Source organism: Duganella sp. CF458, assembly GCF_900113115.1.
Classification (GTDB): Bacteria; Pseudomonadota; Gammaproteobacteria; order Burkholderiales; family Burkholderiaceae_D; genus Rugamonas.
In genome coordinates this window covers 221,578-277,035 of sequence record NZ_FOOF01000005.1, presented here as the reverse complement: position 1 = coordinate 277,035, position 55,458 = coordinate 221,578, and the positions used below count along the sequence as shown (strand labels likewise).

Annotated in this window: 54 protein-coding genes (2 of these 54 cut by a window edge); 29 read left to right on the top strand and 25 right to left on the bottom strand. The window is 62.9% G+C overall.

Translation table 11 applies throughout. The annotated features are described in order from the left end of the window. Window positions 1–1,829: the 5' portion of a VIT domain-containing protein gene (locus BM269_RS10055; RefSeq protein ID WP_090436879.1), read on the bottom strand. It extends 1,012 nt beyond the left edge of the window; the window shows 1,829 of its 2,841 coding nt (coding positions 1–1,829); its start codon is at window positions 1,827–1,829; the stop codon falls past the left edge of the window. Between the two features lie 142 nt (window positions 1,830–1,971). On the opposite strand from BM269_RS10055, the gene BM269_RS10050 reads away from it, so the two are divergent. Together BM269_RS10050 and BM269_RS10045 are read left to right on the top strand one after the other, a co-directional pair. Then, complete coding sequence (locus BM269_RS10050; RefSeq protein WP_090436878.1) at window positions 1,972–2,832, top strand: SPFH domain-containing protein; 861 nt, start codon at window positions 1,972–1,974, stop codon at window positions 2,830–2,832. A gap of 6 nt (window positions 2,833–2,838) precedes the next feature. Continuing rightward, window positions 2,839–3,030 (top strand): type II toxin-antitoxin system antitoxin, encoded by a 192-nt coding sequence (locus tag BM269_RS10045; RefSeq protein ID WP_090436877.1) that lies wholly within the window; start codon window positions 2,839–2,841, stop codon window positions 3,028–3,030. A 6-nt stretch (window positions 3,031–3,036) separates the two neighbouring features. Here BM269_RS10045 and BM269_RS10040 read toward each other — a convergent pair whose 3' ends face one another. Beyond that, the gene (locus BM269_RS10040; RefSeq protein ID WP_090436876.1) at window positions 3,037–3,645 is read right to left on the bottom strand and encodes a TetR/AcrR family transcriptional regulator; all 609 of its coding nucleotides are present in this window, start codon (window positions 3,643–3,645) and stop codon (window positions 3,037–3,039) included. Further along, the gene (locus BM269_RS10035; protein ID WP_090436875.1) at window positions 3,620–3,937 is read right to left on the bottom strand and encodes a cupin domain-containing protein; all 318 of its coding nucleotides are present in this window, start codon (window positions 3,935–3,937) and stop codon (window positions 3,620–3,622) included. The genes BM269_RS10040 and BM269_RS10035 overlap by 26 nt, the downstream gene beginning before the upstream one ends. A gap of 407 nt (window positions 3,938–4,344) precedes the next feature. Here BM269_RS10035 and BM269_RS10030 point away from each other — a divergent pair, with 407 nt between their 5' ends. The 3 genes from BM269_RS10030 (at window position 4,345) to BM269_RS10020 (ending at window position 7,829) form a co-directional block, all read left to right on the top strand. After that, window positions 4,345–6,048, top strand: coding sequence for a DEAD/DEAH box helicase (locus BM269_RS10030; RefSeq protein ID WP_090436874.1), 1,704 nt, complete (start codon window positions 4,345–4,347; stop codon window positions 6,046–6,048). Between the two features lie 103 nt (window positions 6,049–6,151). Further along, a complete protein-coding gene (locus BM269_RS10025) occupies window positions 6,152–7,051 on the top strand; it encodes a L,D-transpeptidase family protein (RefSeq protein WP_090436873.1) in 900 nt (299 codons plus the stop codon). A gap of 10 nt (window positions 7,052–7,061) precedes the next feature. Then, window positions 7,062–7,829 carry a M23 family metallopeptidase gene (locus BM269_RS10020; RefSeq protein ID WP_090436872.1) on the top strand — a complete coding sequence of 256 codons (768 nt, stop codon included), beginning with the start codon at window positions 7,062–7,064 and terminating at the stop codon, window positions 7,827–7,829. Here BM269_RS10020 and BM269_RS10015 read toward each other — a convergent pair. Then, window positions 7,820–8,356, bottom strand: coding sequence for a peptidoglycan L,D-endopeptidase MepK (locus BM269_RS10015; protein WP_090436871.1), 537 nt, complete (start codon window positions 8,354–8,356; stop codon window positions 7,820–7,822). The two genes, BM269_RS10020 and BM269_RS10015, sit on opposite strands and share 10 nt — an antisense overlap. A 99-nt stretch (window positions 8,357–8,455) precedes the next feature. Between BM269_RS10015 and BM269_RS10010 the strand changes: the two genes are divergently transcribed. The 5 genes from BM269_RS10010 (at window position 8,456) to BM269_RS09990 (ending at window position 13,925) form a co-directional block, all read left to right on the top strand. Further along, the gene (locus BM269_RS10010; RefSeq protein WP_090436870.1) at window positions 8,456–8,881 is read left to right on the top strand and encodes a MarR family winged helix-turn-helix transcriptional regulator; all 426 of its coding nucleotides are present in this window, start codon (window positions 8,456–8,458) and stop codon (window positions 8,879–8,881) included. Next, window positions 8,881–10,140, top strand: a complete 1,260-nt coding sequence (locus BM269_RS10005) for an MFS transporter (protein WP_090436869.1) — start codon at window positions 8,881–8,883, stop codon at window positions 10,138–10,140. Before BM269_RS10010 ends, BM269_RS10005 begins: the two co-directional genes overlap by 1 nt. A 10-nt stretch (window positions 10,141–10,150) precedes the next feature. Continuing rightward, window positions 10,151–11,113 carry a LysR family transcriptional regulator gene (locus BM269_RS10000; protein WP_090436868.1) on the top strand — a complete coding sequence of 321 codons (963 nt, stop codon included), beginning with the start codon at window positions 10,151–10,153 and terminating at the stop codon, window positions 11,111–11,113. Between the two features lie 190 nt (window positions 11,114–11,303). After that, window positions 11,304–12,587: a Glu/Leu/Phe/Val family dehydrogenase gene (locus tag BM269_RS09995; RefSeq protein WP_090436867.1), complete on the top strand. Its 1,284-nt coding sequence runs from the start codon at window positions 11,304–11,306 to the stop codon at window positions 12,585–12,587. 105 nt (window positions 12,588–12,692) lie between these two features. After that, window positions 12,693–13,925 carry a malic enzyme-like NAD(P)-binding protein gene (locus BM269_RS09990; protein WP_090436866.1) on the top strand — a complete coding sequence of 411 codons (1,233 nt, stop codon included), beginning with the start codon at window positions 12,693–12,695 and terminating at the stop codon, window positions 13,923–13,925. 83 nt (window positions 13,926–14,008) lie between these two features. Here BM269_RS09990 and BM269_RS09985 read toward each other — a convergent pair whose 3' ends face one another. Further along, window positions 14,009–15,835: a DUF885 domain-containing protein gene (locus tag BM269_RS09985; protein WP_090436865.1), complete on the bottom strand. Its 1,827-nt coding sequence runs from the start codon at window positions 15,833–15,835 to the stop codon at window positions 14,009–14,011. A gap of 75 nt (window positions 15,836–15,910) precedes the next feature. Here BM269_RS09985 and BM269_RS09980 point away from each other — a divergent pair, with 75 nt between their 5' ends. After that, on the top strand, window positions 15,911–17,977 hold the full coding sequence (locus BM269_RS09980; protein ID WP_090436864.1) for a S9 family peptidase: 2,067 nt from the start codon (window positions 15,911–15,913) through the stop codon (window positions 17,975–17,977). 28 nt (window positions 17,978–18,005) lie between these two features. Here BM269_RS09980 and senA read toward each other — a convergent pair whose 3' ends face one another. Then, a complete protein-coding gene (gene senA / locus BM269_RS09975; protein WP_090436958.1) occupies window positions 18,006–19,208 on the bottom strand; it encodes a selenoneine synthase SenA in 1,203 nt (400 codons plus the stop codon). Between the two features lie 36 nt (window positions 19,209–19,244). Between senA and senB the strand changes: the two genes are divergently transcribed. The 4 genes from senB (at window position 19,245) to BM269_RS09955 (ending at window position 23,008) form a co-directional block, all read left to right on the top strand. After that, window positions 19,245–20,216 carry a selenoneine biosynthesis selenosugar synthase SenB gene (senB, locus tag BM269_RS09970; RefSeq protein ID WP_229204573.1) on the top strand — a complete coding sequence of 324 codons (972 nt, stop codon included), beginning with the start codon at window positions 19,245–19,247 and terminating at the stop codon, window positions 20,214–20,216. Between the two features lie 11 nt (window positions 20,217–20,227). Continuing rightward, window positions 20,228–21,277, top strand: a complete 1,050-nt coding sequence (gene selD, locus BM269_RS09965) for a selenide, water dikinase SelD (protein ID WP_090436862.1) — start codon at window positions 20,228–20,230, stop codon at window positions 21,275–21,277. Next, the gene (locus tag BM269_RS09960; RefSeq protein WP_090436861.1) at window positions 21,277–22,155 is read left to right on the top strand and encodes a hypothetical protein; all 879 of its coding nucleotides are present in this window, start codon (window positions 21,277–21,279) and stop codon (window positions 22,153–22,155) included. The genes selD and BM269_RS09960 overlap by 1 nt, the downstream gene beginning before the upstream one ends. Before the next feature lie 85 nt (window positions 22,156–22,240). After that, window positions 22,241–23,008 (top strand): flagellar brake protein, encoded by a 768-nt coding sequence (locus tag BM269_RS09955; RefSeq protein ID WP_139232703.1) that lies wholly within the window; start codon window positions 22,241–22,243, stop codon window positions 23,006–23,008. On the opposite strand, the gene BM269_RS09950 is transcribed toward BM269_RS09955, so the two are convergent. After that, window positions 22,986–23,618, bottom strand: coding sequence for a hypothetical protein (locus BM269_RS09950; protein WP_090436860.1), 633 nt, complete (start codon window positions 23,616–23,618; stop codon window positions 22,986–22,988). The two genes, BM269_RS09955 and BM269_RS09950, sit on opposite strands and share 23 nt — an antisense overlap. A 30-nt stretch (window positions 23,619–23,648) precedes the next feature. Then, entirely contained in the window at window positions 23,649–24,098 is a 450-nt protein-coding gene (locus BM269_RS09945) for an Lrp/AsnC family transcriptional regulator (RefSeq protein ID WP_090436859.1), read from the bottom strand. A 276-nt stretch (window positions 24,099–24,374) separates the two neighbouring features. Here BM269_RS09945 and leuA point away from each other — a divergent pair, with 276 nt between their 5' ends. From leuA to BM269_RS09930, 3 genes are all read left to right on the top strand, one after another. Continuing rightward, entirely contained in the window at window positions 24,375–26,072 is a 1,698-nt protein-coding gene (gene leuA / locus BM269_RS09940) for a 2-isopropylmalate synthase (RefSeq protein WP_090436858.1), read from the top strand. A gap of 358 nt (window positions 26,073–26,430) precedes the next feature. Further along, window positions 26,431–27,498, top strand: coding sequence for a HAMP domain-containing protein (locus BM269_RS09935; RefSeq protein ID WP_090436857.1), 1,068 nt, complete (start codon window positions 26,431–26,433; stop codon window positions 27,496–27,498). A gap of 19 nt (window positions 27,499–27,517) precedes the next feature. After that, window positions 27,518–28,132 carry a DUF8082 domain-containing protein gene (locus BM269_RS09930; RefSeq protein ID WP_090436856.1) on the top strand — a complete coding sequence of 205 codons (615 nt, stop codon included), beginning with the start codon at window positions 27,518–27,520 and terminating at the stop codon, window positions 28,130–28,132. 84 nt (window positions 28,133–28,216) lie between these two features. On the opposite strand, the gene egtB is transcribed toward BM269_RS09930, so the two are convergent. Together egtB and egtD are read right to left on the bottom strand one after the other, a co-directional pair. After that, entirely contained in the window at window positions 28,217–29,401 is a 1,185-nt protein-coding gene (gene egtB / locus BM269_RS09925) for an ergothioneine biosynthesis protein EgtB (protein WP_090436855.1), read from the bottom strand. Beyond that, window positions 29,394–30,398 (bottom strand): L-histidine N(alpha)-methyltransferase, encoded by a 1,005-nt coding sequence (egtD, locus tag BM269_RS09920; RefSeq protein ID WP_090436854.1) that lies wholly within the window; start codon window positions 30,396–30,398, stop codon window positions 29,394–29,396. The genes egtB and egtD overlap by 8 nt, the downstream gene beginning before the upstream one ends. A gap of 108 nt (window positions 30,399–30,506) precedes the next feature. Here egtD and BM269_RS09915 point away from each other — a divergent pair, with 108 nt between their 5' ends. From BM269_RS09915 to BM269_RS09890, 6 genes are all read left to right on the top strand, one after another. Continuing rightward, on the top strand, window positions 30,507–31,373 hold the full coding sequence (locus tag BM269_RS09915) for a putative selenate ABC transporter substrate-binding protein (protein ID WP_090436853.1): 867 nt from the start codon (window positions 30,507–30,509) through the stop codon (window positions 31,371–31,373). A gap of 3 nt (window positions 31,374–31,376) precedes the next feature. Then, window positions 31,377–32,198 carry a phosphonate ABC transporter ATP-binding protein gene (locus tag BM269_RS09910; protein ID WP_090436852.1) on the top strand — a complete coding sequence of 274 codons (822 nt, stop codon included), beginning with the start codon at window positions 31,377–31,379 and terminating at the stop codon, window positions 32,196–32,198. Window positions 32,199–32,201: 3 nt separating this feature from the next. Continuing rightward, window positions 32,202–33,047: a PhnE/PtxC family ABC transporter permease gene (locus BM269_RS09905; protein ID WP_090436851.1), complete on the top strand. Its 846-nt coding sequence runs from the start codon at window positions 32,202–32,204 to the stop codon at window positions 33,045–33,047. Continuing rightward, the gene (gene phnE, locus BM269_RS09900) at window positions 33,044–33,832 is read left to right on the top strand and encodes a phosphonate ABC transporter, permease protein PhnE (RefSeq protein WP_090436850.1); all 789 of its coding nucleotides are present in this window, start codon (window positions 33,044–33,046) and stop codon (window positions 33,830–33,832) included. Before BM269_RS09905 ends, phnE begins: the two co-directional genes overlap by 4 nt. A gap of 3 nt (window positions 33,833–33,835) precedes the next feature. Continuing rightward, the gene (locus BM269_RS09895; protein ID WP_090436849.1) at window positions 33,836–34,516 is read left to right on the top strand and encodes an ABC transporter ATP-binding protein; all 681 of its coding nucleotides are present in this window, start codon (window positions 33,836–33,838) and stop codon (window positions 34,514–34,516) included. Window positions 34,517–34,651: 135 nt separating this feature from the next. Further along, the gene (locus BM269_RS09890) at window positions 34,652–34,939 is read left to right on the top strand and encodes a hypothetical protein (protein WP_055934583.1); all 288 of its coding nucleotides are present in this window, start codon (window positions 34,652–34,654) and stop codon (window positions 34,937–34,939) included. Window positions 34,940–35,013: 74 nt separating this feature from the next. Here BM269_RS09890 and BM269_RS09885 read toward each other — a convergent pair whose 3' ends face one another. From BM269_RS09885 to BM269_RS09855, 7 genes are all read right to left on the bottom strand, one after another. Then, entirely contained in the window at window positions 35,014–35,565 is a 552-nt protein-coding gene (locus tag BM269_RS09885; RefSeq protein ID WP_090436848.1) for a TetR/AcrR family transcriptional regulator, read from the bottom strand. Between the two features lie 2 nt (window positions 35,566–35,567). Then, a complete protein-coding gene (locus tag BM269_RS09880; protein WP_090436847.1) occupies window positions 35,568–36,038 on the bottom strand; it encodes a nuclear transport factor 2 family protein in 471 nt (156 codons plus the stop codon). Window positions 36,039–36,108: 70 nt separating this feature from the next. Next, a complete protein-coding gene (locus BM269_RS09875) occupies window positions 36,109–36,864 on the bottom strand; it encodes a GNAT family N-acetyltransferase (protein WP_090436846.1) in 756 nt (251 codons plus the stop codon). 84 nt (window positions 36,865–36,948) lie between these two features. Further along, window positions 36,949–37,437 carry a hypothetical protein gene (locus tag BM269_RS09870; RefSeq protein WP_090436845.1) on the bottom strand — a complete coding sequence of 163 codons (489 nt, stop codon included), beginning with the start codon at window positions 37,435–37,437 and terminating at the stop codon, window positions 36,949–36,951. 39 nt (window positions 37,438–37,476) lie between these two features. Then, a complete protein-coding gene (locus BM269_RS09865) occupies window positions 37,477–38,934 on the bottom strand; it encodes a Ppx/GppA phosphatase family protein (protein WP_090436956.1) in 1,458 nt (485 codons plus the stop codon). Window positions 38,935–38,999: 65 nt separating this feature from the next. Beyond that, the gene (locus BM269_RS09860; RefSeq protein WP_090436844.1) at window positions 39,000–40,169 is read right to left on the bottom strand and encodes a diguanylate cyclase; all 1,170 of its coding nucleotides are present in this window, start codon (window positions 40,167–40,169) and stop codon (window positions 39,000–39,002) included. 21 nt (window positions 40,170–40,190) lie between these two features. Beyond that, window positions 40,191–40,466 carry a hypothetical protein gene (locus BM269_RS09855; RefSeq protein ID WP_090436843.1) on the bottom strand — a complete coding sequence of 92 codons (276 nt, stop codon included), beginning with the start codon at window positions 40,464–40,466 and terminating at the stop codon, window positions 40,191–40,193. Between the two features lie 155 nt (window positions 40,467–40,621). Here BM269_RS09855 and BM269_RS09850 point away from each other — a divergent pair, with 155 nt between their 5' ends. The 3 genes from BM269_RS09850 (at window position 40,622) to BM269_RS09840 (ending at window position 44,538) form a co-directional block, all read left to right on the top strand. After that, window positions 40,622–41,395: a spermine/spermidine synthase domain-containing protein gene (locus BM269_RS09850; RefSeq protein ID WP_090436842.1), complete on the top strand. Its 774-nt coding sequence runs from the start codon at window positions 40,622–40,624 to the stop codon at window positions 41,393–41,395. 61 nt (window positions 41,396–41,456) lie between these two features. Beyond that, window positions 41,457–44,327: a bifunctional diguanylate cyclase/phosphodiesterase gene (locus BM269_RS09845; protein WP_090436841.1), complete on the top strand. Its 2,871-nt coding sequence runs from the start codon at window positions 41,457–41,459 to the stop codon at window positions 44,325–44,327. Between the two features lie 19 nt (window positions 44,328–44,346). Further along, window positions 44,347–44,538 (top strand): hypothetical protein, encoded by a 192-nt coding sequence (locus BM269_RS09840; protein WP_090436840.1) that lies wholly within the window; start codon window positions 44,347–44,349, stop codon window positions 44,536–44,538. A 9-nt stretch (window positions 44,539–44,547) separates the two neighbouring features. Here the strand turns inward: BM269_RS09840 and BM269_RS09835 are convergent, their stop codons facing one another. Together BM269_RS09835 and BM269_RS09830 are read right to left on the bottom strand one after the other, a co-directional pair. After that, complete coding sequence (locus tag BM269_RS09835; RefSeq protein ID WP_229204572.1) at window positions 44,548–45,030, bottom strand: acyl-CoA thioesterase; 483 nt, start codon at window positions 45,028–45,030, stop codon at window positions 44,548–44,550. Between the two features lie 26 nt (window positions 45,031–45,056). Further along, entirely contained in the window at window positions 45,057–47,936 is a 2,880-nt protein-coding gene (locus BM269_RS09830) for a CheR family methyltransferase (RefSeq protein ID WP_090436839.1), read from the bottom strand. 105 nt (window positions 47,937–48,041) lie between these two features. Between BM269_RS09830 and BM269_RS09825 the strand changes: the two genes are divergently transcribed. Together BM269_RS09825 and BM269_RS09820 are read left to right on the top strand one after the other, a co-directional pair. Continuing rightward, the gene (locus BM269_RS09825; protein ID WP_090436838.1) at window positions 48,042–49,358 is read left to right on the top strand and encodes a M16 family metallopeptidase; all 1,317 of its coding nucleotides are present in this window, start codon (window positions 48,042–48,044) and stop codon (window positions 49,356–49,358) included. Window positions 49,359–49,361: 3 nt separating this feature from the next. After that, window positions 49,362–50,744: a M16 family metallopeptidase gene (locus tag BM269_RS09820; protein WP_090436954.1), complete on the top strand. Its 1,383-nt coding sequence runs from the start codon at window positions 49,362–49,364 to the stop codon at window positions 50,742–50,744. Window positions 50,745–50,829: 85 nt separating this feature from the next. Here BM269_RS09820 and BM269_RS09815 read toward each other — a convergent pair whose 3' ends face one another. The 6 genes in view from BM269_RS09815 to BM269_RS09790 are tightly spaced (at most 13 nt apart) and all read right to left on the bottom strand, a layout consistent with a single transcriptional unit that may run on beyond the window. Further along, window positions 50,830–51,945 carry a hypothetical protein gene (locus tag BM269_RS09815; protein WP_090436837.1) on the bottom strand — a complete coding sequence of 372 codons (1,116 nt, stop codon included), beginning with the start codon at window positions 51,943–51,945 and terminating at the stop codon, window positions 50,830–50,832. After that, window positions 51,942–52,652: an outer membrane lipoprotein-sorting protein gene (locus BM269_RS09810; protein ID WP_090436836.1), complete on the bottom strand. Its 711-nt coding sequence runs from the start codon at window positions 52,650–52,652 to the stop codon at window positions 51,942–51,944. Before BM269_RS09810 ends, BM269_RS09815 begins: the two co-directional genes overlap by 4 nt. 3 nt (window positions 52,653–52,655) lie before the next feature. Continuing rightward, window positions 52,656–53,885, bottom strand: coding sequence for an ABC transporter permease (locus BM269_RS09805; protein WP_090436835.1), 1,230 nt, complete (start codon window positions 53,883–53,885; stop codon window positions 52,656–52,658). Then, window positions 53,882–54,556 (bottom strand): ABC transporter ATP-binding protein, encoded by a 675-nt coding sequence (locus tag BM269_RS09800; protein WP_170860334.1) that lies wholly within the window; start codon window positions 54,554–54,556, stop codon window positions 53,882–53,884. Before BM269_RS09800 ends, BM269_RS09805 begins: the two co-directional genes overlap by 4 nt. After that, window positions 54,556–55,008, bottom strand: a complete 453-nt coding sequence (locus tag BM269_RS09795; protein WP_090436834.1) for a DUF2141 domain-containing protein — start codon at window positions 55,006–55,008, stop codon at window positions 54,556–54,558. Before BM269_RS09795 ends, BM269_RS09800 begins: the two co-directional genes overlap by 1 nt. Before the next feature lie 13 nt (window positions 55,009–55,021). Next, window positions 55,022–55,458, bottom strand: partial view of an ABC transporter permease gene (locus BM269_RS09790; protein ID WP_090436833.1) — the end only. Its footprint extends 673 nt past the window's final position; 437 of the gene's 1,110 nt are visible here — the last part of the coding sequence; its start codon lies off the right edge, out of view; it ends in the stop codon at window positions 55,022–55,024.

Below are 55,458 nucleotides of genomic sequence, written 5' to 3'. Positions count from 1 at the left end.
GGCGGTGCCGGCGCGGGCATTGCCTCCATCATCGGGGCCTCGGCCATCCGCATGTCGGCAACGGCCGCCTTCTTCGGCGCTAGCGCAGGTGGGCGGTTCTTGGGGAAAGATTTCTCCCACCACGCCACTTTGGCCTGGAACTCCCGCACCACATTGTCCAGGTGCTTTACACGCTGCTTGGCCATCCGGGCCTGACTTTCAGCCTTCATTTTTTCGAAGGCAGCGCGATATTTTTCGGGCGGCGTCACGTCGTGCCGCACATAGTCTTCCAGTTGCTCGAGCACCAGCAGTGACGTCTCGCGGGTCGGCAAGCCAAACTCCAGCCCGATGCGCCGGATCGCGGCGCGATTGAGTTCATAGTTGCCCTCCAGCTGGGCAATGCGCCGATTGGCCCACCACCATGCTGCCAGCGGATGAGGCGCGCTCTTGTCATTGGCTGGGTCAATGGATACCTCGTATTTCCTGCCCTGCTTATCCAAGGCCACGACCAGCGGCTCCCTGCCCCGGACTTTGCCGGCCACGCGCAGCAAGCCAGCATGCGCCTGGCTTCCGTCAACCACCACATCGCCAGCCTGCATGCCAGTGGCGCCGACCACTCTCACGCCGTCGGAAAGCAGCTCTTGCGACGCGTGATGTGCATCGACAGGATCGATGCCGATATGCCTGCCACCGTTTGCAGTTGCCCACGCCGCCAGGCGCGCAGTGTCCGCGCCGGCACTGGAACTCAGTGTGAACAGGCGGCGGCCTTTCGCCAGCTGCGGGAAGGCGCCCACGCCGTAATTTCGCAGGCCATCGCTGAACATCAGGTATTCGTCGACGTCGGGCTGCGGTTGCCAGTCGGCCAGCGCACTGGCGCCGTCGTAGACAGTCGATTCGAGCTCCGCGATCAGGATGCCGGACTGCCCCTTGGCCAGCTTGAAGACTTTGACCGGCTCAGCCTTGTCACGCATGCGCACCAGGCGCACTTCCACGCTGCCCGCGGCTTCAAGGTAGCTTGCCAGTACGCGCAATTCCGCTTTCAGGGAGCGCTGCGCGCCGGAGCTGGAGCTATCCCACAGCACGCCGACAACCTTCGGCAACGTGCGCGGCATACGCTCGGCAGGTACCGGCACTTCCGCCAGGAAGTACTGTTGGCCGTTAAACTCCTCCACATAAGTCTTCGGCTTGTCCTGCGAGACAGGCACGCGCACCAGGATTTCGCCTTTGGCCTTCGCCACATCGAGCTGCCATCCTCCTTCCGCACGCACAAATCGCTCCGGTGCGCCGATGACAAGCGGCGCCTCCTCGCTTCCCATGACGCGCACGTCCAGCGCCACCGGGATGCTGAACTGCTTCAACGGCAGGCGATAGCTCCAGTTCTTCTGCTGGCGCGCCAGCATGGCCGCGTACTTCAGCTCCACCGTTCGCGTTCCGCGCCCCGGAATCGGATAAATGCGCAACTTGAAGTTATTGCCCTGCGTTTGCTCCAGCAAGGCCGGGTCGATACGCCGGCGCTCCTCGGCTTCCAGAATTTGCCGCCCACGCTCCTTCTCGATCGGCACTGCGGGACGCAGCTCGCCGCCGATATCCAGCGCAAAGCCCGTTACCTGCTGGCCTTCGCCAAGCGGGAATTGCAGGTCACCCTCAAGCTGACGCAAGTTCGGGTTGTAAAAGACCAGCTTCACAGTCGTTTCGGCCATGCCGCCCGAAACGACGGTCTGCACGGCCGCGCTTTGCACGCGAACCGGCGATTCGCTGCCGCTCGTGATGGACCTGATTAACGGTGGTGTCTGCGCCACGGCTGCACCGCCGGCCAACATGCACAACACCAGGATAAGCCTCGCCAACATGATTACTCCCTTCAAAGTGAACGCTTCTGAACAGGAATCGGACTGGCGGGAAAAAAGGGGTTAAACAATCGAGAATAATTTGACAACGCCAAAAAGTGAGACTAAAGTGATATCACTTTGATTTAACCCTCCTGGATCGATCATGAACCGAATCGAAAAGCCGTTTTCGTCTTACAGTGGTTACCTGGCGTTGACCTTCGTTGTCATGCTGGGGATTTTCGCCTTCCTTATGCTGCGCGGATTCCAGCCGTTTCTGGCTGCGGCGTGCGTCCTGGTGGCGGTGTTCCTGGCGCCCGGGCTGTACATGCTGCAGCCGAACGAGAGCGCCATCCTGACCCTGTTCGGCCAATACATCGGCACCGACCGCAGCGAAGGCCTGCGCTGGGCTTTTCCGCTGTACCGCAAACAGCGCCTGTCGCTGCGTGCCCGCAACCTGAATGCGCCGACGCTGAAAGTGAACGACAAGCGCGGCAATCCGGTCGAGATTTCCGCCGCCATCGTCTGGCGTGTGCAGGACACGGCGCAGGCCATCTTCGACGTGGATGATTTCGAACGCTACGTGGCCGTGCAAGCGGAAGCCGCCATCCGCCACCTCGCCTCGCGCTATGCTTACGACGATGGTGAAGATCTCGCCAAGGGCGAAATGACGCTGCGTTCCGGCATGGATGAAGTGTCGCTGGCACTGCGCAGCGAACTGCAGGAACGCTTCAAAGCGGCCGGCGTGGAAACCGTCGACGCCAAGCTGACCCACCTCGCCTATGCGCCCGAAATCGCGCAGGTGATGCTGCGCCGCCAGCAAGCCGAAGCCATCGTCAGCGCCCGCTCCCGCATCGTGCACGGTGCTGTCAGCATGGTTGAGTCGGCCCTGAATGCCCTGGCCGAACGCGACATCGTTGAACTGGACTCGGAACGCAAGGCGGCAATGGTGAGCAACCTGCTGGTGGTACTGTGCTCTGATAAAGAGACCCAACCAATCGTCAACACAGGCACCCTGTATAACTGAGTCAAGATGGCCAGCCCCGGCAAAAAAGCCTTCCCCCTGAGGATCGACCCGGCGTTGTGGGATGAACTACAACGCCTGGCCGCCCAGGACCTGCGCAGCGTGAACGCGGAAATCGAATTCCTGCTGCGCGAGGCATTGGCGCGCCGAGGCATCAAGCCGAAATCGCCAGGCAGTGCAACGGCGAACGATGGCGATTAAGTATGGTCAGCCAGTCTTCTCCTGCACGCTGACTATTTTCAGAAAATTATTGGCTCTTTTCCGGAAAGCGATTTGAGGATCCTTTTCCACTAATGAGACGGCCATCATTCCCTCGAATGATGCGAAAATCAATTCTGCAAGCTCTCGTTCGCCACGCGAGATCCGCTCTAGCCAGTCAACGTTCTGCGCCACAAACAGCCTTAACTCTTCGAGGCACGCATTCTCTTGAAAAGAGGGTTCTTTTACCATCATCAAGTACAAGCACGGACGCCTCCCGTCGCCTAGCATCTGCGCGAACAGCTCGGCGTATTCCAGAAGTTGCTCTGCAACCGTCAAGTTAACAGCCGCCGCAATTGCCTGCAGTCGCGCCGCTTGCTCCGCGCGATACTGTTGCATCGCATATTGAGCCAAATCCTCTTTCGATGCGAAGTGATGGTAAAGGCTAGGCGCCTTGATCCCAAGGTTGTCGGCAATTTGTCGCATGCCTAAACCACTGAAGCCGAACTGTTGAAACAAACGGATTGCCGCACTCAGGATAGTCTCTCGAGTGCGTGGCGCATGGTTCGTTTGGGACGATGTCACGATGGTGCTACTCCAGGATTTGAATGCCGCCATGGTGGGCGACGAACAGCAGCGCTTCTTCCACCGCATGGGCCTCATGCTGGTCACCCTCTTGCACTTGAAGAACATCTCCTGCCCGCATTTCGATGCCATTGAAGCGAATCACACCCTCCAAAACATAGATCTGCTCCCATCCATGATGAGCATGTTTCGGAAAACGTGCACCGGCTTGAAACTTGGCCAGGTAGCCTCCGTCGCCATCACTTCCGGTCCATGTCGAACAAGTCTGAACTCCTGGAATGCCGGAATTACCCCACTCACGATCATATTGCCGAGCCAAAATCATTTGCGAACTCCCCGAACTGAAAAAGAATCAACACTCTAACTAACGTTCGTTAGGCAGTCAACCGAGATCCGATTCACCCCGTAGCTGCCTCACATGGGCAACGCGATATTGCTCTGCCGCAAACTCAAACGAAAGCTACCGCACGGCTGGGAATCCATGTATAATTCACCGCTTGTGCGCTGCAACACATCAACGCAGCTGAAAATAACAACACAAATAGCAGCTTCGCGAAACTATCTGCCGCATCCCTCAACATTGGATGCCGCCTTAAAAGCCCTCCGCCCTGTGTGTCGTAGTCCAATGACACCGTCCCGGCGCAAAGCTTTTGTGCCGAAATTTCTATACAAATAGAGTCGTTTCGTTCTGGTTTAGCGTAGCTATTTTTTCGCTTTTTACGAAAGATTTACATGACTTTTGAAGCACTTGGTCTCCACACGTCCATCCTCTCCGCACTGACCGAAGCCGGCTACACCGCGCCGACTCCCGTCCAGCAGCAGGCCGTCCCTGCTGCCATCGAAGGCAAGGACCTGCTGGTTTCCTCGCAAACCGGCTCCGGCAAGACCGCGGCCTTCATGCTGCCATCGCTGCACCGCCTGGCCAGCGCGCCTTTTGCCGGCGCCTCCGGCAAAACCGCAGCCCAGGAAGCGCAGTCGGCGCGCTCCCGCGGCGAGCGTCCACGCTTCCGTCCTGCACAGCCAAAAATGCTGGTGCTGACCCCTACCCGTGAACTGGCACTGCAGGTCACGACCAACACCACCAAGTACACCTCGCATCTGCGTAACATCAAGTCGGTCGCAATCCTGGGCGGCATGCCTTACCCGAAACAGATGCAACTGCTGGCGAAGAATCCGGAAATCCTGGTCGCAACGCCAGGTCGCCTGATCGACCATATGGAGCAAGGCAAGATCGACTTCTCGCAGCTGCAGATCCTGGTGCTGGACGAAGCCGACCGCATGCTGGACATGGGCTTCATCGACGACATCGAGAAGATCGTTGCCGCCACCCCGGAATCGCGCCAGACCATGCTGTTCTCGGCGACCCTGGACGGCGTGGTTGGCAATATGGCCCGCCGCATCACCAAAGACCCGCTGATCATCCAGGTGAACAGCACCACCACCAAGCACGAAAACATCGCCCAGCGCGTGCACTTCGTGGACGACCTGTCGCACAAGAACCGCCTGCTGGACCACCTGCTGCGCGACGAAACCATGGACCAAGCAGTGGTCTTCACCGCGACCAAGCGTGACGCCGACACCATCGCCGACCGCCTGAACATCGCCGGTTTCTCCGCCGCCGCCCTGCACGGCGACATGCACCAGGGCGCGCGCAACCGCACCCTGGACGGCCTGCGCCGCGGTAACGTGAAGGTGCTGGTTGCAACCGACGTGGCAGCGCGTGGCATCGACGTGCCGAACATCACCCACGTGTTCAATTACGACCTGCCGAAGTTCCCAGAAGACTACGTGCACCGCATCGGCCGTACCGGCCGCGCTGGCCGCAACGGTATCGCGGTATCGCTGGTGAACCACGCTGAAAACATGCTGGTGCGCCGTATCGAGCGCCTGACCAAGCAGCCGATTCCGGTCGAAGTGGTCGAGGGCTTCGAGCCTAAGCGTGCAGCGCCTTCGCGCTCCGCGACGCGTCCTGGCTGGAAACCAGGCGACGGCCGCAACGCCAAGCCGGGCCAGCGTTCCTTCTCGAACCCACGTTCGGAAGGCGGCCACTATCGCAGCGAAGGCAATCCATTCGGCGGCGAGCGCAAGGAAGGCGGCTACCGTAACCGCAACGAAGGCGGCTATCGCGCTGAAGGCGGTTTCCGCAGCGAACGTCCAGCCGAAGGCGGCTTCCGCAACCGTAATGAAGGCGGCTTCCGTTCCGAACGTCCGGCCGAAGGCGGTTTCCGTTCCGAGCGCCCAGCCGAAGGCGGCTTCCGCAACCGCGCCGACGGTGGCGGTTTCCGCGCTGAGCGTCCTGCAGAAGGCGGCTTCCGCAAGGAAGGCGGCGGTTTCCGTGAGCGCGGCGAGAGCAATTTCCGCAATCGCGACCGCGACGCCGGCGGCTTTAAAGGCCCACGTACCGATGCACCGCGCCGTCCTTGGGGCGATCGCTAATCGTTAGCGCGCAATCAAGAAGGCCGCTGGGGTAACCCGGCGGCCTTTTTCTTTTGTACGTTACCGAACGGAGCCGGCTCAAAAACAGGGCGACACTGCGCCCATGAGAACAACCCTGATTGCCCTTCTGTTAGCCAGCACGGGCGCGCATGCGGCTCCGGACTCGCCCTCCCCAACCGTGCGCGCCCAAGTGCTGCTGGACCGGGCCAATTTCTCCGGCGGCCAGATCGACGGTACGGCCGGCAGCAATATGCGGCAAGCCTTGATCGGCTTCCAGCGGGCGCACGACTTGCCCCAAACCGGCAAGGCGGACGAGGCGACACTCGCCGCGCTCGACGACGGCCAACCGGTGCTGGCTGAATACACGGTGACCGAGGCCGACGTCGCCGGTCCGTTTGCACCAGTGCCGGAGGAAATGGCCGACAAGGCAAAGTTGCAGGCACTGGGTTATTCCAGCGCTGCCGAGGCATTGGGAGAACGCTTTCACGCCAGCCCCGCCCTGCTGCGCAAGCTCAATCCAGGCAAGGATATCGAACAAGCGGGCACACAAATCATGGTGCCGAATATCGGCGGCGAACGCCCCTTGCCCAAAGCGGCCAGCCTGGTGGTTGACCGCAGCGCCAGTACGGTGACTTTGCTCGACGCCGGCGGCAAAGTGATTGTGCAGGTACCCGCAAGTACCGGCAGCGAGCATGACCCGCTGCCGATTGGACAATGGAAGGTGAATGGCGTCGCCCGCAACCCGCCCTTCCACTACAACCCGAAATTATTCTGGGATGCCCGGCCCGGCGAGAACAAGGCCACCATCCCGCCCGGACCGAACAATCCGGTCGGCGTCGCGTGGATCGACCTGTCGAAAGATCATTACGGCATCCACGGCACGCCGGAACCGGGAAAGATCGGCAAAACGCAGTCGCACGGCTGCATCCGGCTCGCCAACTGGGACGCGGCGCGCGTCGCCGATGCCGTGGGGCCGGGAACGCCAGTCGTGCTGCAGGAATAAGGAGGCTGTCATGAGACCCATCGGCACATTCGGCACTCTGATTGCCGGCACCGTCCTCGGTGCCGCGGGCACGCTGCTGTTGCTGAGCCGCGTTCCGCTGGATAACCGCGAAACCGCGGCCATTACAATGCCCGGCGACCGGCCTGCTTCAGTGCCGCCGACCGTGCCGGCTACACCTCCCGCCATCGCGCCTTCGGCAGCTGCTCCGGCAGCCGCACTCATGCCGGCCCAGGCAGCGCCTATCGACCCGCCGCGGGCCGCCAGCGCCGCCAAGGCCGGCGATTCCCTGGCAGGCATGCAGCCGGCGGACGCCAGCGGTACCGGCGGCCTGCTGGCCAGCGGCAGCGGCGCATCGCTGCTGATTCCCGTGGCGGGCGTGAAACCGGCACAGGTTCAGGATACTTACAGCCAGCCGCGCGGCTCCGAACGCGTGCATGAAGCGCTCGACATCCTCGCGCCGATCGGCACGCCGGTCTACGCTGTAGCGGACGGCAGGATCGCTAAGCTGTTCACCAGCAAACCCGGCGGACTGACGATCTACCAGTTCGATCCGGCCGAAAAATTCTCGTACTATTACGCCCATCTCGACCACTACGCCACGGCGTTGAAAGAAGGCCAGCAGGTCAAGCGCGGCGATTTGATCGGCTACGTGGGCGCCACCGGCAATGCCGATCCCGCAGCGCCGCACCTGCATTTCGCCATGTTTGAACTGGGTCCGGAAAAGAACTGGTGGCAGGGCAAGCCGGTCAACCCTTACCCGCTGCTTGGTCACCAGTGACGCACACGCCCGGTATCCATGTGCACGAATTGCGACGTCGGGTAATAGCCGACGCCACCGCTCTTCAAAGCCAGCGCGGCCTTGTGTAGGCGCGCCAGGTCCCGCCCAGGAAGGCGCACATCGATCGCCTTCCCTTCGATATGCATGCTGTGCTTTGCCACGCCGCCGCTGGCCTCCGCCAGCTTGCGGTTGGTTTCCGGCGAGCGGTAGCCCGAAATCACGTGGATCACTTCATGGTTGCTGAACTGCGCGCTGACGCGCTCGAGCAGCAAGATCAATTCGGTATCGATGGGGGCAATCTTGTCGTTGCGGTGATCGCGCAGCAGGTGGTTGATGTCCTGCAGCGCCTCGGGGATGAACTGCCCTTCGGCCCAGAACATGGTGCGCAGGGTTTCCCCGGTATGCGTGTTGTAGAAGCGCAGGCTGCGCTCATGCGGCGCCGCGATCGCCGCACGCGCCATCGCCGGCAGCGCCAAAGCCGAGGCCACCGCGACGGAACTCTTGAGGAATGATCTGCGCTGGTTCATGCCCCTAGTCTACCGCTGACACCGATTCAAATGTTTTTATGGCGCGCGGCAAGAAGTTTCGATATACTTGACCACTCAAGCACTTTTCAATGAACGATCATGGATAACGCACTCGAATTCTGCCTGCGCCTGGCGCGCGCCCACGCCACCATTATTCGCCGCCTGGACACCGTCCTGGGCGGCCACCACGGCCTGAGCTTCAGCGACTTCACGCTGCTGCAAAGCCTGGCCAACGCCCCCGGCGGCCGCCTGCGCCGCGTCGACCTGGCCGACCGCCTGGGACTGACCGCCTCCGGCGTCACCCGCACCCTGCTGCCGCTGGAGAAGACCGGCTGGGTCGCGCGCCAGGCCGACGAACGCGATGCGCGCGTCGGCTATGCAGTGATTACCGCCGCCGGCCACGCACTGCTCGATAACGCCCAACGCACCGCCACCGAATACGCGGCGGATTTGCTGCGCCACTCAAATGACGAAGAACTGGCGCCCCTGAACGCCGTTCTCGCCAACCTGATCGGACCCCAATAATGACGCCAAGTCCCAGCCTGAAAACCAATGCCAACTTCCGCTGGCTGCTCAGCGGCGGCATCCTGTCCATGCTGGGCGACCAATTCACCCTGATCGCCCTGCCCTGGCTTGTGTTGAAATTGAGCGGCGACCCGCTGTCGCTCGGACTGGTGCTGGCATTGTTGGGCGCACCGCGCGCCATCTTCATCCTGATCGGCGGTGCGGTGGTGGACCGCTATTCGCCCAAGCGCGTGTTCATGCTGACCAAGCACGCCAGCGCCTTGCTGGTCGGCGCCCTGGCAGTCTTGGTGCTGACCGGCGCGGCCACGCTGCCGCTGGTGTATGCGCTGTCGCTGGGCATCGGCCTGGCGCAAGCGTTTGCCTATCCGTCCGGCAGCTCGATCATGCCGCGCACCATTCCGGCGGAACTGCTGCAGGCGGCAAATGGCGCCATCATGGGCGTACGCCAGGTCGGCATGCTTGCGGGGCCGTTGCTTGCTGCGCTGCTGCTGGCGCTCGGCGATGCCGGCGATGCCAACGGCGGCATGCGTGCATTGGGCCTGGCTTTCGCGTTCGACAGCGTGAGTTTCGTGGTCTCCGCGTGGACCTTGTCGAGGGTGGTGCCGCTGCCCGGCGCCGCACCGTCGGTGCCGCAGAACGTGCTGCATGCCGTCGGCGAAGGCTTGATGACGGTTTGGCGCGACGTGGATATGCGCACCTGCTTCGCCTACTGGGGCCTGGTGTCGGTGCTGATCGGCGGCACCATGCAGGTAGCCCTGCCGGTGCTGGCCAAGGAACGCCTGCACGATGGCGCCGCCTTCGGCATGCTGATGGCGGCCCACGGCGCCGGCATGTTGGCGGGCATGGTCTTCTCCAGCATGACCGCCAAGTACAATACCGGCAAACCTGTGCGCATTGGCTTGCTTGCCTTGTCGGTCGATGCGATGGCCGGCCTGTTGATCATGCCGCTCGGCCTGATCACCGCTGCGTGGCAAGGCGGCTTGCTGCTGTTATCGCTCGGCGCGCTGGTAGGCCTGGTGCAGGTGGCCGTGTTCACGTGGATCCAGAAGCGCGTGCAGCCGCAGATGATGGGGCGTGTGATGAGCATCTTCATGTTCATCCTGTTTGGCCTGGCGCCACTGTCCTCGGCCGCAACCGGATGGATCATGCAGAGTGCGAGCTTGCCGCAAATGTTCTTTGGCGGTGGCGTAATCCTGGTGGTTTGCGCTACGCTTGCGTTGCTGTTCACGCCAATGCGCCGCATCGCAACCGCTGCTTAGGATCTCGTTCATGGAAACAAAATGGCTGGAAGACTTCATCTCCCTGGTTGAAACGAATAGTTTCAGCCGCTCCGCACAACTGCGCCACGTAACGCAGCCCGCGTTCTCGCGGCGCATCCAGTCGCTGGAGAACTGGCTGGGCATGGACTTGATCGACCGCACATCGTACCCGACGCGCGTGACGCCGGCGGGGTTGGTGTTCTATGAGCAGGCGCTGGAAATGCTCAGCCAGATCAACGGTGTGCGCGAGCTGTTGCGCGGCAAACGGGCGGCGGCGCAGAACAGTATCGACCTGGCCGTGCCGCATACCTTGTCGCTGACCTTCGTCCCGAAGTGGATCACGCAGCTCGAGGAGGATTTCGCGCCGATCAATTCGCGTTTGATGGCGTTGAACGTGCACGATGCGGTACTGCAGTTGGTGGAAGGCGGCTGCGACCTGCTGCTTTGCTACCACCATCCACGCCAGCCGGTGCAGCTTGATCCGGGTCGCTACGACATGCTGGTGCTGGGGCGCGAGGCTTTGCGCGCCTATGCGCGCTGCGACAAGGCAAAGCAGCCGGAGTTCGTGCTGCCGGGGCGGAAGACTTCACCGCTGCCTTTCCTTTCCTACACCACCAATGCCTATCTCGGGCGTATGGTTGACCTGATCATGGCCGATGCAAAGCAGGCTTTGCACCTTGAGACCCACTACGAAACCGATATGGCGGAAGGGTTGAAGATGATGGCATTGGAGGGGCGTGGGATCGCCTTCCTGCCTGAATCTGCGGTAACACGCGAGGTGAAGCAGAAGCTGCTGGCTCCTGCCGACGGCGGACGGGTCGAGTGGGAAATCGAGATGGAGATCCGGCTCTATCGCGAGCGGCCAAGCGTGGCGAGGCCCGGGAAGGCAATCGTTGCGCGGCTTTGGGAGCACTTGGCGGAACAGCAAAAACCGGCTTCGGCGAAGCGGCGCGTGCCGGCTTCGGACCGCTAAAACCGGTATCCCAGTGTCTGACCGACAGGGGCCGACACTGATTTGCCGGTCCTGTAGTTTTAGTTCAATCACATGCCATTCCGACACGTTATGCAAATTTTGCATAACCGGATGCGCACTCGGCATTGGCCTGCCGAATTGCACAGGAATAAGATTCGCCGCGTTACCGAACAACTGAGCGAGTCACACAATGACCAACCACGCCTTGCCTTCTTACCTCAACGCCGAAGATCTCGGTCCTTGGGGCCAGTACCTGAAACAGATTGATCGCGTCACCCCTCACCTGGGCGGCCTGTCCCGCTGGGTTGAAACCCTGAAGCGCCCTAAGCGCATCCTCGTTGTCGACGTTCCGATCGAACGTGACGACGGCACGATCGCCCACTACGAAGGCTATCGCGTTCAACACAATATGTCTCGCGGCCCTGGCAAGGGTGGCGTACGCTTCCATCAGGATGTAACCCTGTCGGAAGTAATGGCCCTTTCGGCATGGATGACGGTGAAAAACGCCGCCGTCAACGTGCCATACGGTGGCGCAAAAGGTGGTATCCGTGTCGATCCAAAGACCCTGTCCAAAGGTGAACTGCAGCGCCTGACCCGCCGCTACACCAGCGAGATCAGTCTGATCATCGGACCGACCAAGGATATCCCTGCGCCGGACGTCAACACCAACGAACAGGTGATGGCGTGGATGATGGACTCCTACGCCATGATCGAAGGTAACCTGTCGACCGGCGTTGTGACCGGCAAGCCAATCTCGATGGGCGGCTCGCTGGGCCGTCGTGAAGCAACCGGCCGCGGCGTGTTCGTGACCGGTCGTGAAGCGGCTGCAAAGCGCGGCGTGGCAATTGCCGGCGCCCGCATTGCAATCCAGGGCTTCGGCAACGTGGGCGGCATCGCTGCCAACATGTTCGCGGACGCCGGCTCCAAGATCATCGCAGTGCAGGATCACACCGGCACCGTGGTGCACCAGGGCGGCCTGAACGTCGCTGAACTGCACAAGCACGTAGCCGAAACCGGCGGCGTGGCTGGCTTCCCAGGCGCAGAAGCGACCCAGGACCGCGATTCCTTCTGGGGCATCGAGTCCGACATCCTGGTTCCGGCGGCACTGGAACAGCAGATCACCGCCAAGAACGCAGGCCAGATCCGCACCAAGATCATCCTGGAAGGCGCCAACGGCCCAACCACTCCTGAAGCGGACGACATCCTGAACGAAAAAGACATCCTGATCGTTCCGGACGTGCTGTGCAACGCCGGCGGCGTGACCGTGTCCTACTTCGAATGGGTGCAGGACTTCTCCTCCTTCTTCTGGAGCGAGGAAGAAATCAATGCACGCCTGACCCGCATCATGCAGGACGCGTTCAACTCCGTGTGGGAAGTGTCGCAAGAGAAGAAGGTTTCGCTGCGCACCGCAACCTTCATCCTGGCCTGCACCCGCGTGCTGGCTGCCCGCGAAGTTCGTGGCCTGTACCCTTAATCAAAAATCAAGCCGGGCGCCCGCGTAGCGCCCAGCAGCATACGCCCGCACAGGCTACACTGCCTGTAGCGGGCGTTTTTCGCAGAACATAAGGAGAAGCACAGAATGAGCAGTCTTGAACAAAAGGCGCTGGAATACCATAAAGCCGGCACGCCCGGCAAAGTGGCGATTGCAGTGACCAAGAGCGTTGCCAGCCAGGACGACCTGGCCCTGGCCTACTCGCCAGGCGTAGCGGCGCCTTGCATGGAAATCGCACGCGATCCGGCACTGGCCTACGAATACACGGCCAAGGGCAACCTGGTGGCAGTCATCACCAACGGCAGCGCGGTGCTGGGCCTGGGCAATATCGGCGCACTGGCCGGCAAGCCGGTCATGGAAGGCAAGTCCATCCTGTTCAAGAAATTCGCCGGCATCGATTCCTTCGACATCGAACTGGACGAAACCGATCCGGACAAGCTGGTCGACATCATCGCGGCCATGCACCCTACTTTCGGCGGCATCAACCTGGAAGACATCAAGGCGCCGGAGTGCTTCTACATTGAACGCAAGCTGCGTGAACGCTTGAGCATTCCCGTGTTCCACGACGACCAGCACGGCACCGCCATCGTGGTCGGCGCCGGCATGCTGAACGCCGTTGAAATGACCGGCCGCGACATCGCCGACGTGAAGATCGTCTGCTCCGGCGCCGGCGCGGCGGCTATCGCCTGCCTGGAGCTGCTGGTCGACATCGGCGCGCGGCGCGAGAACATCTTCGTGTGCGACTCCAAAGGCGTGCTGACCAAAGCCCGCAACCTGACCGGCGAAAAAGCCGAATGGGCGCAGGACACCACCGCCACCGCGTTGTCCGATGTGATGGACGGTGCCGATGTATTCCTCGGCGTGTCCGGTCCTGGCGTGCTGTCGCAAGCCGACGTGCAGCGCATGAAGAAACAGCCGATCGTGTTCACCCTGGCCAACCCGGAGCCGGAACTGCGCCCTGAGCTGGTACGCGAAGTGGCACCGGACGCGATCATCGCCACCGGCCGCTCCGACTACCCGAACCAGATCAACAACGCGCTGTGCTTCCCATACCTGTTCCGTGCCGCGCTGGACACCGGCGCCACCACGATCAACCAGGAAATGAAGCGCGCCTGCGTGACCGCCCTGGCCGGCCTGGCCCGCAGCGACGTCCGCTTCGGCAAAGACTACGTGGTGCCGGGCCTGCTGGACGACCGCCTGCTGCCGACCGTCACCCCGAAGATCGCGCAAGCGGCAATGCGCAGCGGCGTGGCGCGAAAAGAACTGGACATGACCGCCTACTTCGAACGCCTCGAAGCGCTCGGCAAGCACCTTCTGTAATTAAAGTCGGGGTCAGCTCTGGCAATCGGACATAAATTTCGCATGCGAAATTTATGTCCGATTGCCAGAGCTGACCCCGACTTTCATTTGTGGAGAGCGATCCAGTCGTCCACCACGCGCTCCAGTACCGTCATCGGCAAGGCGCCGTGGCTCAGGACTTCGTGATGGAATTCCTTGAGGTCGAACTTGTCGCCCAATTCACCACGCGCTTTCTCGCGCAAGCCCAGGATCGACAACATTCCCACCTTGTACGCCAACGCCTGGCCCGGTGAGACGATGTAGCGCTCCACTTCCGCAGTCGCTTCCCGCTCGGCCATGCCGGCGTTTTCCATCATGTATTCGATGGCCTCTTCACGCGTCCAGCGCTTGTAGTGGATGCCGGTGTCGACCACCAGCCGTGCGGCACGCATCATGTCGTCGCGCAGGCGGCCAAGCTGGTCCAGCGGATCGGGCGTCAGGCCCATTTCGGAAGCCAGCCGCTCCGCATACAAGCCCCAGCCTTCCTGGTATGCCGAAAAACCGATCACCCGGCGGAAAAACGGCACACCCTTCATCTCCTGTGCCAGCGATATCTGGAAATGGTGGCCTGGCATGACTTCATGGAAGACCGTGCTGCGCATGCCGAATTTCGGCGTGTCCTTCAGCGAGCGCATGTTCGCGTAGAATACGCCTGGCCGCGAGCCATCGATTGCACCCGGCATGTAATAAGCGCTCGGCGCCGTGGCAGCCGATTCGATGGGGGCAGGACGCACTTCGATCGCAGCCTTGGGGTGCGTAGTAAATGCGCCGGCCAGCTTCTCATCCGCCTCTTTCATGATGGCGCGGTATTCGGCCAGCATCTGATTGCGGCCTTCCTCGGTGTCCGGGTAGCGATATTTCGGATCGCGCTGCAGCTGAAGCATCCGCTCGCCGACGCTTCCCTCTTCCAGCCCGATCTGGCGCAGTAAACGGTCCATGATGCCGGTAAGGCGATCGACGTCGGCCAGCCCAAGCTCATGCACGCGCTGGGGCGTCAGGTTGGTCGAGGTGTGATAGCGCACGCACCAGGCGTAATACTCGTCGCCGTTTGGCAGCGACCAGGCGCCGTCGTTGACGTGGACCCGGCCCTGCAGCTCGACGAAATGGCGAATCAATTCTGCGTAAGCCGGATAGACGCTTGCCTGGATCGCCTCGGCCACGCCTTGCAGCAATTCGGCGCGCACCTTTTCGTTCATGTCGGCCAGCGGAATCGCATCGAGCTTGGTCTTGAAGCTCGTGTACAGCATGTTCTCGCGCGCCGGCCGGCCGGCGAAGCCGTGCATCTGCAGCAGCACTTTCTCGACCAGGAATTGCGGTGGCAGGATGCCGGCCGCTTCCTGCGCGCGCAGGCTCTCGACCAATTGCTCGAACTTGCGCGGAAACTTCTGCAGGCGGGCGATATAGTTTTCGGCTTCGCTGCGATTGCCGACGCGATGCACGTCGCTCATGAACTCCGGCAGCGCGCTTTGCAGGCCGTGCACCTGGTTGACCGGGAATTCGTGAAGCTGGAAGCGTTCGCCTTCCGCCATGGTGCTCAGGTAATAGTGCAGCGTGTCGTAGGACAGTTGCGCTTCGCGCCCCAGCTCATTGCGGTCGTAGCGGTCCAGCATCGCCAGGTTGTCCTTCATATCCTGGTAGTACTCGCGCCGGCGTCGGGGCGACTCGTCGTCCAGCCGCGAGCTGGAGAAATCCAGCCAGCCCGGCAGCACGTGCAGCCTCGACATCATCTCCGGGCTTTTCAGCGCGGCCGAAGCAAAGCCGCGCATGTAGAACCATTCGAGCTTGAGCGGCTTCGAATACCACGTTTGCGTCAGCAGCACAGCGCCGGCGCACAAGGCAGCCGTAGCGCCGGTCAATCCCCAGACCGCGATTTTCTTAGTATTGATCTCCATGCGCGAAATATTACAGTATCATGCCCGCTGGCCAGCCATCCGCTGGCAGATTTGATAACAGACCGGAGATCCCGAATGACCTTACGCCTGCTGGTACTGGGCGCCGCCATCGCAGCGGCCACCAATGCCGCCGCCGCCCCGCGCGGCCTGACCATCGAAGACCTGGCAAGCATGGACCGTGTTGGCAGCCCTGTGCTGTCGCCGGATGCAAGCCGCGTGGTGTACACCGTCCGCGCCACCAATATGGAAAAGAACCGCGGCATCACGCAACTGTGGATGATCGACCTGAAGGCCGCCAAGCCGGCCCCGGTCCAACTGACCCAGCACGACGCCAGCAGCAGCCAGCCGCAATGGTCCCACTCCGGCGATGCCGTGTACTTCGTCAGCGGCCGTTCCGGTTCCGCGCAAGTATGGCGCCTGCCGATGAACGCCGGCGGCGAAGCGGTGCGCATCACCGATTACCCGCTGGGCGTCGAGAGCTTCCGCCTGTCGCCGAAAGGTGACCGCCTGGCGCTGGCCTTCGAAGTGTTCCGCGATTGCCCCGACCTGGCCTGCACCAAGAAGCGCCTGGACGACAAGTCCAAGAACAAGGCTACCGGCATGCTGTACAGCGAAATGTTCGTGCGCCACTGGGATGCCTGGGCCGACGGCCGCCGCAACGTGCTGTATTCGGCACCGCTCGACGCAAGCGGCAAGGCCGGCGCACCGGTCAGCCTGAGCGGCTCGCTGGACGGCGACGTGCACTCCAAGCCTTTCGGCGACAACGCCGACTACCAGTTCTCGCCGGACGGCCAGAAGGTCGTGTTCTCGGCACGCGTGGCCGGCAAGGCTGAATCGTGGTCCACCAACTTCGACCTGTATGAAGTGCCTGCAGCCGGCGGCGGCGCCCCGCGCAACCTGACCGCCGAAAACCCGGCATGGGACGCCAAACCATCCTTCTCGCCGGACGGCAAGACCCTCGCCTACCTGATGATGGAGCGCCCGGGCTTTGAAGCCGATCGCTTCCATATGGTGCTGATGGATGTCGCCACCGGCAAGAAGCGCGTGCTGGCACAGGAATGGGACCGCTCAATCGCCGACTACAAATGGCGTCCTGACGGCAAGGCCCTGCTGGCCAATGCCGACGATATCGGCAACCACCGCCTGTTCTCGATCGATGCCGCATCCGGCAAGGTCACTGCTCTGACAGGCAAGGGCTATGCCGGCGAGTTCGACGTGCAGAAAGACACGGTGATTTCTGCCGCGGCTTCCCTGGGCGGCGGCGCGCAACTGGTCAAGCTGAAAACCGAAGGCGCCGAACAGAAAGGCATGCAACTGACCTGGGCCAATGCCGATCGCCTGAAAGACGTGAAGATGGCGGAGTACGAACAGTTCTCCTTCAAAGGCGCGAACGGCGAAACCGTGTACGGCCACGTGATGAAGCCTTGGAACTACGAACCGGGCAAGAAATACCCGGTCGCCTTCCTGGTGCACGGCGGCCCGCAGGGCAGCTTCGGCAATAGCTGGAGCTACCGCTGGAACCCGCAGGTGTATGCCGGCGCAGGCTACGCTTCGGTCTTCATCGACTTCCACGGTTCGACCGGCTACGGCCAGGGCTTCACCGATTCGATCAGCGGCGACTGGGGCGGCAAGCCACTGGAAGACCTGCAGAAAGGCCTGGCGGCAGCCGTGGCCAAGTACGACTTCCTGGACGGCCGGAACGCCTGCGCCCTGGGCGCTTCCTACGGCGGCTTCATGATGAACTGGATCGAAGGCAACTGGAGCGACGGCTTCAAGTGCATCGTCAACCACGACGGCGTATTCGACCAGCGCGGCATGGCCTACTCCACCGAAGAACTGTGGTTCACCGAATGGGACAACGGCGGCACTTACTACGCCAACCCGAACGGCTACGAGAAGTTCAACCCGGTGCACCACGTGGCGAAATGGAAGACCCCGATGCTGGTGGTACAGGGCGACCTGGACTTCCGCATCCCGACCGCGCAAGCGCTGGGTACCTTCACCGCGCTGCAGCGCCAGGGCATCGAGTCCAAGCTGCTGGTCTTCCCGGACGAGAACCACTGGGTACTGAAGCCTGCCAACTCGATCCTGTGGCACCACACCGTGATCGGCTGGCTGGATGATCACCTGAAGAAGAATTAAGAATCAAGGCCGCCTCCGGGCGGCTTTTTCATTCAAAGGCGCAGGTGCGGAAGCCGTTGAAGATATCGTCCCGTTCCGGCAGGTAGAAATTGCGGAACTTGGCCGAGCCAAGCCGCGAAGGCGTGGCAAACGAGGCGCCGCGCAGCACCTGGTGGGTGCTGAACCAGGGCGCCGAATACTCGCGATAGCGGTCGCTTGTAAAGCCGGGATAAGGCTCGAACGGCGACGCGGTCCACTCCCACAACTGCCCCCAGCGGAAAGCCGGATGCCCATGCAGGGCCGCATATTCCCATTCGATTTCGGTCGGCAGCCTGCGATTGGCCCAGGCGCAGTAAGCCTGCGCCTCGTACAGGGACACATGCCGAACCGGCTCGTGCGCCGCCAGCGTGGTGAGCCTGCCGAAGCGCATGGTGCGCCACTGCCCATTGTCGCGGCGCCAGTAGCGCGGCGCCGAACGCTCCTGCCGCAACAGCCACTCGGCGCCGGAATTGCTCCAGAACTCGCGCCGTTCATAGCCGCCGTCTTCCACAAAGTCGGCGTACTGCGCATTGGTCACCAGCGTCGCGTCCATGCGGAATGGCGCCACATGGCAAGGATGCGCGAACTTTTCGTTATCGAAGATGAAGCCGCCGGTATCGGCCGCGCTGCCCAGTTGCAACGTGCCCCCGGGGAAGGCAATATCGCCGGGCGCACCGGATGCACGTTCATCATGGGTCAAATGGGCCGGTGCCTGCAAGCCCAGGGTCTGCAAGGTGTAGAGGAAGGCCTCGCCATGCATATCCTCGTGCGCCAGCGCCAGCCGGTAGGGGTACAAGGCGTCATCCGTATTCGGCTCGCGCGACAGCTTGTCCAGGACCCGATCCAGCACTTCGTGGCAATAGGTCTTCACGCCGCCCGTGCTGGGCAGGTCGAGGCTCCAGCGGCTGCGATGCGGCACCATGTTTGAATCGAACCAGTCATCCCCCTTGCGCAACAGGGACATGTACAGCGCATCGGCCGGATGGCTGGAAATCGCCTCGCGCAAGACGAACCATTCCGCAAACCAGGCGGTATGCCCCAGCTCCCACAACGGTGGATTGACAATGCGCATCTGCGGCACGCGCATCGACGCGTCCAGGCCGGCGGCGGCAAAGCATTCGAAAAGGCCCAGCGTATAATGGCGCGCAGCCTGCAATGCATCGGCAAGCTGCTGTGTTCGGGCGGTCCGGAACGAGGCGTGGATGGCGTTCATGGGTCGATTGTAGCGATATTTGAGCGAATTACACCAGTGAACAAGCAGACAATCTGCATCGTCAGCCCCGCGCTGGCACAGGCCAACAACGGCAACTGGCAAACGGCCCGCCGTTGGGCGCAATTGCTGCGCACGCGCTACCAGGCCGACATCGCTTCCGACTGGCCGGCTGCGGCGGCGCCGGACCTGCTGATTGCGCTTCACGCCCGCCGCTCGGCCGCGCCGCTGGCGCACTTCTGCGCCGCGCATCCCGACCGTCCAGCGATCCTGGTGCTGACCGGCACCGACCTGTATCGCGACATCCGCAGCGACGCCGACGCGCAAGCTTCGCTGGAGCGCGCCACTGCGCTGGTCCTGTTGCAACCGGCCGGCTTGTCCGAGCTGCCGCCCCATCTGCGCAGCAAAGCCCGCGTCATCTATCAATCCGCTCCCGCGCTGCAGCCTGCGACTCGCGCATCCGCCCCGCACCACCACGAAATCCTGATGGTCGGCCACCTGCGCGAGGAAAAAGATCCGCGTACCTTCATGTTGGCCGCCTCGTACCTCACCGCCCGCACCGCGCGATTGATACATATCGGCGGCGTGCTCGATCCCGCATTGGGCGACGCCGCCACCGCAGCCAACGCGGCCTGGCCGGGCCGCTATCAATGGCTTGGCCCGTTGCCGCATGCCGATACGCGCCAGCGCCTGAAACATGCCCACGCCATGGCCATCTGCTCGCGCATGGAAGGCGGCGCCAACGTCATCATCGAAGCTGTGACCAGCGGCGTCCCCGTGCTGGCCAGCGACATCAGCGGCAACCGCGGCATGCTGGGCGACGACTACCTCGGCTACTTCCCGCTGGGTGACGCGCAGGCGCTGGCGACCCTTGTTGACAAAAGCATCAACGTGCCCGGCTGGTACGCGCAACTGCAAGGCCAATGCGCGCGCCGCGCCAAATTGTTCACGCCCGAAGCCGAGCAGGCAGCCCTGCTCGACTTGGTGGATAATCTGCTCCATACGAACTGAAAGCCCCCATCATGAGCACTGAACCAATCAAACTCACCTCCTTCTCCCACGGCGGCGGCTGCGGCTGCAAGATCGCGCCCGGCGTGCTGTCCGAGATCCTGAAGAACACCAACGGCTTTCCGGTGCCGAAGGAACTGATGGTCGGTATCGAAACCGCCGACGATGCCGCGGTCTACAAGCTGAACGAAGAACAGGCACTGATCGCCACCACCGACTTCTTCATGCCGATCGTCGACGATCCGTTCGACTTTGGCCGCATCGCCGCCACCAACGCCATCTCCGACGTGTACGCCATGGGCGGCACCCCGATCATGGCGCTGGCCCTGGTCGGCATGCCGGTCAACAAACTGCCGATCGAAGTGATCGGCAAGATCATCAAAGGCGGCGAATCGATCTGTCACGAAGCCGGCATTCCGATCGCGGGCGGCCACACCATCGACTCCGTCGAACCGATCTACGGCCTGGTGGTACTGGGCCTGGTGCATCCATCGAAAGTGAAGCGCAACGCCGACGCCAAGGCCGGCGACGTGCTGGTGCTGGGCAAGCCATTGGGCGTGGGCGTGCTGTCCGCCGCGCTGAAAAAAGGCGTGCTGGGCGACGAGGGCTACAAGGCCATGATCGACAACACCACCAAATTGAACAAGCCGGGCAAGGCCCTGTCGGAGCTGCCGGGCGTGCATGCGCTGACCGACGTCACCGGGTTTGGCCTGCTGGGCCACTTGCTGGAACTGGCGCGCGGCGCCAAGCTGACCGCCAAGTTGAACATGTCGCAGATCCCGCTGTTGCCGGGCGTTGAAAAACTGGCACACGACGGCTTCTTCACCGGCGCTTCCGGCCGCAACTGGGACGCTTACGGCAAGGACGTGCTGCTGTCGCCAAACATCAGCCAGCCCCAGCACACCCTGCTGACCGACCCGCAGACCTCCGGCGGCCTGCTGGTATCCTGCGCCCCATCGAGCGTCGACGAAGTGCTGGCCCTGTTCCGGACCCACGGCTTCGAACACGCCGCCGTCATCGGCGAAATGGCCGCCGGCGATCCGCGCGTGCAAGTCGCCGCTTGATGGCAGCTGTAGGCGTCATCGGCTTCGCGACCGCCCTCGTAGTCGTTGTGGGGCCGCTGGCGCTTTGGCTGGCGGGATATGCCAGGGGGCCTCGTCTTGAGCAAGCCCCTTCCGTGCGCTGGGACTGGAAGCTCACGGTCATGTCGGCGCTGCTCTACGTCCTGGCCTTCAACCTGACCTTCTTCATCCAGGAGTTGTTCCTGGTCTTGCCCAAGGCGCTCACGCCAGGATTGCGGCCCACCCTGTTCCACAACAATCACGGCTGGGAAGGCATCAACCCGCTGGCCAGCCTGTTCCAAGGCACCGGCGCAATGGCTACGCTTGCAAGCGGCAGCTTTTGCGCGCTCCTGCTGCGGCGCTGCCTTGGACGATCCGCAGCAAGCCGCCTCTTCCTGTTCTGGATGGGCTATAGCGGCTTGTTCATGGCGCTTCCGCAAATCGTCATTGGCGCCATCAGCGATCAAAGCGACCTTGGCATGTTCATGCGCTACCTTGGCCTGGGAGCAAACATAAAAACCGTCCTGGCGCTGATCGCATTGACCCTGATTCCTATTGCCGCAGGATGGTTGGGAAGCTTGTTGCCTGGCCAAGGGCCGCGCCAGCAATTCCTGTTCAGGGTTGCGACCCTTCCGGCCTTGCTTGCCCTTCCCGTCATCTTGCTGTTCCGTATTCCACGCGAATGGATCGAGGTGCTGATGGTGCCGGTCGTCGTAAGTTTCATCGGCCTGGCGTGGATCCAGGCTGGCGCATGGCGTGCCGAGCCGGCCGCCGATCGACCCAGCGCTACGGCCGTATCGCTCGCATGGCCGCTTGGCATGGTGCTTGGCCTGCTGCTGTTGTTCCAGCTCCTGCTTCGACCTGGCATTCGCTTTTACTAGGCACTTTTCAAGATTTCAAAACAGGTTGCCATTTGGCAATTCGCATCCTATGATGGACTCATCACCAGTCCCATGGACAAGCGATATGCTGCTCAATGAGCCACATGCCGTCCCGATCCGCAAAGGTCCGCCGCGGCCGCAAGACGCGCTAGCGCCCTTCCTGGCTACCGCCAGTTCGTACGAAATGACGAGCGAGGACGATATTGGCGACGCCCTGACGCTCCTGGCCGCGCGCGGCGATGCGATCTCGATGTACGCGGCAGGCAGCCGCGACGTGGTACTTGGGCGCGTTCTGTCGGTCGACCCCGAACTGCCGCATTTTGTGATTGAGCTGAATGAGGGGGCGCTCCTCCCGCCCGGCAAGATCACCTTTGTCACCTGGCTGCGCACGGCCAAGGTGCAATTCCGCCTGTCCAGCCAGGAATGGGGCTCGGTCCCCGGCAAGCCGCATCTCATCCCGATGACATTCCCGGAAACCTGCGCGGTATTGGACCGGCGTGCCGCGGAGCGCATCGAGACGCCGCTGGGCGCAAACTTCATGGCCTCGTTCGTGTTGAACGGCCACACGTACCAGCTGCCGATTTACGATCTTTCGCTAGGCGGAATCGGACTGCGCTGCTCGAAGCTCGAAGCGAAAGGCTTGCTCAAAGGGCGCAAGATCCCGGATGTCGTGCTGGAACTGGGAGAGGAAGTCGAAATCGCCACCGAGCTGGAAGTCCGCTTCACACGCGGCTTTCGCTCTTTCCTGCTGGGCGAACAGCTCCATATCGGCTGCATGTTCATCAATGTGGCGGCCGAAACCGCCGCACAACTCGCCGCCCAACTACCGCTTATTTCAGGAAGCGGAAGGTAGGCTCGATGTTTTTTGAATGGAGGAAGTTGACGATGTCTTCCAGCGTCGCATCGTTCAGCAGCAGGCCTTCCGCCGCGGTGGCGCGAGCCGTTGCCGCAACTTGCGGCGCGGCTCCGGCAGACTGTCGCAATTGATCCAGGGCTTGCGCGAACTGCGCAGGCCCGATGCATTCCAATCCTTCGAGCAGGGCGAGCTGCCCCGCTTCCGGCGGCTGCATGTCGAGCCCCTCATCGCCCGCAAAGGATGCGCCCATGCCTGGATGGATGAAGGCTGCCCATTTGCCGCTGGCCTGATCAAGGAATGGCGGCAGTGCCGCCGCAGCCGTCTCCGCGTCGGGACAAACCAGCTTTGCGAACTCCTGCGCTTGCTCCGCTGTTACAGGCTTTTCCAGCGAGAGCCAGAGGCCGAACGCGCCCGCACCGGAAATGCTGACGGCAGGAGCCGGCAAGCCCAGCTCCGCTTGCAGCGCATTGGCGACGCTGCACAGCCGCTCCCAGTGTCCTGTCTCGCCATCACCGGCCAGCTTCCTGAACGCCAGGGAAATGCGACGGGTGCCGCCAGCGGGCGGCGCAAGGTAAAGTCGGCTCAATTCTGCATTCAGCTTTTGCATCGGAATTCCGCAATCAACACATCGGGGCCGCTATTCTGTCACAGACAGCGGCGCGCTGACCGGAGTCTGGTGCAGGATCACACGGCTGTAAGTGTCCTGCACGCCCGCGCGGTCGCGCAGGGTGTCGATCAGGCGCAGCAAATGGGCCTGGTCCTTGCACGCCACGCGCAGCAGGCCATCGTAATTCCCGGTCAGCAGCGCCACTTCCAGCACGCCGGGAATGGTCTTCACAATCTCTTCGAATTCGTGGGTATTCGTGCCCGACTTCAGCTTCACGTCGATATAGGCTTGCAGGTGCAGGCCGAGGGCTGCGTGGTCGATGCGCGCTTCGAAGCCGAGAATGGCGCCGTCGGCCACCAGGCGGCGCACGCGGTCCGCCACCGTGTTCGCGCTGAGGCTCACGCGCTCGCCTAAATCCTTAAAACTTATCCTCGCATCATCCCGCAAAAGCCCGATTATTGCTCGATCAATCCTATCCATATTCGATTTTTCCTCGCCAATCACCGCATTCTAGCAGCATAAAGCGCGAAAACATCGTAAATTACCGCCGAGATTTTTTCTTGACAAGGCCAAATGCGCTGCCTTACATTGGTCGACATGACCTCGCATTTGCACATTTCCGCACAGCTGCCAGGCGCCCTACTACTAGGCGCGCTACTACGGGCACGCGCCTGATTTCCCCCTTGTAGTACCCGCGTCGGCCGCCCTCGCGCCACGTCCCGGTTTCCCAAAATTTGAAAAAACAGGAGTATCACCATGATGTTGAAGAACCCTGCCGCGAAATATCGTCCGTATCCGACCGTCGGCCTGACCGACCGCACCTGGCCGAACGCTGTTATTTCCAAGCCACCGACCTGGATGAGCACCGACCTGCGCGATGGCAACCAGGCGCTGATCGAGCCGATGAGCGTGGAGAAGAAAATCAAGTTCTTCGAGCTGTTGATCAAGGTGGGCCTGAAGGAAATCGAAGTGGGCTTCCCGTCCGCCTCGCAGACCGATTTCGATTTCGTGCGCAAGCTGATCGAAGAGGACCGCATTCCGGACGACGTCACCATCATCGTGTTGACCCAGGCCCGGGAAGAACTGATCCGCCGCACCGTGGAATCGTGCATCGGCGCCAAGCGCGCCATCGTGCACATGTATAACTCCACCGCACCGGTATTCCGCAAGGTGGTGTTCGGCGCCAGCCGCGAAGAAATCACCGCCATCGCGACCAGCGGCACCAAGCTGGTGAAAGAGCTGCTGGCCCAGCATCCGGAAACCGACTGGACCTACGAATACACGCCGGAGTCCTTCTCCACCACCGAGCTGGATTTCGCCAAGCACATCGTGGACGCCGTCTCCGCCGTCTGGCAGCCGACCCCGGACAAGAAAATGATCGTCAACTTGCCGGCCACCGTCGAATGCTCGACCCCGAACATCTACGCCGACCAGATCGAATGGATGTCGCGCAAGCTGGAGCGCCGCGATGCCATCATCATCTCCGTCCACCCGCACAATGACCGCGGCACCGGCATCGCCGCCGCCGAGTTTGCCGTGATGGCCGGCGCCGAACGCGTCGAAGGCTGCCTGTTCGGCAACGGCGAGCGCACCGGCAACGTCGACCTGGTGACCTTGGCGCTGAACCTGTATACCCAGGGCGTACATCCGGGCCTGGACTTCTCCGACATCGATTCGGTGCGCAAAGTGGTCGAGGAATGCAACCAGTTGCTGGTGCATCCGCGCCATCCTTACGTGGGCGACCTGGTATTCACCGCCTTCTCCGGCTCGCACCAGGACGCGATCAAGAAAGGCTTCGCCAAGCAGCAGGAAGGCGCGCCTTGGGAGATTCCTTACCTGCCGATCGACCCGCAGGACCTGGGCCGCAGCTACGACGCCGTCATCCGCGTCAACAGCCAGTCCGGCAAGGGCGGCATGGCCTACCTGCTGGAACAGGACTACGGCCTTGAATTGCCGCGCCGCCTGCAGATTGAATTCAGCCGCGCGGTGCAGAAAGTGGCCGACCAGACCGGCCTGGAAATCACGTCCGAAGGCATCCACCGGATCTTCGAAAGCGAGTACCTGAACCAATCCACGCCTTACGCCTACGTATCGCACAAGATGGTGGAGGACAGTTCCAGCGACGAGCCGGTGCAGATCGACATTGGCCTGCTGCACAACAAGGCTTCGATGTCGCTGCAAGGCGGCGGCAACGGCCCGATCGATGCCTTCGTCGACGCGCTCGGCCTGGACGTCACGCTGATGGACTACCACGAGCACGCCATCGGCCACGGCGCCAACGCCAAGGCGGCCTGCTACGTCGAACTGCGCCTGGACGGCGGCCCTACCCTGTTCGGCGCGGGCATCGACAGCAATATCGTCACCGCATCGTTCAAGGCCGTGCTGAGCGCCATCAACCGCCAGATCGCACTGACAGCCGAAGCCTCGGCTAGCATCGCACAAGCCGAAGCCTGAGCAGCTTCTCATTCGGGCGGCCGTTGCGCCGCCCCGGCATTTGCCTCCCGGCGGCAAATACGTATACTGGTGGTTCCAGTCCGCGATTTGCATAAATCATTTCCGGCTGGAAACCGACTGATGTATAATCGTGTACTTATAAACTGAGCAACAGGGAAATCACGCTAGACAAGGGTCCAGCAGCGACCTGTGATTTCGCAAAATTTGTTGTTCAGGCAATGCCCGAAGTAGCGTGCTTGGCGCTGCAAACAACCTCGGGCAATTCATCAGCTTTGCCTCGAAATAAGCCTTATTGCCGATGCCGTCCGTGTTTCGAATGCGGTTGTGTCAGCGCGATTATTACGAATGATTTATAAAAATGAAACTCTCACTTAATATCTTTCAAAAAGTCCTGATCACCCTGCTCGTGGTGACCCTCGTGCCGCTGTTCGCCCTTTGGTACCTGGGCAATTCCTCTGCTGAGCAGGAATTGACCGCGAAAATCTCGGAAAACCTGGTCGCAACCACCGATACCGTGGCGACCGGCGTGAACGGCTGGGACGACACCAATATGCGCGCCATGCGCCAGGCGGCACGCCTGGACGACATCATTTCCATGAACACCGCGCGCCAGACCCCGATCCTGATGGCAACCGCCGCTTCATATGAATGGGTCTACCTGATCCACACCCTGAACGTCGAAGGTATGGACGTGGCGCGTAGCGACGGCAACCCGATGCTCAACTACGGCGACCGCGGCTACTTCAAGGCCATCATGTCCGGCAAGGACGAAGGCCGCCTGGTAGCCATCGGCAAGACCAGCGGCAAACCGTCGCTGAACATCGGCGTCCCGATCCGCAATGAAAACCGCACCATCGTCGGCGTGTTCACCATGGCCATGGACCTGGGCGTAGTGTCGCGTACCGTCACCGACATCCGCATCGGCGAAACCGGTCACGCGATCCTGCTGGACGGCGACAAGAAAGTCATCGCCCACGGCGACGCCACCAAGATCAAGTCCGCTCTGCAAGACTTCAGCAAGCACCCTGCCCTGCAAGTGCAAGGCATCACCGACGAGCCAAAGGTCTACATGGACGGCGATGTGAAGATGGTCGGTTTCGTACGCACCCTGCCGCAAGGCTGGACCGTGCTGGTTGAACAGCAATATGACGAAGCGTATTCCGCCATGTCGAAGATGCGCAGCGAAGCACGCCTGCTGATCATCGTTGTTATCATCCTGGTGGGCGCACTGGCATTCGTACTGGGCAAGCAACTGACCCGTCCGATCAACCACCTGACCGACATCGCCGAGCGACTGAGCAAAGGCCAGCTGGACGTGACCATTCCACAGACCAGCCGCGGCGACGAAATCGGCTCGCTGGCCCGTGCGGTGGAACGCTTGGGCGTGAGTATCCAGATGGCGATGGATCGCCTGCGTAAGAAATAATCGATAAAGGCGAACTGATATGGCACAGCCAGAGTTCACTCCTTTCGTAGAGTTACTCGACAAGATCGCCGGCTTCTGCGCCCAGGGCGACACCGCGACCATCATGCTGGTCAGCGATGACAACCGCATGGCGCAGATCCATCTGGATAACGGACGCATCGTGTTCGTCTTGTGCCGCGGCCGCCGCGGCCGCGACGGCCTGGACATCCTGCGCACCATCCAGAACGCACGTATGAGCCTGGACCGTCCGAGCGTGGGCAACAACGAGCCGCTGCCGTGGTCGACCGAAGCGATTCTCGACTACCTGTACGGCAGCATTACCGAACTGCCGGAAGGCAGCTCGCCGGCGTCCACGCTGCTGGCCGGCGTCGCACGCCGCCCGGCCGCCGCACCGGAAGCCCCAAGCAAGCCGGCGTCCAACAAGCCGACACTGTCGCAGGCGCAGCGCACCATCTTCGAAAACACCCTGGCCACCTATATCGGCCCGATGGCCGCCATCGTGTGCGGGGACTATTTCGACGAGATCAGCGACCTGCGCCAGCTGACATTGAAACTGGCCGGCGAGATTGCCAACGCCGACCAGGCAGCCAAGTTCAAGGCAGAGATCACACAAGCCCTCGGCATCCGCCTGTAACTCGCATCTAAAAAGTCGGGGTCAGCTCTGGCAATCGGACATTTCGCGTGCGAAATGTCCGATTGCCAGAGCTGACCCCGACTTTTATTTTGCGAGGCGGATGCCGGTGAATTGCCAGCGTGCGTTGGCGGGGAAGAAGTTGCGGTAGCTGGTTCGGCTGTGGCCTTGCGGGGTCGCCAGGCTGGAGCCGCGTAGTACGTACTGGTTCACCATGAACTTGCCGTTGTATTCGCCGATTGCGCCCTCTGCCGGGCGGAAGCCGGGGTATGGGGCGTAACTGCTGCTGGTCCATTGCCAGCAGTGGCCGAACATCTGCGCCGCAGCGCCTGCACCGGCTGCATGCTCCCACTCGGCTTCGGTCGGCAGCCGCGCGCCGGACCAGTGGGCGTAGGCGTCGGCTTCGAACAGCGAGATGTGGGTCACCGGCGCATCCATTGCAAGCGGCTGTTGGCCGTGCAGGGTGAATGCGCTGCAGCCTGCCCCCTCTTCCCCAAGCTGCCAGTACAGCGGGGCTTCGATGCCTTGCGTGCGAATCCAGTCCCAGCCTTCCGCCAGCCACAGGCTTGGGTCGCGGTAGCCGCCGGCTTCGATGAAGGCTAAGTAGTCCGCATTACTCACCAGGCGCGTGGACAGCTCAAAGGGGGCGACATACACCTGATGGCGCGGCAACTCGTTGTCGAAGCAGAAGCCGTCACCCTGGTGGCCGATTTCCTGCACCCCGCCTTCAAAGCGCTGCCAGGACTGGCCTGTCGAAGCGGGCACGGCTGGTGCGGCGCCAGTCAGGTAGGCTGGCGTCATCGGATTCTGCGCCAGCAAGTGCTTGACGTCGGTAAGGATCAACTCCTGGTGCTGCTGCTCGTGCTGCAGGCCGAGCGTGAGCAGCGCGGCCAGGCGGTCGTCGGTGGCGGCGAGACGTGTCGCCAGCGCGGCAATCCGGGCGTCGACGTTGGCGCGATAGGCGCGCACTTCCGCCATCGATGGCCGCGTCAGCAAGCCGCGGTGCGGCCGCGGGTGCTTGTCGCCGACGCCGTTGTAATAGGAGTTGAACAGCACGCGGAATGCCGGGTGAAACGGCTGGAAGCCGGCTTCGTATCGTTCCAGGATAAAGGTCTCGAAGAACCAGGTGGTATGCGCCAGGTGCCATTTGACGGGGCTGGCGTCCGCCATCGACTGCGCGCCGCAGTCTTCGTCGGATAACGGCTCGGCCAGCGCCATGGTGGCCGCGCGCACTTGCGCGTAGCGTTCGGTCCAGGGACTGGCGTCACGCATAAGCCGCTACCGCGTGCATCACCGCGAACCAGTGTGCATCGTCGGTCCAGGTGCCATCGACGCGGAAGCCTGCGTCCCACAGCAAGCTACGGAAACTTTCCAGCGTGTATTTGTAGCTGTTCTCGGTATGAATCCGTTCGCCCTGCGCGAAACTGCGTTCGCCACACGACCAGTGCACCGCCAGCGCACAGCGCGCTTCCAGGTGCATTTCGATGCGGCTCTCGGCGTCATTGAAAAAGGCAACGTGGCGCCATTGCGCCGGATCGAAGTCGGTACCCGCCAAGTGATTCAGGTGGCGCAGCAGGTTCAGGTTGAAGGCTGCCGTGACGCCGATGGCGTCATCGTATGCCGCGTCCAGCACGGCCGGGTCCTTGACCAGATCGACGCCGATCAACAGCCCGCCGTCCGCACCAACGTTCTCGCGCACATGGCGCAGGAACGTCACCGCGTCATATGGCGTGAAATTGCCGATCGACGAGCCCGGATAAAAAAACTGCCGGCGCGCTATCGGCACGGACTGCGGCAACACCAGCGGCTGCGACAGGTCCATCACCAGCGGCGTGATCTCGATGGCAGGAAAGCGCTGGCGCAATTGCGCGGCGGCCTGCTGCAGGAAATCGCTGGCGATGTCGACCGGCACGTACTGGCTTGGCTGCAACAAGGGAAACAGGCTGGCGGCCTTGGCGCAATTGCCTGCGCCCAAGTCGATCAAAGTCATGCCAGGGCCGATGCGGGCCGCCATATCGGCGCCGTGGCGGGCGAAGATCGCGGCCTCAGTGCGCGTCGGGTAGTACTCGGGCAATTCGCAGATCGCCTCGAACAGGTGCGAGCCCAGGCTGTCGTAGAAATATTTTGGCGAGGTGGAGGCCTGCGGCGCCAGCAGTCCGGCGCTGATCTCTGCCATCGTGGCAGCGTCGCCGTGGGCGGTTCTGGGGGACAATACACTGTTCGTTTCCGGTGCGACCAGACGGATCGCGGCCGTGCGTGACAAGGTCATGGCTCAGGCTCCAGGGACATTTTTGCTATCATAGCTGAATATCCAAGACCAGGTACCGCCCCCCATACGAGGCGTGCGGCTCGTCATTAACATCAATAAGGATTTCTCATGTCCATCTTCTCCCTCCGCACCATTCAATCGGCCCTGTTTGCAGCCGGTGTGCTGTTCGCCGCTGCCGGCGCCCAAGCCCAGCAGGTCCTGCGCGTTTCCGCCATCCCTGACGAGGCGCCGACCGAGCTGCAGCGCAAGTTCAAGCCGCTCGGCGAATACCTCGAGAAGAAGCTGGCCATGAAGGTCGAGTTCACCCCGGTGACCGATTACGCCGCTTCGGTGGAAGGCCTGGTGAACGGCAAGCTGGACATGGTCTGGTTCGGCGGCTTCACCTTCGTTCAAGCCAACCACATGAGCAAAGGCAAGGTCGTGCCGCTGGTTCAGCGTGTGGAAGACGAGAAGTTCCGTTCCGTCTTCGTCACCACCAACAAGTCAATCAACTCGCTGGCCGACCTGAAAGGCAAGACCCTGAGCTTCGGTTCCGAGTCCTCGACTTCCGGCCACCTGATGCCACGCTCCTTCCTGCTGGCCGCCAAGATCGATCCAGACACCGACCTGAAACGCATTTCCTTCTCCGGCGCGCATGATGCGACCGTGGCTGCGGTTGCCGGCGGCAAGGTCGATGCGGGTGCACTGAACATCTCAGTGTGGGAAAAGCTGAATGAACAGAAGAAGGTCGATCCAGCCGTGGTGCGCGTGTTCTACACCACCCCGGCCTACTTCGACTACAACTGGACCGTGCGTTCCGACATGCCTGAAGCGCTGAAGAAGAAGATCGCCGACGCCTTCCTGGCGCTGGACAGCGCCAAGCCTGAAGACAAGGCGATCCTGGACCTGCAGCGCGCGTCGAAGTTCATCCCGACCAAGGCCGCCAACTACACCAGCATCGAAGCGGCCGCCAAGAACGCTGGACTGCTGAAGTAATCAATGTCTTCTGCCTGGTATGAATTGCAAGGCCTGTCGGTCCGCCACATCGGCGGTTCGCGCGGACTTGCGCTGCAAGACATTTCGCTGAACTTCGAGCCGGGCGAACAGGTGGCGCTGATCGGCCCTTCAGGCGCCGGCAAGACCACCCTGCTCTCCACCCTGGCCTGCGCCCATCGCCCCGATAGCGGCGGCTTCAAGGCCTTTGGCACCGATCCCTGGCAACTGACCGATGCCGGCCGCCACGCCATGCGTGCGCGTCTGTTCCTGGCGCCGCAAACACCGCCGCTGCCGCCGCGCCAGCGCGTGGTGACGGCCGTCCTGGCAGCACGCTTGCCGCATTGGGGCCTGGGCCAGGCGCTGCTTTCGCTGTTCAAGCCCGCCGATCCGGAAGCCGCGTTTCGCGCGCTGTCACGCTTCAACCTTGGCGACAAGCTGTATTCCCGCGTCGACCGCTTGTCCGGTGGCGAGCGCCAGCGCTGCGGCCTGGCGCGGCTGCTGCTGTCGTCGGCGCAAGCATTGCTGGTCGACGAACCGCTGTCCGCGCTCGATCCGGCGCTGTCGCAACTCACTTTAAACACCCTGCAGCAGGAAGCGCGCGAGCGCTACGCGCTGCTGGTGTGCAGCCTGCACCAGGTGGACCTGGCGCTGGCGCACTTCGCGCGCATCGTGGCGTTGAAAAACGGCCGCGTTGCCTTCGATCTTCCGCGCGAGCAGGTGACGCAAGCCATGATCGATGAACTCTATCTCGGCGAGCTGCCGCCGGCGAACTCGCCGCAGCCGGACGAGATGGCCGCCAAGCTGGCCGTCGGGGCGTGCCTTTAAGCGATGCATAACGTTCCCGCCGTTCCGCTCTCGCCGCACCATCCAGACCCTGCGTGGCGCCAGCGCCTGGCCACGATTGCTGTCGGCATTGTGCTGCTCTGGCCCTTGGTGGTGGCGACCGAATTCTACCCCTGGACGCTGTTCGACCTGCAAAGCCTGCAGGCCGCATGGCGTTTCATGTCCGACTTCCTGAAGCCGGCGCATGATGCGGAATTCCTCTCGATGGTGGCGCGCGAAGCGTGGAAGACGGTGGCCATTGCCACCTGCGGCCTGACCCTTGCGCTGGTGGGCGCCATTCCCGCCACACTGATTGTCACTGAACGCTTGTCCATTTCGCGCATTGGCACGGGCCGCATCGCAGCCATCCCGCGCGTCGTGCGCCAGCTTGTGCGCTGGCTGCTGGTTCTGTTGCGCAGCGTACCGGAGCTTGTGTGGGCGCTGCTGTTCGTGCGTATCTTCAGCCTGGGGCCTACCGCCGGCGTGCTGGCCATCGCCCTGACCTATGCCGGCATGCTGGGAAAAGTGTATGCCGAAATCCTGGAGTCCGCCGACCATCATGCCAGCGATGTGCTGCTGCAAAATGGTAGTGGGCGCCTTGCGGCACTGCTGTATGGAGCCCTGCCGGAAGCGGCTTCCGAGCTGGTGTCATACACCGTCTATCGATGGGAATGTGCGATCCGCGGCTCGGTGATCATGGGCTTCGTCGGCGCAGGCGGGCTGGGACAGCGCATGGATGAATCGACCAAAATGCTGGTCGGCGGCGAAGTGTCGACGATGTTGATGGTGTTCGTGCTGCTGGTTGCCCTCGCCGACCTCGTGTCGAAATACCTGCGAAGGAGGCTGGGATGAACCATATGCCCGCGCCGCCGGCGCGCAACTGGTCCGGCTGGCTGTTCGGCGCCGCGCTCGTTGCGCTGGTGGTAGCCAGCTTCGCCACGCTGTCGCTCAAATTGGGCGACCTGTTCACCATGGAAGCCATGCGCAGCATGGGCGATTTCCTGGCCGGTTTCGCACCGCCGGAAACGGCCAGCGGCTTCCTGCGCAAGACCGGCATCGCCACGCTGGAAACGCTCGCCATGTCGGCGCTCGGCACCTTGCTTGCCGTCGCGGGCGGCCTGCTGTTGGCGATTCCCGGCGCCGGACGCTTCGGCCGTGCGCCGCGCGCCGTGGTACGCGGCATGTTGAACGTGCTGCGTTCGATCCCCGAACTGGTGTGGGCCTCGATCCTGCTGGTGGCTGCGGGCCTGGGGCCGTTTGCCGGCACCATGGCGCTGGCCGCCCACACAGCCGGCGTATTGGGCCGCCTGTTTGCCGACGCACTGGAAAATGCGCCACCGCTGCCGGAACAAAGCCTGCGCCTGAACGGCGCCACCCCGATGGCCGCCTTCTTCTACGCCACCCTGCCGCAAACGCTGCCGCAAATGCTGTCCTACACGCTCTATCGGTGGGAGAACAATATCCGCGCCGCCGCCGTGCTGGGCGTGGTGGGCGCCGGCGGCTTGGGGCAAATGCTGAAATTCCACTTGTCCCTGTTCCAGATGGAGCGCGCCGCCACGGTGATCCTGGCCATGCTCTTGCTGGTCGCCGTGGTCGATGCCTTGAGCTTCGCGCTGCGCCGTTCACTGACCCGATAAGCCATGCTCCAGCTACAAAACCTCACCAAAAGCTATTCGAACGAACGACGCGTGCTGGACCGGCTAAGCTGGACGTTCGAGCGTGGCGAATTCGTCGCCATCATGGGCGATTCGGGCGTCGGCAAATCGACATTGCTGAATTTGATTGCCGGCCTGGACCAGCCCGACCCCAGCGAGGAACCGGCCATCATCGTCGACGGAACACCACTCGCCGCGCTGGACGACGACGCGGCCACGCGCTTGCGCCGGGCACGCATGGGCTTCATCTTCCAGGCTTTCCATGTCCTGCCCCACCTGACCTTACAGCAAAATGTGGCCCTCCCCCTGCTGCTGAACGGCCTGCCGCAAGGCCGCGCGCTTGACATGCTCGAAGCGGTTGGCCTGGGCGGCCGCGGCCACGATTACCCCCATCAACTTTCCGGCGGTGAAATGCAACGGGTTGCCATCGCCCGTGCCTTGGCGCACCGCCCGGCCCTGGTGCTGGCGGACGAACCGACCGGCAACCTCGATCCCGACACTGCAAATTCCATACTGCAACTGTTGCACCAGGAACTCAAATCCAGCGGTGCAACCGCCATCATGGTGACGCATTCGCCCGCCGCCGCTGCGCGCGCCGATAAAGTTCTGCGCCTCACTAAAAATGGACTCGAAGTTACAACAGTCGTCAACCCTGCCACGCAATAAAACCCATTATTTTTCTCACAAATTCTTGGCTTTTTTGGTAAGCGGAGTATTATTTAATTAACTTGCTTCGTTATCAATACAACATGCAAGCCTGCTTTTTCTATCCACGTAGTGAACAACGTTAAGGAGGAGCAAATGAGCGTCAGGCAGAAGAAACTCGAACTAATCGAGGCAATGAACAGGGCGCGTGCGTTGGAGCCATCCAGTTTCGTGCCAAATAAACTGCTCGACACGCTAATCGAGAAGATGCACCTGAAGAATGATGCGGAACTCTGCAGGGTGCTGGAAGTGCAACCACCCATCATTAGCAAGATCCGTCACCGCAAGCTCGCAGTCGGGGCCACCATCCTGCTGCGCATGCATGAGAAATCTGAGCTTTCTATCCGTGAGCTCAAAGAACTATCGAATGCCTCAGTACACTGAGCTCAGTCCACGCTGAGATTGATGCCAGGCGCCGGCATCGCATTCACCGGCGCCATTTCCCGCCTCCCCTGCGGTTACAGCCTGTCCTGCAAGCGCTTCAACGCCGCCCTGAACGTCGCCGGCCGGTTGAAGGCGCGTGCCAGCACCAGCGCTCCCTGAATCCCACCCACGACTTCTTCCGCCAAAGCGGTGGCCTCCTTGCCTTTACGTCCATTGCGCACCAGCGCCGCGGCCAGCGCTTCGATCCACTCTTCGAAGTAATCGCGCACGGCGTCGGCAAAGCGGTCGCGCTCATTGCCGAGCGCGAACACGCCCACCAGGCACACGCGTTGCCCGGACAGGAAATAACGCTCCACCTCCGCAAACATGGCGGCGATGCCCTGCCCCGCGTCTGCACCTTCGCGCAACGGCTCGAACACGTGCAGGCGGAACCATTGGTCGATTTCCTGCAGCACGGCAGCGGCCATCTCGTCTTTCCCGCCCGGGAAGAAGTGATAGATGCTGCCCTTGCCCAGCCTGGTTCCCTCGGTAATGCGGGACAAGCTGGCACCTTCAAAGCCGTACGTGCGGAACACTTCCGCCACCAGCGGGATGACGTCTTCCCGTTCTGCGACAACGCGTGCCATGCTTAAAGCCCCAGTTCAGTCAGGCCGGGATGGTCGACGGGACGCGGCGCGCTGCGATCCCAGAACAACTTGCGCTCTTCGGGCTGGATCGGATGCTCGTTGATGCTGGCGTGACGGTGGTGCATCAAGCCGTTCTGGTCGAATTCCCAGTTTTCGTTGCCGTAGGCGCGGTACCACTGGCCGGAATCGTCATGGTATTCGTAGGCAAAGCGCACGCCGATGCGATTGCCGTCGTGGGCCCACAATTCCTTGACCAGCCGGTAGTCCAGTTCGCGCGCCCACTTGCGTTTCAGCAGGGCGACGATGGCGGCGCGGCCTTGTGCAAACTCGCTGCGATTGCGCCACCAGCTGTCTTCCGTGTACGCCAGGGAGACTTTTTCGGGATCGCGGGTATTCCAACCGTTTTCGGCCAGGCGGACTTTTTCGATGGCGCTTTCGCGGGTGAAGGGTGGTACAGGTGGTCGGACTGACATGGTTTTATCCTTTCAAATGTACCGATCGGATCACTATTTACCGATCGGTACAACAAGGATAGCACGTTTTTCAAACGTTGTAGTGGCGGGCGTAACGGCCGTCCAGGTTCGCCAGGGGCATCATCACGAACAAGTCGGCGCTTTCGAAATCAGGATCCCATGCCGGTGCGCCGCAAATCCATGCGCCGGAGCGCAGGTAGCCTTTCAGCAGGGGCGGCACCTGGGCGGCACGCGCGGGCTCCACCCTATCCACCGGGAACGGCAAGTGGGGCGTGACGCGATATTCCATCGGTGCCATGTGCTTCTCACGCAGTTGCTGGTACACGGCAACCGCATTGTGGCCACCGTCGGCCAGGCTGATGCTGGCGCAGCCGATCAGGTATTCGCATTGGTGGCGGCGCATGTATTCGGCCAGGCCGGACCACAGCAGCATGATGACGCTGCCGCCGCGGTAATCCGGGTGGATGCAGGCGCGGCCTGCCTCCACGATGCGGCCGCGCAGGTGCTTCAGGCGACCGAGGTCGAATTCGTTTTCGGAGTAATGGCGGCCCAGTTTGCGGGCGCCGGCGGGGTTCAGCAGGCGGTAGGTGCCGACCACTTTCAAGGTGGCGGTGTCGCGCACGATCAAGTGGTCGCAGGCGGCGTCGAATTCATCGCAATCCAGGCCGTCGGGTGTCGCCAGGGCGCTCAGGCCCTGGTTTTCGATAAAGACTTTATAGCGCAGGCGTTGGACTTCGCGCACTTCTTCCGGGGTGGCTGCCATGCTCAATACCAGTCGTGGACTGGCTTCCGTGCGCTGGACAGCGCTGGCGATCGTAGTTTGCATGCTTCGTCCTTTGTTGTAGTGACGAAGCCAGTTTGCTGCGCTATTGCTGCACGAACATGACAACCATGTGTCAACAATATGACATCAGACCTTCTTCGGACGGCCGGTTTTCAACTGCGGCAGCGAGGCCAGAACTTGCTTGAGTGTCGCCATGTCCAGGCGGCTGATCAGGGCGACGCCAATGCGCAACAGTTCGGATTTTTTGACCTCCACGCCGTTCTTCAGGCAGGTTTTCTTGACCTGGCCCAACACCGCGTATTCGGACTCCGGCATGGTGAAGCTGTCGCGCACCAGCTTTTCCTTGTGCTGCTTGGCAGGCTTGTCGACCTTGGCTGCTTTTGCAGGTTTGGCGGCTGGCGTCGGAGCCGGGGCTGGCTTGGCCGCGGCTCCGCGCTTGACGGCCGGCTTGACTGCTGGTTTGGCGGTGGCCGGCTTGGCGGCAGCCGACTTGGCTGCCGGCGCGCGCTTGGCGGCAGGCTTGGCAGCTGGTTTGGCGGCGGATTTAGCAGCAGGTTTGGCGGCAGCTTTAGTTGCCGGTTTGACGGCTGGGGCTTTGGACTTCGTTGCGCTCATGGATACTCCATTATTGAATTATATAAACAGTATATACGATTATTGCGCAACAGTGCGAACCCCGAAGTCCACGCCGATCTCATCCCAGAATTCCTGCTCCTTCTCGATCCAGTAGGACAGGGTCGGATGGTTGGCGACGTAATCACGCTTCAGTTCCAGGTCAATGCGATTTTTCATGCGCAGCCGCACGGCACGCTCGTCGACCTCAATGCGGCAATGCATGAACATGATGGCCAGCCGCAGCGCCACCACCGCCTTGGCGAAATCGCTGTCGGTCAAATGCTCGCTCACCTTGCGCAGGTTGCCCTTCTGGGCCAGGACCAGACGGCCCATCAGCTTTTGCTCACGCGTGGTAAAGCCCGGCAGGTCGGCGTTTTCGATCATGTAGGCCGAGTGCTTGTGGTAGCCGGTCTGCGACACCACCAGCCCTACTTCGTGCAACTGGGCGCCCCAGCACAGGTGGCGCAACAGGGCATCGCTGGCAGGCTTCATCTGCAGGAACAGGATGGTCGCCGCCGCCGACACGCGAACGCCGCGCTCTGATTCGATATGGAAGCGCGCCAGGAATTCGCCCACCGATTCATCGCGCCGGTCGCGGCGGGTGGAGCGCAGGTGGAGGTCCCACATCACGCCCATGCGCAGGCCGGCATCGATCGGTTCCAGCTTTTCGATGCCCAGCTCCTGCACCACCGCGATCAGGATCGCCAGTCCGCCGATGACGGTACTGGCCCGGTCCGGCCGCAGGCCCGGCATGTCGATCTTCGATACCTGGCCGAACTCGATGAAGCGCTTGCGCACCGCATTCAGGGCCGCCAGCGTGATGCCTTCGCCCAGCTTGTTCCTTTCGATGATCTCGCCGATGGCGCGAATCGTGCCGGAGGAGCCGTAAGCACGCTTCCAGTACTCCGGATGATAAGGCGGCGCCCCATCCTCGAAATGCGAGCGCGCCGACAGCACGGCCGCTTCGAAGGACCGCGCATCCACCCTGCCGCCGACGAAGAAGGACAGGCTTTGCTTGACGCTGCCTACGCTGAACGACTCGACCCGCTCGATATCCAGCCCACGCCCGAGAATCAATTCCGTCGAACCGCCGCCGATATCGACTACCAGGCGGCTTTCGTTGGGCTGTCCCAGCGCGTTGGCAACGCCCATATAGATCAAGCGCCCTTCTTCTTCGCCGGAGATGATCTCGATCGGGTAGCCGATGGCCTGTTCCAGTTGCGGCAGGAAATCCGCCGCATTGCGCGCCTGGCGCAGGATGGCGGTGGCCACCACACGCACGCCGTCGAACTGGTAGGCGGCCAGCGCCACGCGGAAGTTCTTCAGGCAGATCAAGGCCCGCTGCAGGGCTTCATCGGTGAGGTTGCCGGCGGCGTCCAGGCCGGCGGCAAGGCGGATCGGTTCGCGCATGCTGTTGAGCACGCGGATCTTGCCTCCATCGTGTTGGCCGATGGAGAGTCTAAAACTGTTGGAGCCCAGGTCCACTGCGGCGTACATCGAGGAATCCATTTATATCGTTTATAACGAAAATGGTAGCACAGTACGCCATCAGTGTTACGCCGTCATGACAAGGCCTCCAGGGACTGGGGTTCGGGCGGCTGCGCCACCTGGTTTTCACCGCGCACTTTCGCCGACTGCAGGGCTTCGTCGGCGCGCTTGAACAGGCTGACGGTACTGTCGTCGGCACGGATGGTGGTGACGCCCATGCTGGCCGTCAGCTTGATAATCGCACGCTCGGTCTTCACCGGAGTCGCCTCGATGGCGCGGCGGATGCGCTCCGCCACCATCATGGCGTCTTCCTGCCCGGTGCGCGGCAGCTGGATGGCGAACTCGGCACCGCCCAGGCGCCCCATCAGGTCGAAGTCCCGCAATTGCTTCTTGCAGGTTTCCACCATGGCTTTCAACGCCACATCGCCGGCGGCGTGGCCGTAGCTGTCGTTCACGCGCTTGAACTGGTCCAGCGCCAGGATGATCATGGCGGTCGGTTGGCCGGGGCGGCGTGCCAACGCCATCCATGGCGCCAAAGCCTGGTAGAAACCGCGCCGGTTCGGCACGTCGGTCAGCGCATCGGTGGTTTCCAGGCGCGCCAGGTCCATCTGCAGTTTCTCGCGCGACAGCAGCAGGTAGCCAAAGGCATTCACCAGCATCATCAGGTAGAAGCCGCCGAATCCGAACAGCTGCATCGCATTGGCGCTGAGCCATGGCAGCCCTTCGGGGAACAAGGCGGCCAGCAGGCCGCGCCCGACGATGACCAGTGCCAGGACGAACATGGCAACCACCAGGTAACGCCGCAGCATGCTGCCACCGCGCCAGGCACGTCCCAGCGCCAGCACGCCAGCCAGGAAGAAGAAGCCGACAAACAGGGAGCCGAAGCCAATGCGCACCGCCGGCGCAGTGTCGAGAATATGAAACGCCAGCAGCACGCCCACTGCCAGCGATAGCGCCGGATACAGGTAGTTGCGCCAGCGCGGGCGGCCGACACCTTCCCACAGGGCGCCGGCATCGAGCGCGAAACCTGCCAGCAGTACCGCATTGGCCACCGGGCCGGCCAGCAGCTCCGGCATCACGCCGCGGAAATACAACAGGGCCCAGCCCACCGCCTGGCACTGCTTTGCAATGGCCCAGGTGGACAGGGTCAGCGACTTCCTGTTCTCATACTCGAAAAAAAACAGCGCTGCGCACAGGCTAAGATTGCCCAGCGCGAGGGCGAGAACCAGGGTCTTGATATCCATTGCTCGGCGGACGGGCCGCGGTCAGACTTCGTGTTCGACGTTGCTGCTGCCGTCGCCGATCTTGCTGGCCCACGCCTTGGCGAAGAATTCTTTCTCGTCTTCGGTCGGCGAATCGTGCCAGAAAACGATCAAGGTGCCTTTGTGGTCATGCAACTGGCTGACCTTTTCGATGAATTGCTGCTTGCCCGCGTGGTCGGCCAATGCGGCCACGTAACCATACACGCGGGTCAGGCGCTCGATGCGGTCCGGTTCCGTAAAACTGTTGGTCGCGGTGATGGTTGGATGGTCTAAGAACATTTATCGTCTCCAAGCTGCCTATGTTGGCAATGTACCTATAAAAGTTGCCGATGTAAACGCGAGCGCCCTACCGCGCGGCTCATCCGGTACACTGGGGTGGAAACCGGAGCCCGGCAGCTTATCAGATCATCACGGTTCGTAACAGGTTGACAAACATGACTTCCATCCCCGACCACCGCCGTCCCCTGGTACGCCACCGGCGCGGTCGCCTGACGCTGGAATTCACGCCCGGCGAAGTGCAAAGCCAGATGGACCCGGCCGATCCGGACGCCCTGGTGCTGGCCTACGCGCGCGCCATGATGTGCTTTGTGCTGTTCAAGCCGAACCCCGAGCATATCGTGATGGTGGGCCTGGGCGGCGGCTCGCTGGCCAAGTTCTGCTATCGCTACCTGCCCCGTACCCGCATTACGGTGCTCGAAGTGCGGGCCGATGTCATCGCCCTGCGCGAGCGCTTCGCCATTCCGCCGGATAATGAGCGCTTCCGCGTCATCCAGTGCGACGCCGCCCAGTATATGAAGGAGCTGAAGGACAGCGCCGACGTGCTGCTGGTGGACGGCTTCGATGCCGACGGCCTGCCGAACACCCTGTCCACCGACCACTTTTACGCCGACTGCCGGCGCGCCTTGCGGCCCGATGGCGTGCTGGCCGCCAATGTGTTCAGCTACGACCCGAAATACCGCAGCGTGCTGGTCCGGCTGTCGAATGCCTTCCATGACCGCATTTGCCAGTTCACGGGCATTGCCGGCAACAACCACATCCTGTTTGCGATCCGTCCGGGACGGGCACCGGGTGCGCCGGCCGGCGCCATGCAGCGCCGCGTGGCCGCCTGGGGCAGTCCAACGCCGGGCCTTGGATTCGGCCTGGCCAACCGACTGTTGGCAATTTACACCGTTTCCCGCCTGCGCAAGGGCGATTTAACGGGAGATTAACGGGTATTGCCCCAAAGCCATGAAAATTGTGACAAACTACATTTTTTAAGCAAAGGACACCATGGCAGGACGGCGCAGGAGACTATCGCACTATGGTGCAGCCGCACTCACGTTGGGCGCAGGCCTGGCAGCCACCGCCATTCTGTTTGTCTCTGTCAGCGCCCTCGAATTCGGCAAGATGGAATTGGGCTTCCAGCAGCGCGCCAACGCCCGCGTCACGGCCATCGAGCGCGGGCTGGCCGATGCCGAGGAAGTGCTGAATGTGATCAATGAACTGTTCCGCACCGTGCAACCGGTCAGCCGCGAACAGTTCCATAGCTTTTCCGCACCGCTGCTAAAGCGTTACCCTTTCATCCAGGCGTTCAACTACCACCGCGTGCTGACGCAAGCTGAACGCCCCGCGTTCGAGGCTTCGATGCAGGCGAGCTTCCCCGGCTTCCAGGTCACCGAGCTGTCGGCCGACGGCAAAGCCCTGCCGGCACCGCTGCGGCCCTATTACAACGTCGTTGAATACCTCGAGCCGATGCAAGGCAACGAACCGGCGCTGGGCCTGAATACCGGCAGCAACGTGCAGGTGCGCGGCGCCATCGACCGCATCCTGCACAGTGGCCGGCCTTCCGCCACCGAGCAGCTCCAGCTGGCGCAGGACCCGGCCCAGCGCAACAGCTTCATCATGATCATGCCGGTGTACCGGCCCGGCATGCCGACCGGCACGCGCGCCGAGCGCCACGCGGCATGGGCCGGCGACACGGCGGCCGTGATCCGCACGCCGCACCTGGTGCACACCATCCTGCAGCAGAACGGTTTGCTGGACGACCCAAGCCTGGGCCTGAGCGTGTATGCCGGCGATCCGTCGGAGACCAGCACCCTGGCTTACCGCCGCGGTCCCGTGCCGGCCATCCGCCATGAACACTGGCTGCATCGCTGGCTCGACTTCGATTACCACAGCAGCGAAATGCGCAGCTTCGACGTGCTGGGCCGCACTTGGCATATCCGCAGCGACGACTTGCCGCGCCCCTTCCTGGCCGACCACCTTGGCTCGCTCGGCACCTTGCTGGGCGGCCTGCTGTTCAGCGCCCTGGCGGCAGCCTTCGTGCACACGCTGGTGCAGCGCTCGCTCCGCGTGCAATTGCTGGTCGATGCACGCACCGCCGATTTGCAGCGCTCCAACCAGCGCCTGGCGGAAGACGTGGCTTCCCGCAAGCGTACCGAACGCGCGCTGCAAGAGTCCGAGCATCGCTTCCGCCGCCTGCTGGCACTGTCCTCCGACTGGTACTGGGAGCAGGACACGCATTTCCGCTTCACCCACATCACCGGCGGCTTCTTCGAAAAAGGCCATGTGGCGAAGGAGAATTTCCTGGGCCGCACGCGCTGGGAATGCACGCCGGAGCTGTACACCAGCAGCACTGGCCGCGACCATATCAACAGGGTGCAGGCGCGCCTGCCCTTCTCCAATTTCGAATACGCGATCGTCGGCCACGACGGCGTGACGCGCTGGTTCAACACCAGCGGCGAGCCGGTGTACGACGCGCAGGGCGAATTCAAGGGCTACCGCGGCACCGGTAGCGAGATCACCGAACGCAAGGAAGCCGAACAGCGCATCCAGCACATCGCCCACCACGACGTGTTGACCGGCCTGCCCAACCGGGTGCTGCTACAGGACCGCCTGCAGCAGGCTGTCGCTTACGCCAACCGCAGCGGCCTGCCGATGTGGGTGGTGCTGATCGACCTGGACCGCTTCAAGTTCGTCAACGACAGCCTGGGCCACAAGGCCGGCGACCAATTGCTGCAAACGGTGGCGACCCGCCTGCAATCGAGCGTGCGCGAAAGCGATACCGTGGCGCGCCTGTCCGGCGACGAATTCGTGGCGATCCTGAGCCAATACCCGGACGAACAACTCTCGCCCGCCATCATCGAACGCGTGATGAAGGCGCTGGCGCAGCCGGTGCTATTGGAAGGCAAGGAATTCTTCGTCACCTGCTCCATCGGCGTTGCGGTCTACGATGCGGACGGCACGCCGGCGCAGAACCTGATCGAACACGCCGACATCGCCATGTACTCGGCCAAGAAACTGGGCCGCAACACCTTCCAGTTCTACCAGCCTGAAATGAACGACGAAGCGCAGGAGCGCCTGCGCATCGAGAGCGCCTTGCGCAACGCCCTGGAGCGCGACGAATTCGTGCTGCATTACCAGCCGCAGGTGGACCTGGCCTCCGGCGCCATCGTCGGCCTGGAAGCGCTGTTGCGCTGGCAGCATCCGGAACTGGGCATGGTGCCGCCGGCGCGCTTTATCGGCCTGGCCGAGGAAACCGGCCTGATCGTGCCGATTGGCGCCTGGGTGCTGCGCAATGCCTGCCAGCAGGCACGCGTCCTGCGCGATGCCGGCTTCAAGGACTTGCGCATGGCGGTCAACCTGTCGGCGCGCCAGTTCGCGCAGCCGGAGCTGGTGTCCACCATCGCCGCCGTGCTGGAGGAAACCGGACTGCCGCCTTCCACGCTGGAGCTGGAACTGACCGAAAGCCTGTTCATGCACGACGTGGCGCAAGGCGTGAACCTGCTGCACGAACTGAAATCCCTGGGCGTGGCGCTGTCGATCGACGATTTCGGCACCGGCTACTCAAGCCTGTCCTACCTGCGCAACTTCCCGATCGACGTGCTGAAGATCGACCGTTCCTTCGTCAACGACATCGCCACCGATGCCGACGATGCGGCCATCGTGGTGTCGGTGATCGCCCTCGCACACAACCTTGAGTTGCGCGTGATTGCGGAAGGGGTAGAATCTGAAGAGCAGCTTGAGTTCCTGCGCCGCCATGGCTGCGACGAGATCCAGGGTTACTTTTTCAGCCGACCTGTCGACGCATCGGCCATGCGCCAGATGTTGCAGGACGGCAAGCAACTGACCAGCGCGGCGCCCCGCCGGCTGCGAGCCTGAGGAGATAGGGAGAGTGGACATGAACAGCGTAGACCTGCACCGGCAGCAAGTGCGCACCGACCACCGGACGCGCGACATCATCAACCAGGCCGTGGCCGCCCTGCCCGAAGTGGGCTTGCGCCGCGCCGCCGAATTCCTGTTCGCGATGGGCGTGCCGCAGCCGATTGCGCTGCGTACCCTGGTCTATCCGACCCATCGCCGCGCGGCCTGAGCTGCCTGCTCAAGGATGTTTGACCGCCGCCGCCACCTGTTGGCGGGCGGCCTTGCGCAGCTTTGCCTTTTCCCAGCGCGCGATCTGCTCCGGTGTCTGCGGCACCAGCGGCGGCACCGCCTGCGGCTTGCGGTCCTGGCTTACCGCCACCATCGTGAAGTAGCAGCTGTTCGCATGGCGCACCAGGCGCTTCTGGATGTCCTCCGCCACCACGCGGATGCCCACTTCCATCGAGCTGGTGCCGGTGTAGTTGACCGAGGCCAGGAAGGTCACCAGCTCGCCCACGTGGATAGGCTGCAGGAACATCACCTGGTCCACCGACAGCGTCACCACATAGCTGCCCGAATAGCGGCTGGCGCAGGCATACGCCACACCGTCCAGCAATTTGAGGATGGCGCCACCGTGCACATTCCCCGAAAAGTTCGCCATATCGGGCGTCATCAGAACCGTCATCGACAGTTCGTGCGCCGACCAGTGCATCGTATTTTCCATCGCCATGCCAAGGTAGTTATAGATGGCTATATGCTACCCGATGGCGCGGCAACGCGCTCATCAACATCGATGATGCAGCCGCTCCATTTGCGCACATTGCCCTGCTCGTCCAGCAGGGGCGTGGCCAGCACGCTGGCGCGGCTCCAGCCGCCGCCGCGATCTTCCACCCGCACGTCGGCATCGCGGCTGCCGCAACTGCGCACCGCTTCGCGCCACATGGCCTGGGCGCGGGCGCGGTCATCGGGATGGATGGCGTCCAGCCAGGCTTTGGCGCCCTCGCCGCCGGCATCGGCCTCCCAGGACACTTTGGCGATGCCGCGCAGCAGTTCGCGCAGGCGGCCTTCGCTGGCACGCAAGGCCGCCTGGGAGCGGGCCCGCTCGAATTCCACGCCGATACGGGCCACGGCCTCGGCGAACAAAGCGATTTCAGTCGCGCTCCAGTTGCGCGCGGCCGCCTGGCAGGCCAGGAAGAAGCCCAGCCACTGCTCCCCCTTGCGGCAGACCGCCCCGAGCAGCGTGCCGCGGCCACCGGCAAGTTCGGCCAGCCGGCCAGTGCCGGCGGCACGCGCCAGGTCCGCTTCCACCGCGGCTTCGCCGGCACGCCAGCAGGCCAATGCCTGCGCACCCAGCGTCTCCACCTCGCCCTCGCCGTGCAATGCCGGCACGCCCGCCGCATGCCCCGGCAGCACGGCATAGCGGCCAGCCTGGATCCTGGCAAAAGCCAGCTGAGGAACCGCCAGCCGCTCGCCCGCCATGCGGCAGCCAAGCAGCAGCACCTGCATCGGGTCCGCCAGCGGCCGCAGGCAGTCGCCCAGGTCCAGCAGGAATTCCTGGTCGCCGGCCATGGCGCGCTTCTCGTCCTCAACGGCGCGGCGCTGGCTGATGTCGAAGAAGGTCAACACCGCCCCTGCGATCACGTCCTCGCCGGTGCGGTAAGGGCGCACCCGCACGATGTAGTGGCGGCCATCGCTGGCCGCCACTTCGCGCTCGAGCGGCTGCAGGCTGTCGAAGGTGGCGGCCACGTCGTCCTTGAGCTGGGGGTAATCCAGCCGGTGCGTGATATCCAGCAGGCTGCGGCCGACGTCGCGTGGAATGAGGTTGAAGATGCCGGCGGCGCGCGGGGTGAAGCGCTTGACCGTCAAGCCGGGCCCGACAAAGATGGTGGCCAGGTCGACCGAAGCGATCAGGTTGGCCAGGTCGTCGTTGGCCCGTCCGGTATCGTCAAGCCGCGCCTTGAGCTCGGCATTGACGGTGGACAGCTCCTCGTTATGCGATTGCAGTGCTTCACAACCGCTCTCCGCAATGGCGAGTCGGTCGCGCAACTCGTCCAGCGACAGATGCCGTGGCTGTGCGGCCCCGGCGCCCGCCGGCACGTGGCCAAAGCTGGCGCGCCGCTGAAAGTGCGGCGATGGCTGCCCGGCGCCGTCCGGCTCCATGTCGGGCTGGCGCCCTTTGATCACCCGGGCCAGGAAGATGCGGTGCGTGCGGTCAAGCTGGGAAAACAGTTCGGGCACGCTGGCTGCGGTCTCCGCATTACCGAGGAACAGTAGCCCGCCCCGGTCCAGGCTGAAGTGGAAGCGATGCAGCACATGCCTTTGCATTGCCCGGTCAAGGTAGATCATCAAGTTGCGGCAGCTCACCAAGTCCAGGCTGGAAAACGGTGGGTCGCGCAGCAGGTTATGGCTGGCAAAAGTGATCAGCTCGCGCAGCGCCTGGCGCACCCGGTATTGTTTGCCGGAGCGTGCAAAATAGCGCTCCAGGCTGTCCTGCGGCACTTCGTCCTGTATTGAAGCGGGATACAGGCCGGCGCGCGCCACGCCCAGTGCCTGCTCGTCGATGTCGGAAGCGAAAATATGGATGCGCGGCGGGTCGCTCATGCCGCGCGCCGCATCGGCCAGCAGCATCGCCAGCGAATAGGCTTCCTGGCCGGTCGAACAGGCTGCCACCCAGGCCCGGAATTCGCCTTTGGCGCACGCTTCCCTCATGGCCGGTTGCAGCGTCTCGCGCAACTGCTCGAACGCCAGGCGGTCGCGGAAGAAGCCGGTCACGCCGATCAGCAGGTCCTTCATCAGCTTGCCCGCTTCCTCGCCATCGTTCGCCATCAGCGTGCGGTATGCCGCCACATTGTGCACCCCGTGCAGGTGCAAGCGGCGCTCCAGGCGGCGCAAGATGGTCGGCCGCTTGTAGTGGCTGAAATCGTGCCCGGTATGCTCATGCACCATGGCCAGCACGTCCGGCAGGGCCTGCGCCTCGCTTTCCGCCTCGGTGCCATCGCCCACCAGGGCGCCGGCGGGCGATCCCGAACACAGCATCACCAGGCGTGCCGCGATCTCATGGGCCGGCAGGATGATGTCGGCCTGGCCGCCTTTGACGGCCGCCTCTGGCAAAGTGGCAAATTGCGCGTCCTGCGGCAACTGGACGATGGCGGTACCGCCCTGCTCGCGCAAGGCAGCCAGGCCGCCGCAGCCATCATGCCCCATGCCCGACAGCAGCACACCGAAGGCCAGTTGGCGGTGCGACAGCGCCAACGAGTGGAAGAAGTAATCGATAGCGCCGAGGGTGGTATGGCCGGCATGCGCCTCTTCAATGAAAAGGTAGCGGTCCTCCATCTTGAGCAGGGTGCCGGGGGCAATCACGTAGATATGGTTGACCAGCACCTCGGTCGGGTGCTGGGTCACCTGCGACACCGGCATCTTGCTAAAGCGCTGCAACATTTCGGCACACTGGCTGGGATGGTCCGGCAACAGGTGCATGATGACCACGATGGAGAAACCAGGTTGCGCCGGCAGGCCCGGCAACAGGCGCTCCAGCGCCGCCAGCCCACCGGCCGACGCGCCGATCCCCACCAGGGGGAACTTCACGCTGGCCATGCCTAGCTCGGCCTTCAGGGTGTTCGGCGAATTCATCAGGATCTCGGCTCCTGGCCCATTCTAGCCCCAACTAATAAATTAGCATTTTCGCTATGGATCTAGTATTCTTTCCGGCAACTTCTTTCATGGAAAGGAAACCCGATGAAGTTGAAAATCCTGGCAACGATGCTGGCCTATGCCGCCGCTTCGTATGCCCAGGCCGCACTGACGGCCGACCAGGTCAAGACCTTTACACTCAATAACGGCATGAAGTTCATCGTGCTGGAAAGTAGCAGCATCCCGAACGCGACCATGTATACCTTCTTCAAGGTCGGTTCGCGCAACGAAGCCCCGGGCACCAGCGGCCTGTCGCACTTCTTCGAGCACATGATGTTCAACGGCTCGAAGAACTACGGGCCGAAGATGTTCGACCGCACCATGGAAGCCAATGGCGGCTCCAACAACGCCTACACCAGTAGCGACGTCACGGTGTACCAGGACTGGTTCCCTGCCTCGTCGCTGGAAACCATCTTCAAGCTGGAAGGCGACCGCATCGGCCACCTGTCGATCGATCCGAAGATGGTCGACAGCGAGCGCGGCGTGGTGCTGTCCGAACGCAGCACCGGACTGGAAAACTCCAACGCGCAGATGCTGATGCAGGACCTGGACAGCGTCGCCTTCGTGGCCCACCCCTATGCGATTCCGACCATCGGCTGGGAATCGGACATCAAGGCCTGGACCCAGAAAGACCTGGAGAACTACTTCCGCACCTACTATGCCCCGAACAACGCCGTGTCCGTGATCGTCGGCGACGTCAAGGTCGAAGAGGTGAAGAAGCTGGCCACCAAATACATGGGCAGCATTCCCAAACGCGCAGCGCCGCCGGCCGTGCGCACCGTGGAGCCGGAACAGAAAGGCGAACGCCGCGTATTCGTGGCCAAGCCGTCCGCCACTTCCGCCAACCTGATCGTGGCATACAAGGTGCCGGAGCGCGCCTCCGCCGATACCTACGCGCTCAGCGTGCTGCAATCCATCCTCACCGACGGCAAGACATCGCGCCTGTACAAGGCGCTGGTGGAGACCCAGCTGGCAACCAGCGTCAACGCCGCCGCCGGCGACGGTTTCGACCCGGGACTGCTGTACATCATGACCGTGGCAGCCGCCGGCGTGGAACCGGCCAAGATCGAGAAAGCCTTGCTGGAAGCCGTCGACAAGGTTGTGAAGGAAGGCGTGAACCAGGACGAATTGCTGAAGGTGAAGAACACCAAGCTGCTGGACATCTACCGCCTGCAGGAAACCATCAACGGCAAGGCGCAGATGCTGGGTAACTATGAAGTCTTCAACGGCGACTACAAGAAGGCCTTCGACGCTCCAGCCGCCTACGAAAAGCTGACGGTGGCCGACATCCAGGCCGTCGCCGCCAAGTACCTGAAGAAATCGCAGCGCACCATCGGGGTGCTGGACGCGAAGGAGAATTGATTGATGAAGAAACTGATTTCCGTAGCGCTCACCGGCGCAGTCGCAGCCTCCGCGCAAGCTGCCGAATTCAAGCTGCCGGCCTTCGAGACCGCCAAGCTGCCGAACGGCCTGATCGTGTACATGATGGAGCGCCACGACGTACCGCTGGTTGCGGTGCGCGCCGTGATCAAGGCCGGCGCCGTCAACGACGGCAAGCAGGCAGGCCTGGCCAACCTGACCGGCGACGGCGTGCTGCTCGGTTCCGCCCGGTATAGCAAGGCCGAAATCGACCAGGCCTTCGACTTCCGCGGCGCCGTGCTGGCCGGCGGCGGCAGCGTCGAACAATCCACCGTCGCCGCCAATTTCGCCCGCAAGGATGCCGACACCCTGCTGCCGCTGTTCGCGGAACTGGTGCAGTCGCCAAGCTTCGATGCAATCGAACTGGACAAGCTGCGCGGACGCAAGGTCGACGGCCTGAAGCAAGCCAAGGAAAGCCCGCGCCTGGTGGTCGGCAATTATTACCGCGCCATGCTGTTCGGCAATGCGGCCTACGCCAATCCGTCTTCCGGCACCGTCAACAGCCTGACGGCGTTGAAGCAGGACGATGTCAAGGCCTTCCACAAACGCTACTTCCGCCCGGACAACGCAGCCCTGGTGGTGGTCGGCGATTTCGACCCGGCCGACATGCGCAAGAAAGTGGAAGCCCTGTTCGGCCAGTGGAAAGCTGAAGGCCCCGCCCCGCAACGCGCCAACTACGGCCAGGTGCAGGCCGACAAGGCACGCGTCTGGGTGGTGAACAAATCCGACGCGATCGAAACCACCTTCCTGATCGGCGGTCCCGGCATTGCGCGCAACGATCCGGACTACGTGCCGCTGCAAGTGCTGAACACAGTGCTGGGCGGGCGCTTCACCTCATGGCTGAACGACGAACTGCGCGTGAATTCGGGCCTGACCTATGGCGCCAATTCCGGCTTCAACGCGCTGTCGCAGACCGGCACGTTCTCGATTTCCAGCTTCACCGCGCTGCCGAAGACGGAAGCCGCGCTGGACCTGGCGCTGAAGACCTACGACCGGCTGTGGAGCAAAGGCATCGACAAGGCGACGCTCGATTCGGCCAAAGCCTACGTCAAAGGCCAATTCCCGCCGCGCTACGAAACCAGCGAGCAGCTGGCCTCCCTGCTGGGCGACATGTACGCCAACGACATCAGTCGCAGCCAGATCGACAACTTCATGAAAGACGTCGACAGCCTGACGCCGGAGCGCGCCAAGCAGCTGGTGGCGAAGCACTTCCCGCGCAAGAACCTGCAGATGGTACTGGTGGGCAAGGCGGCCGACATCGGCAAGATCGCCACCAAGTACGGCGAAGTCACTAAGCTGGAAATCACCGCCGACGGCTTCCAGCCATGATGAAAGTCGGGGTCAGCTCTGGCAATCCGCCATTAAGCGCACATTCGTGCGCTTAATGGCGGATTGCCAGAGCTGACCCCGACTTCTAAAACGCATGGCGCAGGCGTAGGGCCAGCGTTTCCTTGACCGGCGAGAGGGCTCTTTCGCTGCCGTTCTTTCCTTGTTGGCGCATCGCCGAGAACATCAGGTGCGTGCGTGCGCTGAATGCGTAGTCGGCCTGGCCGTGCCACACCCGGCTGCTGTCGTCCAATCCCAGGTACACTCCCGCGCCAACGTCCCAGGCGCCGGCTGCCTTCGACACCGTGAGGCTGGCGTAGTGCTGCCTGGCGCCCAGGTTGGGCAGGCGGCTGGCCAGCGTTGCCAGTACGTGCGGCGGCAGGTTCGATTGCGCCTGCTGTCGCAGCGTGTCGTATTCCTGGTCCGCCATGCCTTGGCCGTTGTAGGCGTATTCCAGTTGCAGCTTGGGTAGCGAAGGGGGTGTCAACACGATGCCTGCGGTGGCGCGGGTGTAGCGTTCCGCGCCGCCTGCGCGATAGGCGGAGGCGTACCAGGACAGGGCGTCGGCCGGCGCTGCGCTGATGGTGGCGCCGATGCCGGCGTGTTCGCCGTGTGCCCGGCGCAGCACCATGCCTGCGCTGACGGCGTCGAATTCGTAGCCGAATTTGAGGATCGATTGCACGCGGCCGCGAGCCTGCCTTGCGTGCAAGGCTGCGACGCTGGCGCGTGCGCCGCTCCATGAAAGCACGGCCATCGGGATGCCTTCCGAGTTGCCCAGCGTGTCCAGCGGGTCGCTCAGGTCTGTGCGTTTTTGCAGGAAGCCAAGCGGCTGGTTGATGTATGAAGGGTCCAGTGCGTACAAGCGCTTGCCAAGCGAGAGCGATGCGCCTGCGCCGAGGTCGAACACGCGGTTCAGCTCTTGCAGCACGGCTTTGCCGCGCGTGCCGTCGCGGTCCGTATCCAGCGCCTCGGTGCGCACGCGCCAGGTGAAGTCCTGCTGCAGCCCTTCGAACAGCGCCACGGCACGGGTGCCGCTGCCTGCGATGCCGAGGAAATTGTCGCGGTTCAGCGGCGTATCCTGCAGGACGGTGCGCTCCTGCGCGCCCAGCACGAAGCCGCCGGCCCAGTCTTCGCCCGCCAGCGCATCACCCGGCGTGGCCGCGGCGACGGCTGCCGCCAGCGGCAGGCATTGCAGGCCCTTCATTGCTCCAGCGTGCGCGGGTTGAACATATTGGCAGGGAATTCAGTCGCCCTCACCTTTTCGAACACGACCCGCGTTTCTTCGCCTGGTTGCTGCGGGTCGGCATAACGGGTGGTCGGCGGCAAGCCGCCTTTTGCCGCGTCGAAGGTGGCGATCTTCAGCAGCTTGCCGCTGGCGACGTACAGCATCGCTTTAAGCGGCACATACCGTCCCTCCTGGCGCGCCGCCAGCAGCGTGATCTTCGAGTAGGTGGCGGCTTCGTTGCGGCTGCGCAGTTCGAGCGCGACGCAGAACTTGGCCGGGCAGCCGTCGGTCTCCCCTTCCAGCACGGCCGCATCGTAATCGTGGCTGAAGCGGATGCGCGACAGGTCGCCGATGTTGGCCTTGCCCAGCAGGGTTTGCAAAGGCGTCAGGCGGATGGCGCGCCGGGTGCGCGGGGCGTAGAAAAACAGGCCGCTGTCCGTGGTCAGGAATTTCTGCCCGCGCTGGTCGACGCTGGTCGCCTCCACCAGCACCTGGTTGTAGTTGGCGCCGCGGATCACGTACGTGCCGGGGTCCTGGCCGTTGCCGGCCTCGATCCGCACGTTCGCTTCAAAGCTGTTGACCGGCATGCGGTACTGGTCCACTTGCTGCAGGATTTCGGTCGCACTCGGGGCCGACGCTTGCGCCGCGCCGGCGGCCATCATCAGGATCAGGAATCGTTTCAGCATGGTCTAGTTGGATGTCAGGATGGCCTTCACCGGCATGCGGCCGATGCGGCGACTGGTCAGCCAGGCGGCCGCCATGGCCAGCAGCGGCAGCGCGGCCACGATCGCCAGGCTTGGCTGGTAGAGCCACAAGAGGTGCAGCGGCACGCCGACGTTGCGCCCGGGCGGCGGCGCCAGTTCGATACCGGCGGCGTTGATCGCCAGCGTGGCGAGCCATGCCGCAGTGCCGCCGGCCAGCGCGCCGAACGCGCCTTGCAGCAGGCCTTCGAACATGAACAGGCGCCGCACCATCGCTTGCGGGATGCCCATCGCGCGCAGGGTGCCGATTTCCTTGCCGCGTTCGTAAATGGTGGCCAGTGTCATCGCTGCCACGCCAAGGAAGACGATCAGGCCGATGATGGCGCCGAAGACGATGAACTGGTTGCGGAACAGCGCCATCACTTGCGGGTAAAGCGGCGCAAGGTCCTGCCAGCGCTGCAGGCGCACTTTGCCGGAGAGCGCCTGCGCGATGGCGGCCGACAGTGCGTCGGCATTTGCCGTGTCCTGGTAAAGCACGGACAGGTGGGATATCTTTTTCGTGCGCAGCAGCTCCTGCGCGGTTTCGATCGGGATCTGCAGCGTGTACAGGTCGCGTTCGGGTATGCCGGTGGCAATGATCCCCACCACGTCCACGTCCATGGCATTCACGCTGCCCTGCACTGTCGTGGTCATCAGCGTGAGCGACTGGCCGGGATGCACGCCGAGGCGGCGCGCCATCTCCTTGCCGATCAGGACCTGGTAGCGCCCTTCCTCGCCGGCCCGTATTGCTGCGCCCTGCGCCAGTACCTGGAAAGCGCCATATGCTTGGCGTTCGCGCAGCGGGTCCACGCCCTGCGCTTCGAAATTCAAGGTGCGCGGGCCGTTGGAAACCAGTCCGCTGAATTGCAGACGCGGTACGACGCGGCGCACGCCGTCCATCGGCGCCAGCATCGCTTCGATGCGGGCACGGTCGGCGGCGTCCAGGCCGTACTGGAGCTGCTGCTCGGCGTAACCGTCCGCCGGCGGCACGGCTGCAATTTGCGCATGTCCCAGGCCGCCGCGAATGGTGCTCTCCCGCAGGCCGTCCAGCGAGGCCGCGATATAGGCGGCAAACAGCAGCAAGGCCAGGGTACCGATGGCGATGGTGCCGCCCAGCAGCAGCGAGCGGCGGCCGTTGCGCAGCACATTGCGGTGGGCCAGCACCAGCCATTGCATCATGCGGCCACCTTGCCGTCTTCCAGGCGCAGCACCTGGCCCGCCATGTCCATCACGCGCTGGTCGTGGGTGGCGATGATGAAGGTGGTGCCGAGATCGCGATGCAGGCGGTCGACCAGTTCCAGCATCTGCTGCGCGGTCTTGCTGTCCAGGTTCCCGGTGGGTTCGTCGGCAATCACCAGCTTGGGGCGGTTCACCAGGGCACGCGCAATCGCAACGCGCTGCTGCTGGCCGCCGGACAATTGCGCCGGAGTGTGGTCGAGGCGGTGCTCCATACCGACCAGGGCCAGGGTCTCGCTTGCCGCCTTGCGCCGCTCACGCTTTGGCAAGGCGCAGGTGGCCAGCGCAAGTTCGACGTTTTCCTGCGCGGTCAGGGTGCCGACCAGGTTGAAGTTCTGGAACACGAAACCGAGCTTGCGGTTGCGGAAAGCATCCAGCTCATGCTCGGGCAAAGCGTCCAATGCCGCGCCGTCGAGGTGGATGCTGCCGCTGTCCGGCTGTTCGAAACGCGCCAGCATGCCAAGCAAGGTGCTCTTGCCGCTGCCCGAGGGTCCGGCTATCGCCACCACCGACGGCCGCGCCACCTGGAAGGAAACGCTATCCAGCGCGGCAATTCGTTCCTCGCCGCGACGGTAATGCTTGCTGACCTGCCGCACGTCGACGATGGCCGCCATCAGTACACCATGTCCAGTGCAATGTCGTTGGCGCCGGCCTTGATGTCGATGCGCGCATCGTCAAAGATTGGCGGGCCATAATGGCCGCGCGCGTTGCGGGAAAAACCCCAGCCTTCCTGCGGCATGCCGTTGGCTGACTTATCCAGCCTTCCGTTCAGGTTTTCGTCGTGGTAGACCATGACCGCGTAGCTGCCCGGCGTCACGCCTGGAAACGTCAGCACGTTGCCCGCGACGGCTGGCTGCACCGCGAAATACTGGCAGGCCTTCAGGAAGGAGTTCTTGTTGCAGATCGCTCCCATCAGCGCGCCCTTCTGCCCGGCGACGCCGCCCAAGGTGACGTTCACGGTTGCCGTGCCGGCCGACGCCGGCTGGCGCGCACCGATAGCATAAGCAGCCGCGCCGCCGGCCAGGGCCAGTGCGGCGGCGATCATCAGGATATTCGTCTTCTTCAATCCGGGACTCCTTCTAGTGCAGGTCGCGCGGCGTCCAGCCAAAGCGCGGCACCGCCAGCAACAAACAGGCGCACATCATTGCGGCCAATACGGCAATGCTGTAGGCCTCGCCCTTCCAGCTCATGCTGCCGGTCAAGGCATGGCGAATGCTGGCCATCATAGCGTTAAGGGGCAGGTATTCGAGCGCGTCGCGCAGGAATGGCGGCAAGCCGCCCAATGGGATCATGAGGTTACCCGAAAACAGCAACGGGAAATACAGCAGATTGCTGATCATGGTGACAGCGGCCACGCTGCGGCTGACGGCGGCCAGCAACAGTCCGAGCGCCAGAAAGGCGGCGCAGCCCAGGGCCAGCATGCCGCCAGCGGCTGCCATGCCGCCCGGGCCGGCGCTCAGCTTCACGCCATACACGGCCCAGGCGGCGATAAACATGACAGTGCTGGCCAGCACGA

What these genes read in the sequence shown, in the direction of transcription:
- BM269_RS10050 (WP_090436878.1), top strand. Translation starts at nt 1,972, where the DNA reads ATGAACCGAATCGAAAAGCCGTTTTCGTCTTACAGTGGTTACCTGGCG.
- BM269_RS10045 (WP_090436877.1), top strand. Translation starts at nt 2,839, where the DNA reads ATGGCCAGCCCCGGCAAAAAAGCCTTCCCCCTGAGGATCGACCCGGCG.
- BM269_RS10040 (WP_090436876.1), bottom strand. Translation starts at nt 3,645, where the DNA reads ATGGCGGCATTCAAATCCTGGAGTAGCACCATCGTGACATCGTCCCAA.
- BM269_RS10035 (WP_090436875.1), bottom strand. Translation starts at nt 3,937, where the DNA reads ATGATTTTGGCTCGGCAATATGATCGTGAGTGGGGTAATTCCGGCATT.
- BM269_RS10030 (WP_090436874.1), top strand. Translation starts at nt 4,345, where the DNA reads ATGACTTTTGAAGCACTTGGTCTCCACACGTCCATCCTCTCCGCACTG.
- BM269_RS10025 (WP_090436873.1), top strand. Translation starts at nt 6,152, where the DNA reads ATGAGAACAACCCTGATTGCCCTTCTGTTAGCCAGCACGGGCGCGCAT.
- BM269_RS10020 (WP_090436872.1), top strand. Translation starts at nt 7,062, where the DNA reads ATGAGACCCATCGGCACATTCGGCACTCTGATTGCCGGCACCGTCCTC.
- BM269_RS10015 (WP_090436871.1), bottom strand. Translation starts at nt 8,356, where the DNA reads ATGAACCAGCGCAGATCATTCCTCAAGAGTTCCGTCGCGGTGGCCTCG.
- BM269_RS10010 (WP_090436870.1), top strand. Translation starts at nt 8,456, where the DNA reads ATGGATAACGCACTCGAATTCTGCCTGCGCCTGGCGCGCGCCCACGCC.
- BM269_RS10005 (WP_090436869.1), top strand. Translation starts at nt 8,881, where the DNA reads ATGACGCCAAGTCCCAGCCTGAAAACCAATGCCAACTTCCGCTGGCTG.
- BM269_RS10000 (WP_090436868.1), top strand. Translation starts at nt 10,151, where the DNA reads ATGGAAACAAAATGGCTGGAAGACTTCATCTCCCTGGTTGAAACGAAT.
- BM269_RS09995 (WP_090436867.1), top strand. Translation starts at nt 11,304, where the DNA reads ATGACCAACCACGCCTTGCCTTCTTACCTCAACGCCGAAGATCTCGGT.
- BM269_RS09990 (WP_090436866.1), top strand. Translation starts at nt 12,693, where the DNA reads ATGAGCAGTCTTGAACAAAAGGCGCTGGAATACCATAAAGCCGGCACG.
- BM269_RS09985 (WP_090436865.1), bottom strand. Translation starts at nt 15,835, where the DNA reads ATGGAGATCAATACTAAGAAAATCGCGGTCTGGGGATTGACCGGCGCT.
- BM269_RS09980 (WP_090436864.1), top strand. Translation starts at nt 15,911, where the DNA reads ATGACCTTACGCCTGCTGGTACTGGGCGCCGCCATCGCAGCGGCCACC.
- senA (WP_090436958.1), bottom strand. Translation starts at nt 19,208, where the DNA reads ATGAACGCCATCCACGCCTCGTTCCGGACCGCCCGAACACAGCAGCTT.
- selD (WP_090436862.1), top strand. Translation starts at nt 20,228, where the DNA reads ATGAGCACTGAACCAATCAAACTCACCTCCTTCTCCCACGGCGGCGGC.
- BM269_RS09960 (WP_090436861.1), top strand. Translation starts at nt 21,277, where the DNA reads ATGGCAGCTGTAGGCGTCATCGGCTTCGCGACCGCCCTCGTAGTCGTT.
- BM269_RS09955 (WP_139232703.1), top strand. Translation starts at nt 22,241, where the DNA reads ATGCTGCTCAATGAGCCACATGCCGTCCCGATCCGCAAAGGTCCGCCG.
- BM269_RS09950 (WP_090436860.1), bottom strand. Translation starts at nt 23,618, where the DNA reads ATGCAAAAGCTGAATGCAGAATTGAGCCGACTTTACCTTGCGCCGCCC.
- BM269_RS09945 (WP_090436859.1), bottom strand. Translation starts at nt 24,098, where the DNA reads ATGGATAGGATTGATCGAGCAATAATCGGGCTTTTGCGGGATGATGCG.
- leuA (WP_090436858.1), top strand. Translation starts at nt 24,375, where the DNA reads ATGATGTTGAAGAACCCTGCCGCGAAATATCGTCCGTATCCGACCGTC.
- BM269_RS09935 (WP_090436857.1), top strand. Translation starts at nt 26,431, where the DNA reads ATGAAACTCTCACTTAATATCTTTCAAAAAGTCCTGATCACCCTGCTC.
- BM269_RS09930 (WP_090436856.1), top strand. Translation starts at nt 27,518, where the DNA reads ATGGCACAGCCAGAGTTCACTCCTTTCGTAGAGTTACTCGACAAGATC.
- egtB (WP_090436855.1), bottom strand. Translation starts at nt 29,401, where the DNA reads ATGCGTGACGCCAGTCCCTGGACCGAACGCTACGCGCAAGTGCGCGCG.
- egtD (WP_090436854.1), bottom strand. Translation starts at nt 30,398, where the DNA reads ATGACCTTGTCACGCACGGCCGCGATCCGTCTGGTCGCACCGGAAACG.
- BM269_RS09915 (WP_090436853.1), top strand. Translation starts at nt 30,507, where the DNA reads ATGTCCATCTTCTCCCTCCGCACCATTCAATCGGCCCTGTTTGCAGCC.
- BM269_RS09910 (WP_090436852.1), top strand. Translation starts at nt 31,377, where the DNA reads ATGTCTTCTGCCTGGTATGAATTGCAAGGCCTGTCGGTCCGCCACATC.
- BM269_RS09905 (WP_090436851.1), top strand. Translation starts at nt 32,202, where the DNA reads ATGCATAACGTTCCCGCCGTTCCGCTCTCGCCGCACCATCCAGACCCT.
- phnE (WP_090436850.1), top strand. Translation starts at nt 33,044, where the DNA reads ATGAACCATATGCCCGCGCCGCCGGCGCGCAACTGGTCCGGCTGGCTG.
- BM269_RS09895 (WP_090436849.1), top strand. Translation starts at nt 33,836, where the DNA reads ATGCTCCAGCTACAAAACCTCACCAAAAGCTATTCGAACGAACGACGC.
- BM269_RS09890 (WP_055934583.1), top strand. Translation starts at nt 34,652, where the DNA reads ATGAGCGTCAGGCAGAAGAAACTCGAACTAATCGAGGCAATGAACAGG.
- BM269_RS09885 (WP_090436848.1), bottom strand. Translation starts at nt 35,565, where the DNA reads ATGGCACGCGTTGTCGCAGAACGGGAAGACGTCATCCCGCTGGTGGCG.
- BM269_RS09880 (WP_090436847.1), bottom strand. Translation starts at nt 36,038, where the DNA reads ATGTCAGTCCGACCACCTGTACCACCCTTCACCCGCGAAAGCGCCATC.
- BM269_RS09875 (WP_090436846.1), bottom strand. Translation starts at nt 36,864, where the DNA reads ATGCAAACTACGATCGCCAGCGCTGTCCAGCGCACGGAAGCCAGTCCA.
- BM269_RS09870 (WP_090436845.1), bottom strand. Translation starts at nt 37,437, where the DNA reads ATGAGCGCAACGAAGTCCAAAGCCCCAGCCGTCAAACCGGCAACTAAA.
- BM269_RS09865 (WP_090436956.1), bottom strand. Translation starts at nt 38,934, where the DNA reads ATGTACGCCGCAGTGGACCTGGGCTCCAACAGTTTTAGACTCTCCATC.
- BM269_RS09860 (WP_090436844.1), bottom strand. Translation starts at nt 40,169, where the DNA reads ATGGATATCAAGACCCTGGTTCTCGCCCTCGCGCTGGGCAATCTTAGC.
- BM269_RS09855 (WP_090436843.1), bottom strand. Translation starts at nt 40,466, where the DNA reads ATGTTCTTAGACCATCCAACCATCACCGCGACCAACAGTTTTACGGAA.
- BM269_RS09850 (WP_090436842.1), top strand. Translation starts at nt 40,622, where the DNA reads ATGACTTCCATCCCCGACCACCGCCGTCCCCTGGTACGCCACCGGCGC.
- BM269_RS09845 (WP_090436841.1), top strand. Translation starts at nt 41,457, where the DNA reads ATGGCAGGACGGCGCAGGAGACTATCGCACTATGGTGCAGCCGCACTC.
- BM269_RS09840 (WP_090436840.1), top strand. Translation starts at nt 44,347, where the DNA reads ATGAACAGCGTAGACCTGCACCGGCAGCAAGTGCGCACCGACCACCGG.
- BM269_RS09835 (WP_229204572.1), bottom strand. Translation starts at nt 45,030, where the DNA reads ATGGAAAATACGATGCACTGGTCGGCGCACGAACTGTCGATGACGGTT.
- BM269_RS09830 (WP_090436839.1), bottom strand. Translation starts at nt 47,936, where the DNA reads ATGAATTCGCCGAACACCCTGAAGGCCGAGCTAGGCATGGCCAGCGTG.
- BM269_RS09825 (WP_090436838.1), top strand. Translation starts at nt 48,042, where the DNA reads ATGAAGTTGAAAATCCTGGCAACGATGCTGGCCTATGCCGCCGCTTCG.
- BM269_RS09820 (WP_090436954.1), top strand. Translation starts at nt 49,362, where the DNA reads ATGAAGAAACTGATTTCCGTAGCGCTCACCGGCGCAGTCGCAGCCTCC.
- BM269_RS09815 (WP_090436837.1), bottom strand. Translation starts at nt 51,945, where the DNA reads ATGAAGGGCCTGCAATGCCTGCCGCTGGCGGCAGCCGTCGCCGCGGCC.
- BM269_RS09810 (WP_090436836.1), bottom strand. Translation starts at nt 52,652, where the DNA reads ATGCTGAAACGATTCCTGATCCTGATGATGGCCGCCGGCGCGGCGCAA.
- BM269_RS09805 (WP_090436835.1), bottom strand. Translation starts at nt 53,885, where the DNA reads ATGATGCAATGGCTGGTGCTGGCCCACCGCAATGTGCTGCGCAACGGC.
- BM269_RS09800 (WP_170860334.1), bottom strand. Translation starts at nt 54,556, where the DNA reads ATGGCGGCCATCGTCGACGTGCGGCAGGTCAGCAAGCATTACCGTCGC.